The sequence below is a fragment of the Gryllotalpicola ginsengisoli DSM 22003 genome (genome assembly GCF_000419445.1).
Taxonomy (GTDB): domain Bacteria; phylum Actinomycetota; class Actinomycetes; order Actinomycetales; family Microbacteriaceae; genus Gryllotalpicola; species Gryllotalpicola ginsengisoli.
Map to the genome: position 1 here is coordinate 281206 of NZ_AULK01000003.1, position 57671 is coordinate 338876.

49 protein-coding genes (2 of these 49 only partly in view) are annotated in these 57671 nt (G+C 71.4%); 22 read left to right on the forward strand and 27 right to left on the reverse strand.

Annotation, left to right across the window (positions count from 1 at the left end):
- On the forward strand, window positions 1–244 hold the 3' portion of the coding sequence (locus H563_RS15680) for a MerR family transcriptional regulator (protein ID WP_022882099.1). 113 nt of this gene lie to the left of the window's left edge; only the last 244 of its 357 coding nucleotides appear in the window; the start codon falls outside the window, past its left edge; its stop codon occupies window positions 242–244.
- Window positions 245–277: 33 nt separating this feature from the next.
- Here H563_RS15680 and H563_RS15685 read toward each other — a convergent pair whose 3' ends face one another.
- From H563_RS15685 to H563_RS0108095, 3 genes are all read right to left on the reverse strand, one after another.
- Window positions 278–2485 (reverse strand): APC family permease, encoded by a 2208-nt coding sequence (locus H563_RS15685; protein WP_022882100.1) that lies wholly within the window; start codon window positions 2483–2485, stop codon window positions 278–280.
- A 167-nt stretch (window positions 2486–2652) separates the two neighbouring features.
- The gene (locus H563_RS0108090; protein WP_022882101.1) at window positions 2653–3276 is read right to left on the reverse strand and encodes a PadR family transcriptional regulator; all 624 of its coding nucleotides are present in this window, start codon (window positions 3274–3276) and stop codon (window positions 2653–2655) included.
- A complete protein-coding gene (locus H563_RS0108095) occupies window positions 3273–4124 on the reverse strand; it encodes a DUF4097 family beta strand repeat-containing protein (RefSeq protein WP_022882102.1) in 852 nt (283 codons plus the stop codon). The genes H563_RS0108090 and H563_RS0108095 overlap by 4 nt, the downstream gene beginning before the upstream one ends.
- Before the next feature lie 101 nt (window positions 4125–4225).
- Between H563_RS0108095 and H563_RS17355 the strand changes: the two genes are divergently transcribed.
- From H563_RS17355 to H563_RS0108110, 3 genes are read left to right on the forward strand one after another with little or no spacing between them, the layout of a single operon-like run.
- Window positions 4226–4723, forward strand: coding sequence for a GNAT family N-acetyltransferase (locus H563_RS17355; RefSeq protein WP_022882103.1), 498 nt, complete (start codon window positions 4226–4228; stop codon window positions 4721–4723).
- Window positions 4724–4775: 52 nt separating this feature from the next.
- The gene (locus H563_RS15695) at window positions 4776–8117 is read left to right on the forward strand and encodes an efflux RND transporter permease subunit (protein WP_022882104.1); all 3342 of its coding nucleotides are present in this window, start codon (window positions 4776–4778) and stop codon (window positions 8115–8117) included.
- Entirely contained in the window at window positions 8114–8545 is a 432-nt protein-coding gene (locus H563_RS0108110) for a DUF4870 domain-containing protein (RefSeq protein ID WP_022882105.1), read from the forward strand. The genes H563_RS15695 and H563_RS0108110 overlap by 4 nt, the downstream gene beginning before the upstream one ends.
- A 24-nt stretch (window positions 8546–8569) precedes the next feature.
- Here the strand turns inward: H563_RS0108110 and H563_RS0108115 are convergent, their stop codons facing one another.
- The gene (locus H563_RS0108115; RefSeq protein WP_022882106.1) at window positions 8570–9445 is read right to left on the reverse strand and encodes an alpha/beta hydrolase; all 876 of its coding nucleotides are present in this window, start codon (window positions 9443–9445) and stop codon (window positions 8570–8572) included.
- 290 nt (window positions 9446–9735) lie between these two features.
- Between H563_RS0108115 and H563_RS0108120 the strand changes: the two genes are divergently transcribed.
- The 3 genes from H563_RS0108120 (at window position 9736) to H563_RS15700 (ending at window position 14975) form a co-directional block, all read left to right on the forward strand.
- Window positions 9736–11550, forward strand: coding sequence for a DEAD/DEAH box helicase (locus H563_RS0108120; RefSeq protein ID WP_022882107.1), 1815 nt, complete (start codon window positions 9736–9738; stop codon window positions 11548–11550).
- A 106-nt stretch (window positions 11551–11656) separates the two neighbouring features.
- Window positions 11657–12343: an SDR family oxidoreductase gene (locus tag H563_RS0108125; RefSeq protein ID WP_022882108.1), complete on the forward strand. Its 687-nt coding sequence runs from the start codon at window positions 11657–11659 to the stop codon at window positions 12341–12343.
- A 55-nt stretch (window positions 12344–12398) separates the two neighbouring features.
- Window positions 12399–14975 (forward strand): beta-glucosidase family protein, encoded by a 2577-nt coding sequence (locus H563_RS15700; protein ID WP_022882109.1) that lies wholly within the window; start codon window positions 12399–12401, stop codon window positions 14973–14975.
- Between the two features lie 395 nt (window positions 14976–15370).
- Here H563_RS15700 and H563_RS0108135 read toward each other — a convergent pair whose 3' ends face one another.
- The 5 genes from H563_RS0108135 to H563_RS18305 all read right to left on the reverse strand — a co-directional run bounded on the left by H563_RS0108135 (window position 15371) and on the right by H563_RS18305 (window position 19784).
- A complete protein-coding gene (locus H563_RS0108135; protein ID WP_022882110.1) occupies window positions 15371–15856 on the reverse strand; it encodes a MarR family winged helix-turn-helix transcriptional regulator in 486 nt (161 codons plus the stop codon).
- 7 nt (window positions 15857–15863) lie between these two features.
- Window positions 15864–17609: an MFS transporter gene (locus H563_RS0108140; protein ID WP_022882111.1), complete on the reverse strand. Its 1746-nt coding sequence runs from the start codon at window positions 17607–17609 to the stop codon at window positions 15864–15866.
- A 147-nt stretch (window positions 17610–17756) separates the two neighbouring features.
- Window positions 17757–18347 (reverse strand): copper resistance CopC family protein, encoded by a 591-nt coding sequence (locus H563_RS15705; RefSeq protein WP_022882112.1) that lies wholly within the window; start codon window positions 18345–18347, stop codon window positions 17757–17759.
- Complete coding sequence (locus H563_RS0108150) at window positions 18344–19060, reverse strand: YcnI family copper-binding membrane protein (protein WP_022882113.1); 717 nt, start codon at window positions 19058–19060, stop codon at window positions 18344–18346. The genes H563_RS15705 and H563_RS0108150 overlap by 4 nt, the downstream gene beginning before the upstream one ends.
- A 112-nt stretch (window positions 19061–19172) precedes the next feature.
- Window positions 19173–19784: a hypothetical protein gene (locus H563_RS18305; RefSeq protein WP_022882114.1), complete on the reverse strand. Its 612-nt coding sequence runs from the start codon at window positions 19782–19784 to the stop codon at window positions 19173–19175.
- A gap of 60 nt (window positions 19785–19844) precedes the next feature.
- Between H563_RS18305 and recQ the strand changes: the two genes are divergently transcribed.
- Window positions 19845–21716, forward strand: a complete 1872-nt coding sequence (gene recQ / locus H563_RS0108160; protein WP_033210038.1) for a DNA helicase RecQ — start codon at window positions 19845–19847, stop codon at window positions 21714–21716.
- A 50-nt stretch (window positions 21717–21766) separates the two neighbouring features.
- Here the strand turns inward: recQ and H563_RS15710 are convergent, their stop codons facing one another.
- Together H563_RS15710 and H563_RS0108170 are read right to left on the reverse strand one after the other, a co-directional pair.
- Entirely contained in the window at window positions 21767–22858 is a 1092-nt protein-coding gene (locus tag H563_RS15710) for an acyltransferase family protein (protein WP_022882116.1), read from the reverse strand.
- A 111-nt stretch (window positions 22859–22969) separates the two neighbouring features.
- Window positions 22970–23887, reverse strand: a complete 918-nt coding sequence (locus tag H563_RS0108170; protein WP_022882117.1) for an SDR family oxidoreductase — start codon at window positions 23885–23887, stop codon at window positions 22970–22972.
- 74 nt (window positions 23888–23961) lie between these two features.
- Here H563_RS0108170 and H563_RS0108175 point away from each other — a divergent pair, with 74 nt between their 5' ends.
- Window positions 23962–24522 carry a TetR/AcrR family transcriptional regulator gene (locus tag H563_RS0108175; RefSeq protein WP_022882118.1) on the forward strand — a complete coding sequence of 187 codons (561 nt, stop codon included), beginning with the start codon at window positions 23962–23964 and terminating at the stop codon, window positions 24520–24522.
- Between the two features lie 35 nt (window positions 24523–24557).
- On the opposite strand, the gene H563_RS0108180 is transcribed toward H563_RS0108175, so the two are convergent.
- The 5 genes from H563_RS0108180 to H563_RS0108200 all read right to left on the reverse strand — a co-directional run bounded on the left by H563_RS0108180 (window position 24558) and on the right by H563_RS0108200 (window position 30275).
- Window positions 24558–25817, reverse strand: a complete 1260-nt coding sequence (locus H563_RS0108180; protein ID WP_022882119.1) for a glycosyltransferase 87 family protein — start codon at window positions 25815–25817, stop codon at window positions 24558–24560.
- Window positions 25814–26974, reverse strand: a complete 1161-nt coding sequence (locus tag H563_RS15715) for a glycosyltransferase (protein WP_022882120.1) — start codon at window positions 26972–26974, stop codon at window positions 25814–25816. The genes H563_RS0108180 and H563_RS15715 overlap by 4 nt, the downstream gene beginning before the upstream one ends.
- A gap of 2 nt (window positions 26975–26976) precedes the next feature.
- Window positions 26977–28167, reverse strand: coding sequence for an acyltransferase family protein (locus tag H563_RS0108190; protein WP_022882121.1), 1191 nt, complete (start codon window positions 28165–28167; stop codon window positions 26977–26979).
- A gap of 4 nt (window positions 28168–28171) precedes the next feature.
- On the reverse strand, window positions 28172–29152 hold the full coding sequence (locus H563_RS17360; RefSeq protein WP_022882122.1) for a glycosyltransferase family 2 protein: 981 nt from the start codon (window positions 29150–29152) through the stop codon (window positions 28172–28174).
- Between the two features lie 79 nt (window positions 29153–29231).
- Window positions 29232–30275: a glycosyltransferase family A protein gene (locus tag H563_RS0108200; RefSeq protein WP_022882123.1), complete on the reverse strand. Its 1044-nt coding sequence runs from the start codon at window positions 30273–30275 to the stop codon at window positions 29232–29234.
- Between the two features lie 275 nt (window positions 30276–30550).
- Here H563_RS0108200 and H563_RS0108205 point away from each other — a divergent pair, with 275 nt between their 5' ends.
- The 5 genes from H563_RS0108205 (at window position 30551) to H563_RS0108225 (ending at window position 37142) form a co-directional block, all read left to right on the forward strand.
- Window positions 30551–32683, forward strand: coding sequence for an acyl-CoA dehydrogenase family protein (locus H563_RS0108205; protein WP_022882124.1), 2133 nt, complete (start codon window positions 30551–30553; stop codon window positions 32681–32683).
- An 89-nt stretch (window positions 32684–32772) separates the two neighbouring features.
- Window positions 32773–33723: a DegT/DnrJ/EryC1/StrS family aminotransferase gene (locus tag H563_RS17365; RefSeq protein ID WP_022882125.1), complete on the forward strand. Its 951-nt coding sequence runs from the start codon at window positions 32773–32775 to the stop codon at window positions 33721–33723.
- 167 nt (window positions 33724–33890) lie between these two features.
- A complete protein-coding gene (locus H563_RS0108215) occupies window positions 33891–35114 on the forward strand; it encodes a glycosyltransferase family 4 protein (RefSeq protein ID WP_162138935.1) in 1224 nt (407 codons plus the stop codon).
- A complete protein-coding gene (locus H563_RS0108220) occupies window positions 35107–36333 on the forward strand; it encodes a polysaccharide pyruvyl transferase family protein (RefSeq protein WP_022882127.1) in 1227 nt (408 codons plus the stop codon). The genes H563_RS0108215 and H563_RS0108220 overlap by 8 nt, the downstream gene beginning before the upstream one ends.
- The gene (locus H563_RS0108225) at window positions 36294–37142 is read left to right on the forward strand and encodes a phosphatase PAP2 family protein (RefSeq protein ID WP_022882128.1); all 849 of its coding nucleotides are present in this window, start codon (window positions 36294–36296) and stop codon (window positions 37140–37142) included. Before H563_RS0108220 ends, H563_RS0108225 begins: the two co-directional genes overlap by 40 nt.
- Here the strand turns inward: H563_RS0108225 and H563_RS15730 are convergent.
- From H563_RS15730 to H563_RS0108245, 4 genes are read right to left on the reverse strand one after another with little or no spacing between them, the layout of a single operon-like run.
- Window positions 37108–38115, reverse strand: coding sequence for a glycosyltransferase family 2 protein (locus tag H563_RS15730; protein WP_022882129.1), 1008 nt, complete (start codon window positions 38113–38115; stop codon window positions 37108–37110). The genes H563_RS0108225 and H563_RS15730 overlap by 35 nt on opposite strands.
- The gene (locus tag H563_RS0108235) at window positions 38112–39179 is read right to left on the reverse strand and encodes a glycosyltransferase family 4 protein (RefSeq protein WP_022882130.1); all 1068 of its coding nucleotides are present in this window, start codon (window positions 39177–39179) and stop codon (window positions 38112–38114) included. Before H563_RS0108235 ends, H563_RS15730 begins: the two co-directional genes overlap by 4 nt.
- On the reverse strand, window positions 39176–40303 hold the full coding sequence (locus H563_RS0108240) for a glycosyltransferase WbsX family protein (RefSeq protein WP_211212376.1): 1128 nt from the start codon (window positions 40301–40303) through the stop codon (window positions 39176–39178). The genes H563_RS0108235 and H563_RS0108240 overlap by 4 nt, the downstream gene beginning before the upstream one ends.
- Before the next feature lie 3 nt (window positions 40304–40306).
- On the reverse strand, window positions 40307–41509 hold the full coding sequence (locus H563_RS0108245; protein WP_281169779.1) for a glycosyltransferase family 4 protein: 1203 nt from the start codon (window positions 41507–41509) through the stop codon (window positions 40307–40309).
- A gap of 201 nt (window positions 41510–41710) precedes the next feature.
- On the opposite strand from H563_RS0108245, the gene H563_RS0108250 reads away from it, so the two are divergent.
- Both H563_RS0108250 and H563_RS17370 read left to right on the forward strand, forming a co-directional pair.
- The gene (locus tag H563_RS0108250) at window positions 41711–42739 is read left to right on the forward strand and encodes a glycosyltransferase family 2 protein (protein WP_022882133.1); all 1029 of its coding nucleotides are present in this window, start codon (window positions 41711–41713) and stop codon (window positions 42737–42739) included.
- A gap of 9 nt (window positions 42740–42748) precedes the next feature.
- Complete coding sequence (locus tag H563_RS17370) at window positions 42749–43744, forward strand: glycosyltransferase family 2 protein (protein ID WP_022882134.1); 996 nt, start codon at window positions 42749–42751, stop codon at window positions 43742–43744.
- Between the two features lie 4 nt (window positions 43745–43748).
- On the opposite strand, the gene H563_RS0108260 is transcribed toward H563_RS17370, so the two are convergent.
- The 3 genes from H563_RS0108260 to H563_RS17375 are packed head-to-tail and all read right to left on the reverse strand — an operon-like array spanning window position 43749 to window position 47028.
- Complete coding sequence (locus H563_RS0108260; protein ID WP_022882135.1) at window positions 43749–44846, reverse strand: acyltransferase family protein; 1098 nt, start codon at window positions 44844–44846, stop codon at window positions 43749–43751.
- Between the two features lie 13 nt (window positions 44847–44859).
- Window positions 44860–45678, reverse strand: a complete 819-nt coding sequence (locus H563_RS15740; RefSeq protein WP_022882136.1) for an ABC transporter permease — start codon at window positions 45676–45678, stop codon at window positions 44860–44862.
- 3 nt (window positions 45679–45681) lie between these two features.
- Entirely contained in the window at window positions 45682–47028 is a 1347-nt protein-coding gene (locus tag H563_RS17375; protein WP_081416206.1) for an ABC transporter ATP-binding protein, read from the reverse strand.
- Window positions 47029–47189: 161 nt separating this feature from the next.
- On the opposite strand from H563_RS17375, the gene H563_RS15750 reads away from it, so the two are divergent.
- The gene (locus tag H563_RS15750; RefSeq protein WP_022882138.1) at window positions 47190–48095 is read left to right on the forward strand and encodes a glycosyltransferase family 2 protein; all 906 of its coding nucleotides are present in this window, start codon (window positions 47190–47192) and stop codon (window positions 48093–48095) included.
- Here the strand turns inward: H563_RS15750 and H563_RS0108280 are convergent.
- Together H563_RS0108280 and H563_RS15755 are read right to left on the reverse strand one after the other, a co-directional pair.
- The gene (locus H563_RS0108280; protein ID WP_162138936.1) at window positions 48085–49359 is read right to left on the reverse strand and encodes an ATP-binding protein; all 1275 of its coding nucleotides are present in this window, start codon (window positions 49357–49359) and stop codon (window positions 48085–48087) included. The genes H563_RS15750 and H563_RS0108280 overlap by 11 nt on opposite strands.
- On the reverse strand, window positions 49346–50611 hold the full coding sequence (locus H563_RS15755) for an NAD(P)-binding domain-containing protein (RefSeq protein WP_022882140.1): 1266 nt from the start codon (window positions 50609–50611) through the stop codon (window positions 49346–49348). Before H563_RS15755 ends, H563_RS0108280 begins: the two co-directional genes overlap by 14 nt.
- Before the next feature lie 222 nt (window positions 50612–50833).
- On the opposite strand from H563_RS15755, the gene H563_RS0108290 reads away from it, so the two are divergent.
- Together H563_RS0108290 and H563_RS0108295 are read left to right on the forward strand one after the other, a co-directional pair.
- Entirely contained in the window at window positions 50834–52111 is a 1278-nt protein-coding gene (locus H563_RS0108290) for a class I SAM-dependent methyltransferase (RefSeq protein ID WP_022882141.1), read from the forward strand.
- 39 nt (window positions 52112–52150) lie between these two features.
- Complete coding sequence (locus tag H563_RS0108295; protein ID WP_022882142.1) at window positions 52151–53185, forward strand: NAD-dependent epimerase/dehydratase family protein; 1035 nt, start codon at window positions 52151–52153, stop codon at window positions 53183–53185.
- Here the strand turns inward: H563_RS0108295 and H563_RS15760 are convergent.
- Window positions 53169–54329 carry a hypothetical protein gene (locus H563_RS15760; RefSeq protein WP_051142683.1) on the reverse strand — a complete coding sequence of 387 codons (1161 nt, stop codon included), beginning with the start codon at window positions 54327–54329 and terminating at the stop codon, window positions 53169–53171. The two genes, H563_RS0108295 and H563_RS15760, sit on opposite strands and share 17 nt — an antisense overlap.
- 37 nt (window positions 54330–54366) lie before the next feature.
- Between H563_RS15760 and H563_RS0108305 the strand changes: the two genes are divergently transcribed.
- Together H563_RS0108305 and H563_RS0108310 are read left to right on the forward strand one after the other, a co-directional pair.
- Window positions 54367–55170 carry a glycosyltransferase family protein gene (locus tag H563_RS0108305; protein ID WP_022882143.1) on the forward strand — a complete coding sequence of 268 codons (804 nt, stop codon included), beginning with the start codon at window positions 54367–54369 and terminating at the stop codon, window positions 55168–55170.
- Complete coding sequence (locus H563_RS0108310) at window positions 55164–55808, forward strand: PIG-L deacetylase family protein (RefSeq protein ID WP_022882144.1); 645 nt, start codon at window positions 55164–55166, stop codon at window positions 55806–55808. The genes H563_RS0108305 and H563_RS0108310 overlap by 7 nt, the downstream gene beginning before the upstream one ends.
- Here H563_RS0108310 and H563_RS15765 read toward each other — a convergent pair.
- Window positions 55757–56518, reverse strand: a complete 762-nt coding sequence (locus tag H563_RS15765) for an SDR family NAD(P)-dependent oxidoreductase (RefSeq protein ID WP_022882145.1) — start codon at window positions 56516–56518, stop codon at window positions 55757–55759. The genes H563_RS0108310 and H563_RS15765 overlap by 52 nt on opposite strands.
- Before the next feature lie 275 nt (window positions 56519–56793).
- Between H563_RS15765 and H563_RS0108320 the strand changes: the two genes are divergently transcribed.
- Window positions 56794–57671: the 5' portion of an O-antigen ligase family protein gene (locus H563_RS0108320; RefSeq protein WP_022882146.1), read on the forward strand. It continues 487 nt past the right edge of the window; 878 of the gene's 1365 nt are visible here — the first part of the coding sequence; it begins with the start codon at window positions 56794–56796; its stop codon lies beyond the right edge, outside the window.

Genomic DNA, 57671 nt, shown 5'->3' on the forward strand with positions numbered 1-57671 from the left:
GCTGCGCCGGCTCGACGAGCTCGAGGTCGTGCAACCGGAACGGTCCACCGGCAATCAGCGCCGCTACTCGCAGGATGAGATCGACACGCTGCGCGAGGTCATCGAGCTGACCGACGAGGGCGTCACCCTGCCCGGCGTGCGCAAAGTGCTCGAACTGCGCCGGCGCGTCGACGAGCTCGAGCAGCAGCTGGCGAGCAAGGCGGGCGAGGCCGGCGAGGTGAGCGGGGACCGCAAGGGCGACTGAGGCGCGGATGCCGCGGGCGAGCCGCTACCGCAGCTAGTGCTTCCGCGCTCCGGCCGGCATGCGCTCGAGCGACGACGAGGCCTGCTGCTGTTCGGCGAGAGCGGCTTCCATGCCCTTCACCTCGGCGTTGGCGGCGGCGATGGCCTCGGCCGCCGCGGCCGCACGTGCGGCCGGCGTCGACTTGACCGGACGCCTCGTCGGCATCGAGCGCACCGGCTCGCCGCGGCGGTCCTGGCCCGGAAGCGGGCGGGAGCGGCGGCCGTAGATGAGCTCGGAGGAGTCCAGCAGCCACGGCACGAGCGCGATCACGACGCCGTGCACGAGCATGAGCTGCTTGCTGATGCGCCGGGCGCGGTGGTTGTGCAGCAGCTGCTCCCACCAGTGGCCGACGATGTACTGCGGCAGGTAGACGGTGACGACCTCGGAGCCGCAGAACTCGCGCCGCTTCTTGATGTACTTCGCGAGCGGCAGCGCGTAGTCGCGGTAGGGCGACTCGATCAGCGTCAGCGGCACGTGGATGTTCATGTCCTTCCACTGCTGCTTCAGCTTCTCGGTCGACTCGGGGTCGACGACGATGTGCACGGCCTCGATCGAGTCGTGCTTCGCGGCGATCGCGTAGTCGAGCGCCTTGAGCACGGGCTTCTGCATCTTCCCGACGAGCACGATCGCGTGATCGCCGTTCGAACCGAACTTCGTCGTCGGGTCGGGCTCGACCTCCTTCTCGACGTCGCGGTAGTAGCGGTTCACGCCGAGCATCAGGAACCACAGGATCGGCATGATGATGAACACCAGCCACGCGCCGTGCGTGAACTTCGTGATGGTGACGACGACGAGGACCGAGAAGGTGAGGATCGCGCCGAACGAGTTGATGCACAGGCTGCGCACGATCGCGCCGCGGGTCATCACCTCGCCGTCGGGGGTACGGATGCCTCCGCTCGCGGCCTCTCCGTCGCGCAGCAGCTTCGTCCAGTGCCGCACCATGCCGGACTGGCCGAGCGTGAACGAGACGAACACGCCGATGATGTACAGCTGCAGCAGGTGGGTGAGGCTCGCCTGGAAGATCACGAGCAGCGCGATCGCCGCGAGGGCCAGGCCGATGACGCCGTTCGAGAAGACGAGACGGTCGCCCCGGGTGGTCAGCGCCTTCGGCGCGTAGGAGTCCTTCGCGAGCACGTAGGTCAGCAGCGGGAATCCGTTGAACGCCGTGTTGGCCGCCAGCAGCAGCACGACGGCTGTCGCCGCCTGCACGACGAAGAACAGGATCGAGTTGTTGCCGAAGGTCGCCGCGGCGATCTGGGCGATCAGGCTGCGCTGCGGCTCGGTGGCGCACTGGGCCCAGCCGACCAGGTCGCACGGATTCTCGGCGTAGTGCACGCGGGCCACGAGGCCCACCACGGTGAGCCCCGAGAACAGCAGCACCGAGATGGTGCCGAGCAGGGCGAGGGTGGTGCGGGCGTTGCGGCTCTTCGGCACCCGGAACGCCTGCACGCCGTTGGCGATCGCCTCGACGCCGGTCAGGGCCGCGCAGCCGGAGGCGAAGGTGCGCAGGAGCAGCAGGATCAGGGCCGCCTGGGCGAGGTTCTCGCCGTGCACCGTGTACTTCGCCGACTCGGCGACCGGAGCGTGCCCGAAAGCGATGCGGATCAGGGCGGTGACCACCATGACGCCGATGGAGGCGATGAAGATGTAGGTCGGCACCGCGAAGGCCTTGCTGGCTTCGCGCACGCCGCGCAGGTTGGCGACGGCGATCAGCACCACGAAGAGCACCGCGAGGGCGACGCGCAACGGCGAGAGCGCGGGGATCGCCGAGATGATGTTGTCCACGCCGGAGGCGACGGACACCGCGACGGTCAGCACGTAATCCGTGAGCAGGGCGGCCGCCACGACGAGACCGGCCTTCTCGCCGATGTTCTTGTGGGCGACCTCGTAGTCGCCGCCGCCGGACGGGTAGGCCTTGATCAGCTGGCGGTACGAGGCGACGACGGTGATCAACAGCACCACGACCGCTGCCGCCACCCACGGGGCGAGGGAGAGGAACGCGAGGCCGCCGCCGAGCAGGATCATCAGCAGTTCCTGCGGGGCGTAGGCGACCGAGGAGAGCGCGTCCGAGGCGAAAATGGGTAGGGCGAGCCGCTTCGGCAGCAGTTGGCCCTCGAGCTTCTCGCTGGCCAGTGGCTCCCCGAGCAGCCACCGCTTCGCTCTGAACGTCTCGGTGGCGGGGGCCTTACCCTCGCTTGTCACGGGGGGCCAATCTACTACCCGTTAAACCACTGGCAAAACCGCGTGTCGCGTGTCAAGGCCAGCGCTCAGCCGGCACCCATCCAATGCCGAGTCTCGGGGCGTTTGACGGGTGATCCCGCGGGGTAACGGGAGCGGCTCGCATGAGCGCCGCAGCGCCCAGTGCCGCCTCAGTGCCGCAGGCTATCGATCAGCTCGGCGCGCACCCGGGCCAGCTCGGCGCGCAGGCGGCCGACCGCGGCATCCGTCAGCTCGCCGCGCGCGGCGTGCGCGCGCAACTCGCTGCGCAGCTGCTGCCGGAAGTTGTTGATCGCGAGCTCGGCCTCCCGCAGCGCGAACCGCGAACTCAGCTGCGCGTCGGCGACGGCGCTCTGCACGTTCCGCACGCCCTCCCGGGCGTCGCGCTTGGACTCGCGGGCGGCGCTCGCGAGGTCGGCGCGCAGCGACTTGAGTGCGAGGTTCACGCCCTCGCGCACCTCGTCGGCCAGGCGTCGCACCGAGTCGGTGACCTCCTGCTCGATCGTCTCGAGCTCGGCTTCGCGCGCGGCGAGCTCGGCGCGCCCCGCATCCGTGATCTCGTAGACCGTCTTGCGGCCGACGGTGGTCTTGGTCACGAGCCCGTCCTCCTCGAGCTTCGAGAGGCGCGGGTAGATGGTGCCGGCGCTCGGGCTGTAGGTGCCGCCGAAGCGCCCCTCGAGGGCCTGGATGAGCTCGTAGCCGTGCCGCGGGGCGTCCTCGAGCAGGCTCAGCAGGTAGAGGCGCAGGCTGCCGTGGCTGAAGACGGGCGGGGTCATGCGCTCGGCTGCCCCGTCCTGTGCGCGTCATCGGATGCTTGCGCCGGTGCGCGTCGCACGACCGAGAGGTTGCCGCTGACGGAGTTCGCCGTGACCTCGATCCAGTGCCCGTCGAGCGGGCCGTCCTGGTAGTCGAAGTTGCGGGCCGAGGCCCCGCGGAAGATGGAGTTCTGCACCTGCAGCACGCCGCTGACGGTGTTGACCTTGTAGCGCGCCGGCACGTCGGCGTCGATGCGCAGGGTGAGGTCGCCGCTGACGGTATTGGAGCGGATCGTGTCGGGGATGCCCGCCACGTCGAGGAACACATTGCCGCTGACGCCGTCGACCGAGACGCGGCTCAGGGTGCCGCTCGCGGTCACGTCGCCGGAGACCGTGTTGGCCTTGAGCGCGCCGAGGTGGGCCCGGACCGCCAGCTCTCCGCTGACCGCGTTGAGCCGGAGGTCGCCGACCAGGGTGTCGGCGGTGAGGTCGCCGCTGACCGTGCTCAGCTCGGCGTCGGTGATGAGGCCCGACACGAGCGCGTCGGCGCTGACGGTGCCGAGCTTGAGCGCGACGTCGCGCGGCACGAGCACGCTGACGTGCGCCTTCGCCTTGCCGTTCCACGACTTGAACACCTCGATGAAGTTGTCCCAGCGCAGCTGCGGGTGGTCGATCTCGAGCTTGTCGCCGGTGAGCGTGACCTTGAGGTCCTTGCCCTCGACGTAGGTGATCTCGACGCGCGTCGTCGGCTCGTCGTGCCCGATCACGTCGACCTGGCCGCCGATCAGACCGATCTTCACGGCGCGGATGCCGTCGAGATCGATGGTCTTGGTCTGGCCCGGGTTGATGAGCCATTTCTCTTCGGACATTGCCGCCCTCCCTGTTGTCGCGATATATCGCGTTTGCTCCTGCCGCCGAGCGTAACACGATATATCGCGTTTGCAACCGTGAACTGCGGCATCATGGAGAGGTGCGGGTCGAGGTGCGCGGGTTCGAGCCGAGCGATGGCGACGCTGTTCTGTCCGGCATCCTGGCGGCGGAGGACTTCGCGCTCGCGTTGACCGGGTATTTCCCGGAGCCGGGGGACCTGCAGAGCTTGTTCTATGCGCTGCCAGAGGGTGCCGCCCCGGAGCAGAAGCGAGTGCTCACCGTCACTGCGGACGGCGAGCCGGTAGGTGTCGTCGACGCCGTGCTCGACTGGCCGCAGATCGGCGTAGTGACCTCGTCACTGTTACTGGTGCATCCCCGGCGGCAGCGAGTGGGGATCGGATCGGCGGCGCTCGGGCGGGCACGCGAGACCGGATATCGCGCCGTTCGCGCCTCGTGCCCCCGCGGATGGGCGCCGGGGGAGCGTCTTCTGACTCGGGCGGGTTTCGAGCGAAGTCCGGCCGATACCGTGCCGATGAACCGGGTGGTGCATCCGCATGAGGGGGAGCATCCGTCGGATCTGTGGCGACGGGAGCTCTGATCCTCGCGCGGACGCTCAGGTGTGCGTGACCCGCGGCTGGAAGGATGCCCCCATGCGCAACCTCGCCGTGCTGAGCATGAGGAACCGGGCGCTCATCGCCCTCATCACGATCTGCGCCGCGTTCTTCGGCGGGGTGGCCCTCACCCACCTGAAGCAGGAGCTGACGCCGACCATCCAGTTCCCCGAGCTCGTCGTGATGACGAGCTACCAGGGCGCGAGCCCGGAGGTGGTCGCGAACGACGTCAGCGACCCGATCGAGCAGGCTATCCAGTCGGTTCCCGACCTCGAAAACACCTCGGCGGTCAGCAACACGGACCAGTCGCTGATCACCGCCGAGTTCACCTACGGCACCGACCTCGCCACGGCCGAGCAGAAGATCGACCAAGCGATCAATCGGATCAAGTCGCAACTGCCCGACGGCGTCGACCCGCAGGTGATCAGCGCGAGCATCGACGACCTGCCGGTGGTGGAGATCGCGGCGACCGGGGTCAGCGACACCGCGAAGCTCGGCGACGACATCACCCGGCTCGCCCTGCCCGAGGTGAAGAAGGTCGACGGAGTCAGCGACGCGCAACTGATCGGAGTGGCGGGCAAGCGCGTCACCATCACCCCCGATGCGGCGAAGCTCGCGGCCGCCGGGCTCACCACTCAGTCGATCACCGACGCGCTGCAGAGCAACGGCGTGCTGATCCCGGGCGGCTCGATCACCGAGCACGGCAAGACGCTCAGCGTGCAGGGCGGGTCGCAGCTCACCTCCCTCGACGACATCAGGTCGCTGCCGCTGATCGGCGGGTCGTCGGCGAGCAGCACGAGCACAGGCAGCGCGAGCACGAGCACAAGCGCGGGCACGGATGCCTCGGGGGAGAGTTCCGCGGCGGCGGGCGGGGGCTTCGAGACGCCTGCTGCGCAGGCTCCTCAGCCGACGAGTGCGGCTCAGCCGACGAGTGCGGCTCAGCCGACGAGTACAGCGACGGCTGCTGCGCAGGCTCCTCAGCCGACGGAGGCGGCGAAGCCGAAGACGATCGGCGACGTCGCATCCGTCAAGCTCGCCACCGACCCGACCACCTCGCTGTCGCGCGTGAACGGCAAGCCGGCGCTCACGATCGCCGTCACCAAGCTGCCCAGCGCCAACACGGTCGAGGTGGCGAACGGCGTGAAAGACCTGATGCCCGACCTCGAGGACAAGCTCGGGTCGAACGTCAAGCTCACCGTCGTGTTCGACCAGTCGCCGTTCATCGAGCAGTCGATCTCGTCGCTGGCGGAGGAGGGCCTGCTCGGCCTCGCCTTCGCGGTGATCGTGATCCTGGTGTTCCTGTTCTCGGTGCGCGCCACGATCGTGACGGCGATCTCGATCCCGGTCAGCGTGCTGATCACCTTCATCGTGATGTGGGGCGCGGGCTACACGCTGAACATCATCACGCTCGGCGGTCTCACGATCGCCGTCGGCCGCGTCATCGACGACTCGATCGTGGTCATCGAGAACATCAAGCGGCACCTCGTTCCCGGCGCCGACCGCGCCGCCACAGTTATCAAGGCCGTGGGCGAGGTGGCCGGCGCGATCACGGCCTCGACGATCACCACGGTCGCCGTGTTCCTGCCGATCGCCTTCGTGAGCGACGTGACCGGCGAGCTGTTCCGCCCGTTCGCGCTCACCGTGACCATCGCGCTGCTGGCCTCGCTGCTCGTGGCGCTCACCATCGTGCCGGTGCTCGCGTACTGGTTCGTGCGGCCGCCGAAGCTCACCGAGGGCAGCCGCGCCGCCATCGAGGCGCAGATCGAAGAAGGCCGGATCGACGAGTTGGAGCGGCCGTCGGCCCTGCAGCGCGGGTATCTGCCGATCATCCGGTGGACGCTGCGCCACTCCGGCCTCACCGTGATCATCGCGGTGATCGTGCTGATCGGCACGCTCGGCCTCGCGCCCCTGCTCACCACCAACTTCCTCGGCTCAAGCGGGCAGAACACCATGACGGTGAACCAGCATCTGGACCCGGGCTCGAGCCTCGCCGCCAAGGACGCGGCCGCGCGCAAGGTCGAGAACGTGCTGCTCAAGATCACGGGCATCGAGACCGTGCAGACCTCCGTCGGCTCCACGGGCAGCGCGCTCAGCGACGCGTTCGGCGGCGGCACGGGCGGCACGACCTTCTCCATCACCACCAACCCCGACGCCGACCAGGAGGCGCTGCAGGACACCGTCGAGAAGAGGCTCAAGAAGATCACGGATGCCGGCGAGATCGTGCTCTCCTCGTCATCGGGCCTCGGCGGCGAGTCCAGCGACATCGAGGTCGACGTCACGGCCTCGAACGACGCGGAGCTGCGCGCCGCATCCGATGCGCTCGTGAAGAAGCTGTCGGGCTACTCGACGCTGAAGCAGGTGACCAGCAACCTGTCGGCGTCGCTGCCGTACCTCGCCGTCGACGTCGACCGCGAGAAGGCGGCCGAGGTCGGGCTCACCGAGGCCGCCGTCGGCTCGATCGTCTCGCAGGCCATGCAGCCGCAGCAGGTGGGCACGATCGCGATCGACTCGACGACGCTCGAGATCTACCTCGACGACCCGGATGCGCCCACGACCGTCGACCAGCTGAAGAAGCTGCAGGTGCCGACCGCGACCGGAGAGGTCGCGCTCTCCAGCATCGCCGACGTGCACGAGGCGACGGGCCCGTCGTCGGTCACGACCGAGAAGGGGCTGCGCAGCGCCACGATCACCGCAACCCCTGCCGGGGACGACCTGAGCGCCGCGAACAGCGACGTGTCGGCCGCGCTCGCCGACGTCAAACTGCCGGCCGGGGCGGATGCCACGATCGGCGGCGTCTCGGCCGACCAGTCGAAGGCGTTCTCGCAGCTCGGGCTCGCGCTGCTCGCCGCCATTCTCATCGTCTACGTCGTCATGGTCGCGACCTTCAAGTCGCTGCGGCAGCCGCTGCTGCTGCTCGTGTCGGTGCCGTTCGCGGCGACCGGCGCGATCGCGCTGCAGCTCATCTCGCGCATCCCGCTCGGCGTCGCCTCGCTGATCGGCGTGCTGATGCTGATCGGCATCGTCGTCACCAACGCCATCGTGCTCGTCGACCTGGTGAACCAGTACCGCGCCCGCGGGCACACGGTGCCCGACGCCGTCGCGCACGGCGCCTCCCGCCGGCTGCGGCCGATCCTGATGACGGCGCTGGCGACGATCTTCGCGCTGCTGCCGATGGCGTTCGGCCTGACCGGGCACGGGTCGTTCATCTCGCAGCCGCTCGCAATCGTGGTGATCGGCGGACTCGTCTCCTCCACGCTGCTGACGTTGATCGTGCTGCCGACGCTGTACAACCTCGTCGAGGGCGCGCGCGACCGCCGGGCGGCGAAGCGGGCCGGCCGCGAGGCATCCGCCCAGGCCCAGCCCGATAGCGTGGACGCGTGACGGACGCCTCGACCGACCTGCCCACCCGCAAGGGGACGTGGGCCTGGGTGCTCACCCTCGGCTCGCTGATCTGCCCCGTGATCGCCCCGCTCGTGTTCGTCGTCGCGGGGGTGTTCGCCTACCACTGGTACAACAAGCAGCGCGACGTCGGCGCCGTGAACGCCCGCAACGCGGCGAACTGGACCATCACGTATGCCCTCGTCTCGGTGATCTGCGCGGTGGTCGTCTATCTGCTGGGGGTGTTCTCGAGCCTGGCGCCGTTCGTGCTGGGCGCGCTCGCGTTCGTGTTCCTCGGGGTGTGGGTGGTCGCGACGCTGATGACGATCGCCTACGGGGTCATGGGCATCGTCGCCGCGGTGAAGGGGCGCGCCTTCGAGACGGCGTTCACCTGGCGCCCGGTCAAGGGCGCCGCCAGCTGGGACGGCTGAGCGCGGCCCTGGCCGGCGCCCGGCTCAGCCGAGCTGCTGGTGCAGGAACGCGACGATCTGCTCGCGAACGTCGGCATGCAGCAGGGCGATGGAGTGGGCGCTGCCGGACTTCTGCACGAGGGTGACCGGCACGCCGGCCGCCTCGAGCTTCGCCTTCAGCCGGTCGCCGGCGAGCGGCGGCACGAAGTCGTGCTCGCTCTGCACGATGAACGTCGGCGGGTCGCTCGGGTCGACGAAGCGCACGGGCGGGGCCGCGGCGGCCGTGGGGCAGTCGTCGAGGGTGCGGCAGCCGAGCACGCCCACGCGGGCCGGGTCGATGTCGTACCGCTCGACGGTCGCGTGCGATCGGATGAAGCGCAGCGCGGCCTCGACGTCGGCGATCTGCCCGGAGTACCGGGTGGCCGGGGCCAGCCGGTAGTCGATGTTGAAGGTGACGAAGCCGGAGCGCGCCAGCCAGGTGCAGACGTCGTGCATGGACTGGCCGGCCTTGTCGCCGCTCCTCCAGCCGCCGCCGTGGATGAGGATGACCGCCGGGCGCGCATCCGTGGTCGTCGTGGTGGTCGATGCCGTCGTGGTCGATGCCGTCGTGGTCGTCGCGGTTGCGGTCGTGGTGGGCGAGGCCGTCGACGCGGTCGAATCGGATGCCTGGGCCGGCGCGCACACGTCGAGCCGCTGCCGGCTCGTGCCGCCCGACACGTACGGGACGTCGGCGGTCACGACGACGCCGGGAGGGGCGCTCTCGTCGGGCCGCGACGCCGCGTGCCCGGCGCCGGCCGCCTGGGTCGTGCCGCTCGTCGCAACGCAGCCGGCCAGGGGCGCGGCGACGGCGAGGGTGAGGACGACGGCGAGGGAGCGCCACCGCCTTCGGAGTGCCCACGCCGGTGAGATGTGCGTGGCCATTCGGCGGTTCTCCCGTTGCAGTGTTGCCATGAGCATAAGCGCACAGGAGCTCAGGAGTACCGGCCGGCGGGCGGTCTCCCAGACTGATGCCGTACCGTGAGGGGGTCGGCTTTCTGACGCGGCCCTTTCGGGGCCGGCGGTATGTGTGTCAGTCGGGCCGGTGGGGCGTGTGCGCCCCCTTCTTATCCACTGTGTGAACGGCCCGCAGCATTCTGCGGATCTGCAAGGACGCGACCTTTCGTCGCGGGTTCTGCCATGCAATCCCCTCCATTTCAGAAAGCGGTACCTCCATGCCCAAGAACCCGCACCGCGGCGCAGGCCGAGCCCCCAAGAACTTCGACCCGTCGTACGCCCGGTCCGCGAAGAGCTCGCGGCGCGACGACAAGCCGGGCTCGCGCAGCGCCGGGCACCGCGGCTACCGCCCCGAGGCAGAGGCCCCGACCGGCAAGAAGCCGCGCTGGAACAGCGCCGAGCGCGTCGCCCGCGGCCACTCGGCCGACCGCCGCGGCGAGGGCCGGTTCGAGCGCGACGAGCGCCCCCAGCGCGCAGACCGCCCTCAGCGCGCAGACCGCGGCGGGCGCCGCTTCGAGCGCGAGGAGCGGCCGGCGCGCGGATACGACCGCGACGCGCGTCCCTCGCGCGGGTTCGAGCGCGACGAGCGGCCGGCCCGTCGCTTCGACCGTGACGATCGTCCGGCTCGGCGGTTCGACCGTGACGAGCGTCCGGCGCGTCGCTTCGAGCGCGACGAGCGTCCGGCTCGGCGGTTCGACCGCGACGACCGTCCGGCCCGTCGCTTCGACCGTGACGAGCGGCCCGAGCGCCGCCCCTCCACGTTCTACGGCGAGCAGCCGAAGCAGCAGTTCACCGAAGCCGACGACGTCGTGCTCGAGAAGCTGCAGGCCGAGGCGACCACCGCCGCCGACGTCGTGAACACCACCTTCGCCGACCTGGGCCTCGGCTCCGGAATCATCCGTGCCCTCGAGGGCCTCGGCGCGGCGCATCCGTTCCCCATCCAGGCCGCCACGATCCCCGACGTGCTCGCCGGGCGCGACGTGCTCGGCCGCGGCCGCACGGGCAGCGGCAAGACCATCGCCTTCGGCGCGCCGACCGTCGAGCGGCTGCTGCGCGAGGGCTCCGAGGCCATCGCCGCCGGCACCCGCCGCAAGCGCCAGCAGGGCCGCGCCCCCCGCGCACTGATCCTGGCTCCGACCCGCGAGCTGGCGCTGCAGATCGACCGCACCGTGCAGCCCATCGCCCGCGAGGTCGGGCTGTTCACCACGCAGGTCTACGGCGGCGTGCCGCAGCGCGCTCAGGTCATGGCGCTCCAGCGGGGCGTCGACATCGTCATCGGCACCCCCGGCCGCATCGAGGACCTCGTGGAGCAGGGCCGTCTCGACCTCTCCGAAGTGCACGTCACGGTGCTCGACGAGGCCGACCACATGTGCGACCTCGGGTTCCTCGAGCCGGTGCAGCGCATCCTGCGCCGCACGAGCGAGGGCGGTCAGAAGCTGCTCTTCTCCGCCACCCTCGACACGGGCGTCGCCGCGCTCGTCAACGAGTTCCTCGTCGAGCCGGCCGTGCACGAGGTCGCCGGCGAGGACCAGGCCTCGGGCACCATCGAGCACCGCGTACTGCTGATCGACCACCGCGAGAAGCTGCGCGTGATCGAGGAGCTCGCGAGCCGTGACGGCAAGACGCTGATCTTCTCCCGCACCCGCTCCTACGCCGAAGACCTCGCCGAGGAACTCGACGCCGCGGGCGTGCCCGCCGTCGCGCTGCACGGCGACCTGAACCAGGCCAAGCGCACGCGCAACCTCGAGAAGCTGAGGAAGGGCCGCGTGAGCGTGCTGGTGGCGACGGATGTCGCGGCCCGCGGCATCCACGTCGACGACATCGACCTCGTGGTTCAGGCCGACGCGCCCGACGAGTACAAGACCTACCTGCATCGCTCCGGCCGCACCGGCCGCGCCGGCAAGGCGGGCACCGTCGTGACGCTCGTCTCCCGCAACCGCCGCCGCAAGGTGGAGGGCCTGCTCGACCGCGCCGAGATCGACGCCGAGTGGACCGAGGTGCGCCCCGGCGACGCGCTGCTCTCGTCGTTCTGATCGCTCACGCCCCGCGCTCGTGCGCTACTCGGATCCGCGGCCCGCGCCTCGGACCCGGGTAGCGCACGGCGGATCCGAGTAGCGCACCGCGCCTACGCTCTTCAGCATGGACCTCGGATACAACGGGAAGCTCGTGCTCGTGGCAGGCGGCACCGGACTGATCGGCAGCGCGGTGCGGGCACGGCTGGAGGCGGAAGGCGCCACGGTCGTGCCCGCGTCGCGGCATCCTCAGGAGGGCGGCGTCGCCCTCGACGCCCGCGACGACGCGTCGGCGCGGGCCGCCGTGGAGCAGGTGCTCGATCGGTACGGCCGCATCGACGCGCTGGTCGTGGCCGCCGCCCCGCCGGCGCAGACGCTGCCGAAGGTGACGGTCGGCGAAGCATCCGATCTCGCCGACGCGGTGGACGGCAAGGCGCTCGGCTTCGTGCGCGTCGCGAACGCGGTCGTGCCCGCGATGACGGATGCCGGATACGGCCGCATCGTCGCCGTGTGCGGGCAGATCGGCTATCTCACCGGCAACCTCGCGGCCGGCCTGCGCAACGCCGCGCTGCTCGTGGCGGCCAAGCACCTCGCCGACGCGCTGGCCGGTACCGGGGTGACCGTCAACGTGGTCAATCCCGGTCCGGTGCGCGACGACGCGTCGACGGCGGCGCCTGAGCGGCTGGTGCCGGGCGACTCCACCCCGGCGCAGGTCGCCGACCTCATCGCGTTCCTGGCGTCGCCGCTCGCGGGCGCCATCTCGGGCGAGTCGATCTCGATCGGGCACAAGCTGCGAGGCGTCACCGCGCTCTGAGCGGCACCCCGGCGGCGGATAGGCTGAAACGTCGTCTGGTCCCGATGAGGAGAACATGCCCACGCTCGAGCAGAAGGTCCGGCTGCTGACCGGCGAGACGCCGTTCACCACGTACGACATCCCCGAACTCGGCGTGCGGGCCCTCGCGCTCAGCGACGGGCCGATCGGCATCCGCGGCATCGCCGAGCCCGCACCGGTCGCCGCCCAGCTGCCGAACCCGTCGGCGGTCGCCGCCAGCTGGGATCTCGACCTGGTCGCCCGGCTCGGCGCGCTGCTGGGGCGGGAGGCGCGGCGGCTCGGCATCGACGTCGTGCTCGCGCCGGTCGTCAACCTGCAGCGCACTCCGGTGGCGGGGCGCCACTTCGAGATGTACAGCGAAGACCCGCTGCTGACGAGCGACGTCATGGTCGCGTTCGTGCGCGCCGTGCAGGCCGAGGGCGTCGGGGTGTGCGTGAAGCACTTCGTCGGCAACGAGTCCGAGACCGAGCGCACCTCGTACCTCGCGCGCGTCGGCGAGCAGGCGCTGCGCGAGGTGTACCTCGCCCCGTTCGAGGCCGCCGTGAAGCGGGCTGGCGTGTGGTCGATCATGGCCGCGTACAACCGGGTCGACGCGGGCGGCGAGGCGGCGCACGCGACCGACCACTCCTACCTGATCAACACCGTGCTCAAGGGCGAGTGGGGCTTCGACGGCGTGGTCGTCAGCGACTGGCTCGCGACGAAGACGACGGTCGAGTCGGCGCTCGGCGGGCTCGATCTCGTGATGCCCGGGCCCGGCGGCCCGTGGGAGCAGCAGCTCGTCGACGCCGTGCGCGCGGGCCTCGTGCCCGAGAGCGTCATCGACGACAAGGTCGCGCGCATCCAGCGCCTCGCGGCGCGGGTGGACACCCTTCGAGACGCGGCCGATGGCCGCTCCTCAGGGACCGCCCTTCGAGACGGGCGCTCCGCGCCCTCCTCAGGGACCGCCCTTCGAGACGGGCGCTCCGCGCCCTCCTCAGGGGCCACCCCTCCGGCGGCTGAGGAGCCCGCGGAGCGGGCGTCTCGAAGCCCCCACGCCCCCGCCGCACCCGATTCCGACGAGGTGCGCTCGCTGCTGCGCGAAGCCGTGGCGCGGGCGACCGTGGTGCTGCAGAACCGGGACGGCGTGCTGCCGTTGGATGCGGCATCCGTGAACTCGATCGCCCTCATCGGCCCGAACGCGACCGAGCCGTTCGTGCAGGGCGGCGGCAGCGCCGTCGTGAATGCGCCGTACGGCGTCGACGTCGCGCAGGCGCTGCGCGCCGCGTTCCCCGACGCCCAGGTGACGGTGCATCGCGGCGGGCCGGCGCGGCGCTTCGCGCCCCTGATCGACCCCGCGCTCGTGACCGCCGCGGAGGGCGAGGCCGGCTACCGGCTGCAGCTGCTCGACGCGGCCGGCGACCCGGTCGGCGAGCCGCGCCTCGTGCCCGCCGACGAAGGCTGGAACCGCGGAGTGCCCCGGGGCGCCGAGCGCGCGATCGTGCACGCCCGGGTGTCGCTCAGCGGCGCCGGCCGGCACCGCGTCGAGGTCGGCGCCGTCGGCATCCGTCGCATCTGGTTCGACGACGAGCTGGTCGACGAATCCGACGAGTTCGCCGACGAGAACGTGATCCTCGACTCCTCCGCGAACCGCCCCGCCGGCCCGAGCCGTGTCTACGAGCTGGCGGAGGGCGAGGAGCGCACGGTCGAGATCCGGCTGGAGGGCCAGGTCGTCGATGCCGGTGCGTACAGCCGCTTCGTGCGGTTCGAACTGCGCCATGACGCGGATGCCGCGGACGTCGCCGCCGAGATCGATGAGGCCGTCCGGGCCGCCGCCGCGGCCGACGTCGCGATCGTGATCGTCGGCACCGACGAGGAGACCGAGTCGGAGGGCTGGGACCGCACGAGCCTCGCCCTGCCCGGACGCCAGGACGAGCTGGTGACCCGGGTGGCCGCGGCCAATCCGCGCACGGTCGCCGTGGTGAACGCCGGCGCCCCGGTGATCCTGCCCTGGCTGGACGACGTGCCGGCCGCCCTGTGGTGGTGGCTGCCCGGCCAGGAGGGTGCGGGCGGGCTGGTCGACGCGCTGAGCGGCGCCGTCGAGCCGAGCGGGCGCCTGCCGTGGACGCTGCCGGGCTCCGAGGCCGATGTGCCGGTGCCCGACGCCGTGCCGGTGGACGGGGTCGTCGACTACCGCGAGGGGGTGCACATCGGCTACCGCGGCTGGCGCAGGCTCGGCCGCGTGCCGGCCCGCCCGTTCGGATACGGCCAGGGGTACGCCGACTTCGCCATCGCCGCGCCGCTCGTCGCCGAGGAGTGGGACGGAGACCGGCTTCCGGTCACCGTCGCCGTGACGAACCGGTCGCTGCGCGACGGCCGCGCGGTGGTGCAGTTCTACCTGTCGGGGCCGGCCGCCGAGCACGGCGAATTCGACCGGCCCGAGCGCTGGTTCGCCGGTTTCGGCACGCTCGACGTCAAGGCCGACCGGGTCGCCGCGCTCACCGTCCGTCTGCCGCTGCGCGCCTTCCAGGTGTGGAGCGTCGACGAGCAGCGCTGGGTGCTGCCGCACGGTGAGTACGTGCTGCGCGCGGCATCCGATGCCCTCGACGACGGCGCGGCCGTCACCATCACGCTGTAGCGCGCCACGGCTCGCCTCCGCCGGCTGAGGACGCACGAAGCGCCGTCTCGAAGCCTGCCCCCACCCCCGCTGGTTGAGCAGGCCGCAACGCGGCCGTATCGAAACCCCACTGCGCCGAAACAACACCAACGGATGCTTCACGCCAGGCTTGCCCGCAACGAGTGCAGTTTCGGCAGAAGGGATTTCGACGAGACGACAGTAGATGCGGTTGTGGCTGGGGCGAAGCATCCGTTTGCGTCGTTTCGGTGCGGGGCGGCGCCGCCCGCCCTTCGAGACGCGCCCTGCGGGCGCTCCTCAGGGACCGCCCTTCGAGACGCGCTTCGCGCTCCTCAGGGACCACCTTTCGAGACGCGCTTCGCGCTCCTCAGGGAGCAGGCGCGGTGAGAGCCCGGCCCCTACCGCGGCTGCGGGTCGGTGAGGCCCTGCGCCGCGGCCGCCTCGAGGCCCTCGAGCGCCGCCTCGACCGCGCGGCGCTGCTCTGCAGAGACGCCCTCGAACAGCGCGTTGAGGCGCTCGGCGCGCTCGAACCGCGCCCGGTGGATCGCATCGATGCCGGCCGGGGTCGCGACGACGAAGAACGAGCGCCCGTCGGTCGGGTCGGGGCGGCGGGTGATCAGCCCTTTGGCCTCCAGGTCGGCGACGATGCGGGTCATGGTGGGCGCCGCGACCGCCTCGAGTCGCGCCAGGTCGCCCGGTCGCACCTGGCCGAGGCGCACGACGCTGCCGAGCGCCGAGACGAGGCCGTGGCTGAGGCCGTCGCGGGTGGGGCGGATGCGCCGGTTGATCCGCCCGATCGCGACGGCCAGCCGGGTCGCGAAGTCGCTGTCCTCCGGTGCCGGCAGGGTCGGCGCCGCCGTGCTCGGCGACCGGTGAGCGGTCATCTCGGTATCACGCCTTCTCCGTCGCAGGTGCGGTGGTCGCGACAGAGTCTGCCACGTTCTGCGTGTGCAGTTCGTGGACGTAGTGCTTGCCGCGCACGAGCGACGCGATCGCAGCGATCACCGACATGGCCGCCGCGGCGATGAACACCACGAAGAGGCCCGAGTGGAACGGCTGCGAGATGAGGTTCGGGAAGAACTCCGTGCCGGTGAGGGTTCGCTGCGCCGACGCCGACAGCGTGTCGAGCACGTTCGCGCCGGCCGGGCCGAGCATGGTCTGCATCGGGTTGTAGCCGAGGAACGCGGCGAAGACGCTGGAGACCGGCGGCAGTTGCGAGATGCTCTGGGCCGCCTTGTCGGGCACGCCCTGCGCCGTGAGGCCGTGCAGGAGCGTCGACGGCAGGCTCGCGGCCAGGCCCGCGATGAGCAGGGAGAAGAAGATGCCCATCGACAGGCTGGTGCCCGAGTTCTGCACGGTGCCGGCCATCCCGCTCGCCGCCCCCCGCTGGTTGGCGGGCACCGAGTTCATGATCGCCGAGCGGTTCGGGGCGCCGAACATGCCCGAGCCGATGCCGTTGAAGAAGGTGATCACGGCGAAGGCCGCGTAGTTGAAGTCGGTCGGGATCAGCAGCAGCAGGACGAAGGTGATCGCGACCACGATCAGTCCCGCCGTGGCGAAGAACCGCGCCCCGAAGCGGTCGGAGAGCGTGCCCGACAGGGGCCCCGCGATGAGGAAGCCGATGGTGATCGGCAGCATCGCGAAGCCGGCCATCAGCGGGGTCTGGTCGTAGGCGACGCCGTGCAGCGGCAGCCAGATGCCCTGCAGCCAGATGATGAGCATGAACTGCAGCCCGCCGCGGCCGATCGACGCCAGCAGGCCGGCGAGGATCGCCATGGAGAAGGCGCGGATGCGGAACAGCCGCATCTCGAACATCGGCGACGTCTGCTTGAGCTCGACGACGACGAATGCGACGAGCAGCGCCGCCCCGCCGACGAGGCCGGCGAGCACCCACGGGTTCGTCCACCCGGTGGCCGAGTCGCCGTAGGGCTGGATGCCGTAGGTGATGCCGGTGAGCAGGGCGGTCAGGCCCCCGGCGAACAGGGCGTTGCCCCACCAGTCCATCTTGCCGACGTTGCGCTGGCCGACCTCGTGCAGCGACTTGTACGCCCAGATCGTGCCGATGATGCCGACCGGCACGGAGACGAAGAAGACCGCGCGCCAGTCGACGTCGGCGAGCACACCGCCCACGATGAGGCCGATGAACGAGCCGGCGATGGCGGCGACCTGGTTGATGCCGAGCGCCATGCCGCGCCGGTTGGCCGGGAATGCATCCGTGATGATCGCCGTCGAGTTCGCGAACAGCATGGCGCCGCCGATGCCCTGCACGAAGCGCCACAGGATCAGCCACACCGCCCCGTGGCCGCCGGTGAACGGGTCGAACGCGAGCGCGATCGAGCCGATGGTGAACACGACGAACCCGGCGTTGTAGATGCGCACGCGCCCGAACATGTCGCCGAGGCGGCCGAAGGTGACCACGAGCACCGCGGTGACGAGCATGTAGCCCATCAGGATCCACAGCAGGTAGCTCACATTGGCCGGGTCGAGCGGGTTGATCTTGATGCCGGTGAAGATGGCCGGCAGCGAGATGATCACGATCGAGGAGTTGATCGTCGCCATCAGCATGCCGAGCGTGGTGTTGCTGAGGGCGACCCACTTGTAGTGCGGGTGGTCTTTGCTGAACAGCGAGTTGGACACGGGGCTCTTCCTGGTTGCGCGAATTTAGTTGCTCGGTGCTAACTAACTATAGCTGGCTTCCGGATGTTCCGAGCCGGCGCGTCCTGCGCCCGAGTGCGGCTCATCCTCACCCGGCGCCGGCGCCCGGTGAGGATGAGCCGCACTGTCCTACTCGGCCCGTCGGCGGCGGGTGACCACGAGCAGCACACCGACCGCCACGACCGCGAGCACGACGACGCCGCCGGCGATGACCAGCGCCACGACGACCGAGGTCGGCACGGTGCCGGAGGACGGGGCATCCGTCGCCTGCGCGGCCGGAGCCGTCACCGTGGTGCCGCACTTCGCCAGCGGCCCCTCGTGGCCCGACCCGGCCTTGGGCCCCCGGTAGTCGAACTGGATCGACGAGCTCACCGGGTGCCCGTCGGCCGACACGATCTGCCAGGTCACCCGGTACTGGCCCGGCGCTCCGAGCGCGACCGGCACCGTGACGTCGCGCCCGTCGACCGACGCGCAGTCGGTCTCGTAGTTGCGGCCCGAGGCATCCGTCACCTGCACCAGCGCGCCGCGCCCGTTCTCGTCGAGCACGACGTCGTCGAAGTCGAGCGACACGGTCGACAGAGCCGACGAGACCGTCGCGCCGTCCTTCGGGTCGCTCGAGACGAGGAAGTCGTGCGCGCTTGCCGCGGGCGCGATGAAGAGAACGGATGCCGCAACGGCAGCCGCCGCGACTGCGATCAGCCGCCCGCGCCGCGCCCTCATGACGCCCTTCTGCGGGTGAGGGCGACGACGGCGGTGACGAGGCCCGCGGCGCCGATCACCACGCCCGCCACCCCGATGACGAGCGCGGCCGTCGCGGTGCCGTCGCTCTCGGTCGCGGTCGCTGGTGCGGCCTCCGGGCTCGCCGTGACCGTGGACCCGTCGTCGCCGGCGGGCGGGGCGTCGTCGATGTACAGCGTGGGCGCCGGATGCTCGGGCTCGTCGCCCGAGGCCGGGGTCGGCTCATCCCACTTCACGACCGTGCCGTCGGAGTAGGTCTGCGTCGCCGGCAGCAGCACCTTGCCGGTGTCGGGCACCTTGCCGAGCGACACGGTGAACTGCCCGAACTGGCCCGGCGCGATGCCGGAACCGGTGGCCGTGAAGGTGATCGTGCGCGGCGCCTCTTTGATCGTGCTGCCGCCCACGTCGACCGGCTTGGGCAGCTTCGCGTTCGTCACCTTCGCCGTCCAGCCGGGCACGGCCTCGAAGCTCACGGAGGTGAACGGGGTGTCGGTGGGCAGCTCGATGACGAGCTTGGTGGTGCTCGCCGTCGCCGACTCGGTCGGCACCCGGAAGGTGACGTAGGTGTAGCCGCCGGCTTCGGCGGTGTCGGGGGAGATGCGCACGTGGGCGCTGGCCGCGAGCGGCGCGGCGAGGGCGAGCGCCGCGCCGGCCGTGACGGCCGCGAGCGCGCGCAGGGTGAAGCGTCTGTTCATGGAGATCCTGTTCGAATCCGATGGCTGAGGGGCCGCGAAGCGGCCGTCTCGAAGCCGGATGGGTGTGGGGCGATGCGGCGGCGGGTCGTTCAGACGCGGCCGCGGCCGCGCATCAACCCGCAGGGGACGGAACAGGAGGGCCGCGGTGGCGCAGCATTCCGAGCAGCAGCGCCGGGGTGCGTGCGGCACGGGGTGCCGGGCACAGCGTGAAGCGCGGGCGCGGCAGCGGCCGCGCCTGCACCAGATCGAGGGCGCGACGCAGTCCGAGTGCGGCGAGCGCCAGCATCCGTGCCAGCACGCGCTCGCCGTGGCGCAGCGCGGCGATCGTGACCAGCGCGGCCGCAGCATGACCGACCCACATCGCCGCCTGCGCGGCCGGCGAGGCGACGGATGCCTGGGCCGACGCACCGCTGACGCTCAGCCCCATCCCCGGCATGCCCGCCATCCGCGCGTCGCCGATGAGTCGAACCGCGCTCGGCTGCCCGAGCGAGAACAGCACGTGGAAGGCGACCTGGCTCACCACGACGGACGCCGCCAGTCGCCACATGGCGGGGCGCGGGCCGGTGAGCAGCACGCTCGCGGGCACCGCGAATGCGAGCGAGACGATGACGCCGAGCGTGCCGGGGACGGCCCCGCCGCCGGCCACGTGGAACAGCGCCGCGACGAACACCGCGAGCGTCGCGGCGAGCATGCCGCGGATCGCGCGCTGGTGCCGCTCCGTCATGATCCACAAGGGTATCCGGCCGGACTCGGAACGTCGGTGGTGGCGGTTACGCTGGGCGGCATGGCTCCCACCCCCTTGGACGTGCTGCACCGTGTCTTCGGCTACAGCGAGTTCCGGGGCGAGCAGGCGGCGATCATCGACCGGCTCGTCGCGGGCGGCGACGCGGTGGTGCTGATGCCCACCGGCGGCGGCAAGAGCCTGACCTACCAGATCCCGTCGATGCTGCGCGAGGGCACCGGGGTCGTCATCTCGCCGCTGATCGCGCTGATGCACGACCAGGTCGAGGCGCTGCGGGCCGTGGGCGTGCCGGCGGCCTACCTCAACTCGACCCAGTCGCCGGAGGAGCGTCGCGAGGTCGAGCAGGCCTTCGTCGACGGCCGGCTCGACCTGCTCTACGTCGCACCCGAGGGGCTCTCCACGCCGCGCATGCAGGAGCTGCTGCGGCGCGGCCGCATCGCCCTGTTCGCCATCGACGAGGCGCACTGCGTGAGCCAGTGGGGCCACGACTTCCGCCCCGACTACCTGTGGCTGTCCAACCTGGCCGAGCTCTGGCCCGAGGTGCCGCGCATCGCGCTGACGGCGACGGCGACCGAGGCCACGCACCGCGAGATCACCGAGCGGCTGGCCATGCACGACGCCGCGCACTTCGTGGCGAGCTTCGACCGGCCCAACATCCAGTACCGCATCGTGCCCAAAGACGACGTGCGCCATCAGCTGGTCGACTTCATCCGCACCCAGCAGGCCGAGTCGATCGACGCGGCGGGCGTGCCCGTGCCGGCGGCCGGCATCGTCTACGCGCTCTCCCGCGCCACGGTCGAGAAGACCGCCGAGTACCTGCGTGCGCAGGGCATCAACGCCTTGCCGTACCACGCCGGGCTCGAGGCATCCGTGCGCCACGAGACCCAGACGCGGTTCCTGCGCGAAGACGGCGTGGTGATCGTCGCGACCATCGCGTTCGGCATGGGCATCGACAAGCCCGACGTGCGCTTCGTCGCGCACATCGACCTGCCCAAGTCGGTCGAGGGCTACTACCAGGAGACGGGCCGCGCCGGCCGCGACGGGCAGCCCGCGGTCGCCTGGCTCGCCTACGGCCTGGCCGACGTGGTGCAGCAGCGGCAGCTGATCGACAAGTCGCCCGGCGACCGTGCCTACCGCCAGCGCATGGGGCAGCACCTCGACGCGATGCTCGCCCTGTGCGAGACCGTGGAGTGCCGCCGGGTCAACCTGCTGTCGTACTTCGGGCAGGCCTCGCAGCCATGTGGCAACTGCGACACCTGCCTCGCCCCGCCGGCCGTGTTCGACGGCACCGTGCCCGCGCAGAAGCTGCTGTCGACGGTGGTGCGGCTGAAGCGCGAGCGCGGCCAGCAGTACGGCGCCGGCCATCTGATCGACGTCCTCGTCGGCAAGCGCACGCCGCGCGTCGAACAGCTGGGCCATGACGCGCTCGCCACCTGGGGCATCGGCCAAGACCTGAGCGCCGCCCAGTGGCGCGGCGTCGTGCGCCAGCTGCTCGCGACCGGGTTGCTCGCGGTGAGCGACGACGGCTACGGCACGCTGCAGATCACGGATGCCTCGGCGGCGGTGCTGCGCGGCGAGCGGTCGGTGCAGCTGCGGCAGGACGTGGTCGACGCATCCGCCGCTCGACTCGCGCGCCGCGCGAATGGAGACCGCGGAGCCTCGGTCGCAGAACTTCCCGAGGAGGCCCGTCCGCTCTTCGAAGCCCTGCGCGAGTGGCGCGCGCAGACCGCCCGCGAGCAGTCGGTGCCCGCCTACATCGTCTTCGGCGATGCGACGCTGCGCGCGGTCGCCTCGGCCCGGCCGACGCGCCTCGAGGAGCTCGAGGGCATCACGGGCATCGGCGCGAAGAAGCTCGATCAGTACGGCGAGGCGCTGCTCGAGGTGGTGGCGCAGTCGGCCCGGGACGCGGCATAGGCACGGCTCGCGCCCCGGTCAGGGCGCAGAGGAGCGCTCCGATCGCGGCGTCAGGCGGCCGCGACCTCCGGCGATGCGGCGGCGGACCGCACTCGGGAGGGACTGAAGCGTGTCTTGAGTCGCAGGAACGGCGACTCAAGGAACCGGTACGACAGTGCGGCGACGGCGATCGTCACGCCATAAACCACGGCACTGAAGATCAGATGTCGAACCGGGAAGTGCGGCAGCACCGCGGACTGCAGGACCGCCATCACCGGAAGGTGGTAGAGGTAGATGCCGTAAGAGCGCCTTCCAGCCCATACCAGCGGCGCCCACGACAGCACCACCCGCACGATGGAGCGGTCGGCGGTCGTGAGGTGCCAAATCATTGCGGCGCTGAGCAGGCCGATGGCCGGCGACTCCCACGCAAAGTGCGGGTATCGCCCGAGATAGTTGGCCGCGAGCACCAGCGAGGCAGCCGCCAGCGCGATACCCGCGCCGGCCCACGCGCTTTCGAGTGCCTTGACGCGTACGCGGCGCTGCAGTAGGACGGCGATCGCGCAGCCGAGTAGAAGCGTGCAGAACCGCGATGACGGAAGGTAGTAGGCGGCGTCTATGGAGCCATCACTGGTCTGGAAGAACGAGGCGACGACCAGGGATGCCAGGCTGACTCCGCCCGCGGCCGCCGTCCACTTGAGGACGCCGTGCCGGAAGCGGAGCATGAGGATCAAGGCCGGCGGCCAGAGAAGATAGAAGTGCTCTTCGACCGCGAGGCTCCACGTCGCTATCAGGCTGCCGAGGGCGCCGGAGTGGCCCGTGCCCGCCACGAAGTCGGACACGTAGAAGCCCGCGAATGCGGCAGCGTCTGCGTAGCCCTGCAGCGAGCCGGTGAGGTATGGGAAGAACGCGGCCCCGATGACGATGAGGGCGATGAGCGCGGGATAGAGCCGTAGCAGGCGGCGCGAGTAGAACCGCCCGAGGGAGATCGAGCCGAAGCGGTCGTGCTCGCCCAGCAGGATCGACGTGATGAGGTAGCCGGACAGGACGAAGAAGACGTCGACGCCCATCCACCCGCCCGCGGCGTATGGCAGTGTGAGGTGGGTGGCGATGACCGCGAAGACGGCGAGTGTTCGCAGGCCGTCGAGCTCCGGGCGATAGCGCATGGGCACACTCTGCAGTGAGAATGAGTATTTGTCACTATCCCCACTTCTGGCGCCATTATCCCGAAACCCCTGCCTGAGCGTGGGTTGCGAGCCGAGCCATTCCGCTGGTCTTCAGCGGGTGAAGTAGAACCCGTCCGCGAGGTCTTCCAGCAGTCCGCTGTGCGTGGGCTGCCAGCCGAGCAACTCCCGCGTCTTCGCACTCGAGGTCGGGTTGTCGAGCCCGATGAACGCGCCGACGAAGCCGTAGCGCTCGGCCGCCGTCTGCTGCGAGACGCTCTCGATCGGGACGCCGGCCCCGCGCGCGATCGCCTCGGCGATGCGCCGGAACGGGATGCCCTCCTCGGCGGCGACGTGCAGCGGGATGCCCGCGGGCAGATCCTCCTTCTCCAGAGCGAGCCGGATCAGGTGCGCCGCATCGAGATTGTGCACGGCCGGCCACCGGTTCGACCCGTCGCCGACGTAGCCGAACGAGCCCGCCGCACGTGCGCCCGCGATGAGCGAGGGGATGAAGCCGTGGAAGTCGGTCGGGCCGTGCACCGTGGGCGAGAGGCGCAGCGCCGCCGATCGCACTCCGCGCGCAGCGAGGCCGAGCAGCAGTTGCTCGGTGACGGCGCGAGGGTTGGGAGCGCTCTCCGCGTCGATCGGGGTGTCCTCCGTGCCGACCTCGCCCGGCGCGACCTGGCCGACGAGCATCATGGTGCCCGAGGCGGCCAGGAACGGCTTGCCCGAGCCGTCGAGCGCGTCAGCGATCGCGCCGATCAGCGCCCGGTCCGCCGCGACGGCGGCCCCGAAGTCGCCCGCGTCGTGCTTGAACGCGAGGTTCACGACGCCGTCCGCGGCGGCGGCCAGCTCGGCCAGGCGATCGGTGTCGTCCACGGTGCCGACGACCGGATCGCCGCCCTGCTTCGCGACGCGCTCGGCGCCGGCGTCGTTCCGGGCGAGGCCCACGACCTGGTGGCCGGCCTCGACGAGCTCTGCGGTGACGAGCTGGCCGATGTGCCCACTCGCTCCGGTGACGAAGATCTTCATGCGTCCTCCAATGTCAGGAACTGTCATCACGCTAGCATCGATGTCAGGATCTGTCATCACTTAGAATCGGATGCGTGGGACGTTGGGAACCGGACGCACGGGGCCGCCTCGCCCAGGCGGCGCTCGAGTTGTTCCTCGAGCGCGGATACGACGCGACGACGGTCGCCGACATCGCGGCGCGCGCCGGGCTCACCGAGCGCACCTTCTTCCGTCAGTTCTCGGACAAGCGCGAGGTGCTCTTCGGCGACCCCGCCGCGTACTTCGCGACGTTCACGGATGCCATCGCCTCAGCCCCCGCCGCGGCGAAGCCCCTCGAGGCGCTGTCGGCGGGGCTCGACGCAGCGACGGCGGCCTTCGCAGGCATGCACCCGTACGCGCGGTTGCGGCAGTCGGTGATCGACGCGAACGCGCCGTTGCGGGAGCGGGAGCAGATCAAGCGCGCCCACCTCGTCGACGAGCTGAGCGAGGCGCTGCGGCGGCGCGGGGTCGCCGAGTCGACCGCGCGGCTGACCGCCGAGCTCGGAGCGGTCGCGTTCCACCTCGCGTTCCAGCGGTGGGTGCAGGCCGAGGAGGAGCTGGATCTCACGGCGCTCACGCGCGAGGTGCTGGCCGAGCTGAGGGCTGCCGCGGCGTAAGCGGGCGCAACCTCAGGCCGCGCTCACGCGGGGCCTCAACGGAAGTGGATAAGCGTGACGTGGGCCAGCGGCACGAGCTGGATCAGGAACCACACGTCGATGCCGAGGACCGCCGCGCCGAGCACCAGCAGCACCCACCGTCGCCCGAGCACCGCGAGAGCGCCGACCGCGGTGAACACGAACGGCAGGGCCGAATAGGCGGTGCGGAACGCGAGCGCCTGGGTGGTCACCACGACGACCGCCCAGCTGCCGATGGAAAGGGCGGCGACGCCGGCGAGCGTGAGCATTCTGACGGGGTTCCGCCGGGTGGTCCACGCGAGCAGCACCACGCCGACGAGCGCGGCGCCGGTCAGGGCCAGCACGAGCAGGTCCACCGGCGTCGGGCTGTGCACCGTGTTCCGCACGTACTCGGTCGGCAACCAGAGGTACGTGATGGCGTTCTGCGCGAGGTCGGCCGCCGACACGCCCGACCAGGCCGGGAAGCTGTACCCGGCGGCGGTCATTCCCGACTGCGCCGTCAGGTCCCCGTACAGCACCAGGTTGCGCACGAACCACCACCCGGCGACCAGCGTCGTTGCGGCCGCGAAGACGATCGTGCCGAGCCAGCGCCGGCGCACGAGCAGCAGGATCGCGAGGGCGAGTGCGACGGGCGACATCGTCGCTTTGGTGATGATCGCGAGCCCGACCAGTGCACCCGCGACAGCCGGCGGAAGCAGCGACGACCCGCGCCCGTCCCCGATCACGAGGATGCCGAGCCCGACCAGCAGGAGTGCCAGTTCGTCGTTCTGGATCGAGGTCGCCATGGCCAGCAGCATCGGGTTGACGCCGACCGCGACGGCGACCACCGGCGCGGCATGCGTCCGCGCCGGCAGCGCGCGCACCGCGATGGCGGTGAGCGTGAGCGTCACGGCGAGGTGCAGGACGATGCCGAGCGACCGGACGGCGTAGAAAGCGAGTTGATCCCCGCCGAGGGCGCGGAACGGTGCGGCCACGACGGCGTCGAGCACGTAGGCGAGCGGACCCATCTGCGCCTCGTAGCTCGTGCCGGGATCGCCGAGCGCCGGCATCCGGTGATGGTCGAGGTAGTAGAGCACGTTCAGCCAGTGCGACGGCTCGTCGTACGGCAGCCCCGCCGGCATGAGCGCGACGAACGCCACGCCGACGACGACCGTACCGACGAGCGCCGGCCACACCCGACGGACGAGCTGCCAGAGCTCAGAGCTCGGAACCGCCGCGGCGACCCGGAAGGGCAGCGCGGGACCGCCCTCCGTGGCGACGGCGGCGCGTGTCGTCACGACTCCGCCGCCTCGTCGGGCAGGAGGACGGGCACGGGACGGATCGCCACCGGCCTGCCAGGCCGCTCCGCCGAGCCGCCCTGACCCAGCTGCTTGTACACGACCCGCTCGTGATACGCGTAACGCAGGAAGAATCCGATGACCAGCAGCGCGGCCTGCGCGAGCACGGCCCGGTCGTGCAGGCTCAGCAGCTCCACGGCCACCCACAGCGCGAAAGTGCGCACCGCGGACTCGGCGCCGTTGAATCCCACGGAGTGGCTGAAGCGCCACCACAGCTTCCGGGCGCCCGCGCGCAGGTCGTGATACAGGAAATGCTCCTGGGCCACGAAGTTGCCGATGATGGTCGTGGCCGCCGCGACGATCGCGGCCGACAGGTAGCCGACCCCGACGTGCTCGAGCCCCCACATGATCGCGAGGTTGGCGATGCCGCCGATGAGTCCGATGAACGCGAAACCGGGCATCCGCCCGATGCGCAGCTCGACGATCTGCCGGGCCAGCCGCCACGCCTGCTTGATGTCGCCCTTCGACTCGCCGGCCACGCGCGGGGCGAGGGTCGCCGGGATCTCGGCGACCCGCAGCGGGGTACGGCACAGCACCTCGAGCAGGATCTTGAAGCCCCGCGGGTGCAGCCGATCCAGGTCGATCCGGTCGAGTCGCACCGCGAAGAAACCGGACATCGGGTCGGTCGAACCCTTGAGCCGACGGGGGAAGAGCAGCTTGACGAGGCGTGTGGAGAAGTGGGTCAGCAGCACGCGGAATCCGTTCGCGAGCCCCTCGGCGTCCCCGCCGGGGACGAAACGGGATCCGGCAACCAGGTCCCACCGGCCGTCGAGCGCTTTGTCGATCAGTCCGGGCAGCATCTCTGGCGGGTGCTGCAGATCGCCGTCCATGACGACGGCCCACCTGCCCGCCGCGGCGCGGTAGCCCTCAAGCACCGCCCCGCCGAGGCCGTCGACCGGCTCCTCGCGGTGGATGAGACGGACCGGGATGCGGGACGACGCCGCCACTCGGCGGATGACCTCCGGGGTGTCGTCCGTCGAGTCGTCGACGAAGAGAAGCTCGACGGCCCGCTCGCCCACTGCTTGTTCGGTGCGGCGGACCAGTTCTTCGACGTTCAACGACTCATTGAAGGTCGGCACGATGATGGTGACGTCCATTGCTAGCTCTCCGTAGGGGTTGGTGGTGCGAGGCGATCGCGTTCTGGGGACGGTTCCGGCACGCGCAGCGACGCGACGGCGGCGCCGATGCGGCGCGAGAAGCCGTGCAGCGGATGCTCGACGAAGCGGTAGAAGAAGTGACCGGCCACGATCGCGAGCGGCAGCGCGGTGACGAGCATGGCCCAGGGCAGCACGGCGTGCGCCAGGTGGTACGCCAGGCTCACCACGATGGGTCCGTGCACCAGGTAGATGCTGAAGGACCGCTCGCCGAGCCAGCCGATGGGGCGCCACATGCCGATGCGTTGACCGGAGGCGCTGAAGGCGAACAGCGCGACGAGCAGGGCGGCGGCGACCACGGCCGGGGCCGTGCTCAACTGCGGCTCGCGCAGATCGTGCCAGACCATGCCCGCGAGGGCGGAGGCCCACAGCGCGCCGACCGCCAGAGGGGCTCGCGAGAGCCACCCGACGGCGCGCTCGATGTCGTCGGCGGATGCCGCCATGAGTGCGCCGATGCCGAACATCGGCAGGTAGGTCAGCGCCAGCGACAGGTCGAAGTGCGACAGCACGGCATCGACGGCCCCGATCTGGCCGGCGGCGCTCGCCGCAACGCACACGACTGCGAGCGCCAGGGCCGTCGCGCGGCGCCGCACCCGCAGGGCCACGAGGGCCAGGAGCGGAAGCAGGAGCGAGAAGGCCACCTCCCACTGCAGCGACCAGAACGCCGTATTCAGGATCGGGCTCACCCCGCCGAGCAGGATCGCGTCGTGCAGCAGGTCCAGGGGTGTGTAGTGCCCGGAGTGCAGCGCGAGCCAGGCGCTCGTGCCGCTCGTCACGGGCCGCGGCACGGTGAGGTAGAGCAGGTACGAGAACACCATGGCCGCCCAGATCGGGAAGTACAGCCGGGTCAGTCGCCGGGCGTACCAGGCGAGCCAGTTGCGCGTGGGCCGGTCGCGCTCGGGCCACACCAGCACGAACCCGCTGAGCACGAAGAAGACGTAGACGGCCGACTGACCGGACCAGGCCAGGTGCAACGGGGTGTAGGTGACGATCCAGAGCAGCGGATTCTGCGCGAAGGTCGACGGCGGATCGACCGTGGTCATGGAGTGGCTGAGGACGACGATGAGCGCCAGGCACCCGCGCAGGCCGTCGAGCGCGCGCAGCCGCGCGCTGCCGGTCGACCTCGTATCGTTCACGTGATCACACTCCTCGCGCCGCGCCGAGGTGCCGCCGCGCCAGGTCGGCCGTTCCCGAGGCGAGGAAGGAGATCGGCGCACGGCTGAGACCCCATGCCGCGCTGCGCAGCGCGCCGCGCAGGCTGTGTCGGCGCAGGAGCGCGTTCACGGTCTCGCGGAACTCGCGCCTGGCCTCCTCGCGGCGGGTCGCCCGCAGGTTCTGTGCGAGTCGGCCGGACAGGGCGGTGTCGCCCGAACTGCGCGCCGCCGCCAGGCGTTCGACCAGGTAGCGTTCGGTCGAGTCGCGCATGCGCTCGCGGGCGCCGCTCGAGCCTGTGACGTTGCTGCCGTGCCGCCGATATGCGACCAGCGGCGTGGGAACGGCGGCGAATTCCCCGTGCAGCAGCAGCCGCATCATGAATTCGTTGTCTTCGGCGACGGTGTAGCTCTCGTCGAACCAGCCGGCCGCGTCTCCGACGGCACGACGTACGACCAGGGCCATGATGCGAGGCAGCGGCGCCTCGCCGCTCAGCATCCGATCGCGCAGCCCCGCTTCGGCCCGCCAGCCGATGATCGGCGTGCCGTCCTCGTTCACCATCCAGCCGGCGGTGTAGGCGCCGACAGCCGACGGGCAGTCGGTGAGCGCGGCGAGCGCATGGCTCAGGTAGCCGGGCTGCCAGGTGTCGTCGTCGTCGAGGAAGGCGACGTACTCCGCGGTGCCCCGGGCGATGCCGTGATTGCGGGCGGCGGACACCCCGGGCGTGCTCTCGCGCGAGATCGTGACCCGTGACCGCGTTTCCGAGGATGCCGCTGCGGTGTCGAGCGCGCCGAGCACCGCGGCGGCGAGCGCCTGCGGGTCCGGCGAGTTGTTGTCCACGACGGTGACGCGCCAGTCGCGGTGGGTCTGGCCGAGCACGGACTGGAGCGCCGCCCCGAGGAACTCCCCGGCCCGGTTGGTCGGGATGACGACGTCGACCGTTGCTGTGTTTGAGAATTCCTCAGGCATTAGGCGTCATCATGACATGGCGCGGCCGAGCGCGACTCTCCCCGATCGGGTGACAGTTGGGCGTGGGCCCGCGCGCGAGTCAGGAGAGCAGCAGTACCGCGCTCGCGAGCGTGAGCACCGTCAGCGAGCCGTCCCTGACGTGGCTGTTGCGCCCGAGACCGAAGGCGGTGACCATGCGACGTGCGCAGGCGGCGACGAACGCGCCCGGCGAGTGGCGGAACACCCAACGCGCGCCCTGCAGCGCCTCGCCCAGCCCGCGTCGCGTATGCAGCGCGTGCAGAAGTGCTCGCAGTTCGACCGTCGCGACGTCGTGGCGCGCCCTGCGCCTGTTCTGCCGAAGCTTGTGCGCGAGAGTGTGGTCGCCTGCCGCCCGGGCGGCGCGGATGTGCTCGGTCAGATAGCGCTCGCCGGCTTCGCGCATCGCCTTCCGGGCGCCGGGCGCAGCCGTGGTGTTGCCGGCGTGCCGCCGATACGACACGAGGGTCGCCGGCACCGCGATGAATTCGCCCGTGCGCATCAGGCGATAGATGAACTCGTTGTCCTCGCCCATGTCGTAGGCCGGATCGAACCAGCCCGCCGCCTCGCCGGCGGATCTGCGAACGATGAGGGCCACGATCCGCGGGGTCGGGCGCATGCCGCGCAGCATCTGATCCGCCGTCGCCTCCTCGGCCGTCCAGCCGCCGAAGGCGACGCCCGCGGAGTTGACGTACCGGCCGCCGCAGTACGCGGCGACCGCGTCGGGGCGCGCTTCGAGGGCGCCCACGAGCTGCTCGAGATAGTCGGGCTCCCACAGGTCGTCGTCGTCGAGGAACGCCACGAAGTCGGCCGAGCCGAGCGAGATGCCGAAATTGCGGCCGTCGGCGACACCCGAAGGCTGACCCGTTCGAGCATTGCGGTGCAGCGTCACCCGCGAGGCGGCGTCACCGGGGGCCGCGGCCGCGACGGCACGCACCGCCGACGCCAGCGCCGCCGGCTCCGGCGAGCCGTTGTCGACGATGATGTGCCGCCAGTCCGTCCTGCTCTGGGCGATCACCGTCGCCATGGCCGGTGCCAAGTATGACGAGTGACGGTTCGTCGACGTGATGATGTCGACGACCGGGAGAAGTGAGGACTGCTCGGACATTCTCCCTATAGTCACCGCGCAGCGGATTCGTTGACAGCCCCTGTTCGGGGCGTTCAGTTGCCGGAAGTCGAGGGATCGGATCGGGGCCCGATCTGGCGGACTCCGGCTCGGCGATGTGCGGTTTTGACAAGCGCGACCGCGGCCGGTGCCGCCGCGCGTTGTAGAGACCACACGGACGACATGCGCGACCGGCGGCGCGCGTCATAGCGTCGCCACATACCCTCCCGGCGGTGCGTCGCAGCGCCGCCACGGCATCAGTCGGAAGCAGGTAGTCAATGGTCGACACAGCCCCCCGCACCTCCGAGTCCGCGCGCGCCGACGAGCGTGCCAGCAGCTCGCCGACGAAGGGCGCCGCGCCCGGCGCATCCGTCGACACCGCGCCCGCCCCCAAGCTCGACGTCGCGCTGGTCGAGCGGATGCTGCGCGGCAGCTACCCGGACGTGCGGCTCGAGGCGCGCGAGGTCGCGAAGGACCCGCAGTTCCACAAGGTGGAGGGTCTCACGCTCGACGAGCAGCGCGAGCGCACCCTGGAGCAGATGAAGGTGCAGGCCGAGCGGGGCTTCCAGCTGCGGGCGTTCCCCAAGCGGTTGGGCGGCTACGAGGACGCCGGCGGCAACCTCGCCGCCTTCGAGGAGCTGGTCACCGCCGACCCCAGCCTGCAGATCAAGGGCGGCGTGCAGTGGGGCCTCTTCGCCGCCGCCGTGCTGCACCTCGGCACCGAGAAGCACCACGACAAGTTCCTGCCCGACGCGATCAGCCTGAAGGTGCCCGGCGCCTTCGCGATGACCGAGACGGGCCACGGCTCCGACGTCGCCAGCATCGCGACGACCGCGACCTACGACCCGGAGACCGAGGAGTTCGTCATCCACACCCCGTTCCGCGCGGCCTGGAAGGACTACCTGGGCAACGCGGCCAAGCATGCGACGGCCGCGACCGTGTTCGCGCAGCTCATCACCAAGGGCGTGAACCACGGCGTGCACTGCTTCTACGTACCGATCCGCGATGCCGCGACCGGCGAGTTCCTGCCCGGGATCGGCGGCGAGGACGACGGCCACAAGGGCGGCCTGAACGGCGTCGACAACGGCCGGCTGCACTTCGACCACGTCCGCGTGCCGCGCGAGAACCTGCTCAACCGCTACGGCGACGTGTCCCCCGACGGCACCTATTCCAGCCCGATCGACAGCCCGGGACGCCGCTTCTTCACGATGCTCGGCACCCTGGTACAGGGCCGCGTGTCGCTGGACGGATCGACGACCATCGCGAGCGCCCTCGGCCTGTACATCGCGCTGACCTACGCCTCGCAGCGCCGCCAGTTCGTCGCCGGCAACCCCGACGAGGAGCAGGTGATCCTCGACTACCAGCGGCACCAGCGCCGCCTGCTGCCCAGGCTCGCGCAGACGTATGCGCAGTACTTCAGCCACGACGTGCTGCTGAGCAAGTTCGACGACGTGTTCTCGGGCCGCGCCGACACCGACGAGAACCGGCAGGACCTCGAGACCCTCGCCGCCGCTCTGAAGCCGCTGTCCACCTGGCATGCGCTCGACACGCTGCAGGAGGCGCGCGAGGCGTGCGGCGGCAGCGGATTCCTCGCCGAGAACCGCCTCGTCGGCCTGCGCGCCGACCTCGACATCTACGTCACCTTCGAGGGCGACAACAACGTGCTGCTGCAGCTGGTCGGCAAGCGGCTGCTGACCGACTACGCCAAGCGGTTCAAGGGCGCCAGCGCCGCCGACCTCGCCAAGTTCGCGGCCGGACAGGTCGTCGGCAAGGCGTACAACGAGGGCGGTCTGCGCCGGGTCGGGCAGAACCTCGCCGACCTCGCCGGCGTCGGCCACTCGATCGAGGCGCTCAAGGACCACGAGACCCAGCGCGCCCTGCTCACCGACCGCGTCGAGACGATGGTCGCCGGAATCGCCGCCGAGCTCAACAAGGTGCGCCGGGCGCCTGCCGCGGAGCAGGCCGCCGCGTTCAACACCCAGCAGAACGAGTTGATCGAGGCCTCCCGGGCCTGGGGCGAGCTGCAGCAGTGGGAGGCGTTCACCGCCGCGCTGGACACGGTGACGGATGCCGGCACGCGAGAGGTGCTCGGATGGGTGCACTCGCTCTTCACCTTCGGCCTGTTCGAGAAGCACCTGTCGTGGTACCTGATCCACGGCCGGATCACGGGACGCCGCGGCGCCGCTGTGACGGCGTACATCAATCGCCTGCTCGAGCGTCTGCGCCCGCACACCCTCGACCTGATCGCCGCGTTCGGCTTCGCGCCGGAGCACGTGCGCGCCCCGATCGCCTCGGGTGCCGAGGGGGCGCGGCAGGAGGAGGCGCGGGCGTACTACGCCGAGCTGCGCGCTTCCGGGCAGGCGCCGGTTGAGGAGAAGGCGCTGAAGAAGAAGGCCAAGCAGCGGGGCTGAAGCGCCGCGACGGCGCCGACGGCCTCGGCGCCGCAAGGCGCCACAAGAGGGGGCACGCATTGCACCCCGAGTGATGAGAAAATCTCATCATGCTGTGGCAATCACGTGACATCGCCGAGTTCGAGGCCGAATTCGCGCGCGCGTTCGGAGTGAGGCATGCGGTTCTCGTCGGTTCGACGACGGAGGCCCTGCGCCTGGCGCTGCGGCTCGCGCACGTCGAAGAGGGGGCCGATGTCGTGGTGTCGGCGCCGTTCGCGCGCCCTGCCGGCCAGGCGGTGCGCGACGTCGGAGCCTTCGTCGTGCCCGCCGACGTGGACGCAGACCTCGGGGTTGCGACGGCACGCACCGTCCGGCTGGCGCTGACACCCGCCACCCGAGCGGTGATTGTGGACGACACCGGAGGCGTCGCGGCCGACGTCGACGGCATCCGTGCCGCGTGCCTCGCGCGGGGCGTGCAGGTGATCGAGCACGTCGGTGTCGCGATCGGGGGCACCCGGCATGCGGATGCGGTGGGCGCCCGTGCCGACATCGCGGTATGGCCGCTCGACATCGGGCCCTTGAACCACGGCGGCGGCGCCGTTCTCAGCGTGCAGCGCGAGCTGCTGGCCGCAGAGGCCAGAGACCTGCGCACTCCGGTCCGCACGATGCAGGGCGACCTGGTCGGTGCGCTGGCCCGGTTGTGGTCGTTGCACGAGTCCACACGCGTGCGCCGAGAGGCGGCGGAGCGGCTGTGCGCCGGCCTCGCCCCGGTTCCCGGTGTCCGGGTCGTCGCCCGCAGCAGCCTGGGTGCAGGAAGCGCGTGGCAGCTCGGCGTAGAGCTGCTGGCCGGCAGTCGCGATCGTGACGAGCTCGTCGCCCGGCTGAGCCGGCTCGGAGTCGCGGTGCGCGCCGGGTGGGGCGAGGCGACTGCGCGCGGAGCGAGCGGCTGGGTGCCGATCGCAACCCGGCTGCACGACGGAGTGATGACCCTGGAACTGGAACGCGCGGATGCGGCGACCGTCGTGAACGCGTTTCGCGAGCGGGCGAAGGGCGCAGCATGACGCCGGCGAGAATTCCACAGACTTACTCACAGGTGCATAAGTGAGAATCTATCACCACGGGAACGTGGGGGCAACGAGACCGTCCCCCATCCGGGGACTGATCCTCGCCGACGACGCCGCATAGCCTGAATCGGACAATGATGATTCCTCATCAAGGGCCGCGATCGATGACCCTGACCCCACAGCCGTCGCCGGCGCGCATGCTCCCCGTGGTGGCGCATGTGCCGATGGCGCTGAGCGTGCGGTCGAGCACGCTGATGACCGTCGCCGACGAAGTCTCCGGTGCATACGGTCGGGCGGGTGGGCGCTCGCTCGCCGTGCTGAGCCACAACCGCGATGTGGGTCTCGCCAACGCGGACAACGTCTACGTCGACTACACCCGTGACTGCCCGCGGCAGTGGTTCACGAAGCGCGAGCTGGCCGCCGATGTCGCGGCCGGTGCCCTCGGGCTGCTGCGGCCGCACTACGGGCACGCCTACGACGTCGCGGTCGAAGCGCTGACGGATGCCGCGCCCGGCGCCGTCCTGCTCTACGAGGGCCACTACGCCTCCGCCTCGCTTCCGCGCTGGGCGCCGGTGCGCCGCCGCGGCGCCGAGCTGATCCTCTACGTGCACAACCCGCTGTCGCGCAGCTACGGGCGGCGCGAACTCGGGCGGCTTCTCGCAGGCGCAGACCGCGTCGTCTTCTGCGCCGACCACCTGCGCCGCGACGTCGTGAGGCGGCTCGGCCACGACGACCCGCGCCTCGAGGTGGTCTGGAACGGCGTCGACGAGGCGTTCATCGCGGGCCGCCTGCGCGAGCAGCCCGACCCCTTCGTGATCCTCTTCGTGGGCAAGCTCACACCGGAGAAGGGGGCGCATCTGGTCCTCGACGCGGCGCTGCAGTTGCCGGCATCCGTGCGCAAGCGCGCCGTCGTGCGCTTCGTCGGATCGTCAGGTTACGGCGGCGGGCCCCCGAGCCGCTGCGAACTGGAGCTGCGCGCGCGAGCCGCGGACGCCGGGGTTCGCGTCGAGTTCGCGGGCTGGGTCGCCCACGACGAGCTGCCCGCCGAATACGCCCGCGCCGGCGCGCTGTGCCTGCCGTCGCAGTGGAACGAGGGCCTGCCGCTCGTGGCGCTCGAGGGCATGGCCTCCGGAACGCCGGTGGTCTGCTCGGACGCGCCGGGGCTCGTCGAGGCGGTGGGCGAGGTCGGCCTCGTCGCGCCGGGCGGCGACCCCGCGACGATGGGTCGCCTGATCGCCGAACTCGCCGAGGACGCCGAGCGGTGGCGCGAGCTCAGCGCGGCATCCGTGCACCGGGCACGTGGATACACCTGGGAGCGCACCGCGCGCGCGCTGGCGGGGCTGCCCGTTTCGGCGACGGAACCGGAAAGGGTCGACGACAATGGCTGAGGCGGCGGGGCGGGCGCTCCTGGTGGGCGAATTCGGATGCGGCAACTACGGCAACGACGGGACGCTCGAGGTCGTCCACGCCGGCCTGCGGACGCGGCTGCCGGGGTGGGAGTTCCGGGTGCTCGCCCGCGACCCTCGCGTCGTCGAGAGCCAGTTCGGCATCGGCGGCTGGCCGATCTACCGTCGCACACTCGGCGGGCCGGCGGGGAAACTGCTGGGGCGCGGCGCCGACGCGCTGCGATACCTGCGGGCGGTGCTGTGGGCCGACAGCGTGACGGTCGTGGGCACCGGGCTGCTCGAGGGGGATCTCAACGTGGGCGCCCTCGGCATGCCGTATCTCGTGATGGTGCTGTCGGTGCTGTGCTTCGTGCTGGGCAAGCCGTTTCTGCTGCTCTCGGTCGGCGTGAGCCGGCAGCCGAACCGCTGGGCCCAGCGCTTCCTCACCTGGGGAGGCCGGCTGGCGAGCTACCGCTCGTTCCGCGACCCCGGCTCGACCGCCGAGGCCATCAGGGTCGGCGCCGCGACGGCGACCGACCCGACGACGGTCGACGCGTTCTTCGCGGCCGGCCCGACGGCGGTTGCCGCGAAGACCTCGGGCGTCGGGGTCGGCGTGATGAACTACTTCGGGGCGAACCAGTATGCGGGCGCCGAGGAGCGGCAGGCGGCACGGCAGCGCTACATCAGGGCGATGGCGGACCTCGTGCAGGGGCTGCGCGATCGCGGCCGGCCGCTGCGGTTCTACACGGGCGACGCCGGCGACCACGCCGTCGTCGAGGAGCTCCGGCGGGAGCTCACCGCACGAGGCGTCCGTACCGATGACATCCCCACGGATGCCGCACGGACGGTCGTGCAGGTCTCCGAATCGATGGCGCGCTGCGACGCGATCATCGCCGCGCGGTACCACAACCTCATCGCCGCAGCGCTGGCGCGGCGGCCGTTGATCGGGCTCGCCTATGCGCAGAAGATCGTCGCGCTGGCCGAGCGGGTCGGACTGCCCGGCCACACGTACCACCTCGCGACCTTCGACCCCGCCGCGGTGCTGCACAGCTTCGACGAGCTCATCGCCGATCGAGAGGCGACCGCGCGACTGGCCGAGCGCGTGACGGGACTCGTCGGCGTCGCCGACGCCGAGTTGGACCGCGTGCACCTGCTGCTCAAGCGCGGCGTTCGAGGGCGGCAGTGGTCGCGGGCGTCGGCGCAGACCGCACCCGCGGGGTGACGTCGGCCGCGCGGCTCGAGCCGGCGGACGACCGGACCGCCGCATGGCGGGTGGCGGCCATCAGCGCCGGGTCACTCGTCGCGGCCTACGCCTTCCTGGTGCTGACCCCGGCAGGGCAGGTCTTCGACGCGGACACCCTCGGCGAGATCCGCGAACTCGGCGTTCGGGCGGACCGGGTGCTGAACATGGTGCGCGAGCTGCTGCTGGTGGGCCTGATCGCATACGTGGCCGTCCTCGTCGTCGTCGCCCTGTGGCAGCGGCGCGTGCGCGTGGCGGTGACCGCAGTGCTCATGGTGGTCGTCACCGCCGCCCTCAGCACCGCCGCCAAGGGGCTGCTTCCACGGCCCGCATACGAGGTCGCCGGCTACCCCTGGAACACCTTCCCGAGCGACCACATGGCGGCGACCGTGTCGCTGCTCGTCGCGGCGAACTGGCTGCTGCCCGGCTCGCTGCCGGCGCGCGCGAGGACCGTGTCGCTCGCGGTGACGGGACTGGTCTCGGGATGGGCGCAGGTCGCCACGCATGCCCACCGCCAGAGCGATGTCATCGGCGCGACGCTGCTGGCGGCGACCGTCGCGGCGGTCGCCGCGGCGACGACGGGCAGGAAGGTCGTCGGCTCACGGCGGACGCTGACGCTTGCGCCCTGGACCGCGACCGTCGGCCTGCTGGTGCTGCTCGTCTGGCGCACCCTCGGCTGGCCGGCCGGCACCTGGTGGGCCGGGATCGCCGGCGCCGAGCTTCTGGTGCTGGCACCATTGCTGCTCGCACTCGGGCTCAGGCCGGGCTCTCGTCGACCCCCACGGGCGTGAGCAGCCCCTCCGGGTCCCACGTCTTCCAGCCCAGCGGCTCGCACGGCACGAGCTCACCGCGGGGCATCCAGCCCAGATCCTCGTGCCCGACCCCGCCGAGCAGCCGGCCCCACTCGTGGCGCAGTTCAGCGTCCGACAGCTTGTCGAGGCTCAGCCAGTGCAGGCCGCCGAGCTCGCTGCCGCCGATCGTGGCTCGGCGGGCGGCGGCGCCCTGGCGCACCTTGGTGCGGAACTGCTCGAACGACCGCCAAGGAATGTGGATGAGACCGAGTGCCGGTGTCTGCTCGCCGGGCCGCAGCACCGTGTGGTTGCCTTGCTTGAGCGACGCCATCGGATGCGAGCGGAACGCGACCTTGTCGAGCCAGTACGGGTAGCGCAGTCGGTCGATGCGCCAGCTTCCGTCGCCGAGCTGCGAGTCGGTGCCGGGGAACAGGCAGTACATCCGGGCACCCGCCTTGGGCGAGTCGGTCGCGCGCAGACCCTCGGCGAGGCAGGCGCCGGGCGCGAACCAGAGCTCGTCGGCGTCGAACGGCACGATCCAGTCGGCGCCCGCCGACCTCGCCGTGTCGGCCAGCAGTGACATCTTCTGGCTCTGCAGATATGAGAACTCCCGGTCGCGCGCCAGGTGCACCCGGCCGGTCGCGGCGAATCCGGCGACGATGTCCGGGGTCGCGTCGGTCGAGCCGTTGTCGGCGACGATGATGCCGTCGACGCCCTGGCTCAGCAGGTGATCGAGAGTGGTTCCGATGATGTCGGCCTCGTTCTTCACCATCGTGACCGCCCACACCGAGCCCCGCACGCGGGCGCGACGCGGCAGGCGGGGCAGCTCCATCGCGGCGTGGACGCGAGCGCGCAGGGCCTTCTGATCGGCGGATGCCTGCAGCCGGGCGCTCTCGTAAAGCGGCTGCACGAGGTGTTTGACTCGGCGAGCGGCGCCGAGTGCCGGCGCGGGCACGCGCTGCGCCAGGCTCACGCCGCCGCTCCGCTCCGCCGCGGACGGCCGCGATAGAGCTTCTCGTACGCGTCGGCGACGTGGGCGAGGTCGAACGCGGCGGCCCGTGCGGAGCCGGCGACTCGAAGGCGCTCCCGCCACGAGGCATCCGTCAGCAGCTCGCGCAGCTTCGCGCCGATCTCCTCCAGCGGGGCGAGCACGCCCGCGCGGCCGTCGTCGGTCACGTACCGCGCGCCGACGTTGGGCGTCGCGACGACAGGAACGCCCGACGCCATGGCCTCGGCGTACGGGATGCCGAAGCCCTCGTACTCCGACGGCAGGCAGAACGCCCACGCCCGCTGGTAGGCGGCCGCGAGCTCGTCGTCGTCGACGCGCCCGAGCACGCGGATGCCCGGGCCGGGGTCGCGCGGGGCGTCCCGGCACACCATCTCGAGCGTCGCGTTGGGCACGGCCGGCAGCACGTCCCGCTGGAACGCGCGCGCGAGCTCGGCGCCGCGCTTGCGGTTGTGCCAGGTGCCGACGAACAGGACCGTCGGCTCCGCGGCGACCGCCGCGTCGTCGCGGCGGAAGCGCCGCGTGTCGACCCCGTTCGGGATCACGTGCCGCACCCACGGCGTCCAGTGCCTGGTGCGCGGCGAGACCACGACGGTCGCGTCGGCGACCAGACTCGCCAGCACCTCGCTGAACCCGAGCAGCAGCATGCGCAGCTTCTCGCCCGTGCCGCGGATGCGCAGGGCCTCCTCGAAGCAGGAGCCGTGGATGGTGCGGATGTGCCGCGGCACGCGCCGACGCCAGAGCCAGTAGTCGTCGCCGTGGGCGTGCAGCACGTCGTAGCCGCTGAAGTCGATGCGGCGCAGCGCGGTCGCGAAACGGAAGGTGCGCCAGCGCGGTCCCGTGTGCACCTGCACGTGCCCGTAGCTCGCACCGGGCACCGGCGGGCACTCGCTGAACACGTCGACGTGGTGGCCACGGCGGGTGAGCTCCGTCGCGAGTTCGTGCACCTGATAGCCGACGCCGATCTTGCTGCCGCTGGGAAGGTAGTACGAGATCATCGCGATCCTCAGCGGCACGGTGGGCGCCGTCATCGGGCGACCAGCCCCTCGCGCAGTGTCTCGAGCCAGGCCCGGCCGTGCTCGAGGTCGGGCTCGAGGTAGTTGCCCTCCGCCCACTCGTTCCACGACTTGATCCACAGCAGGCGCTCCTGCGCGGGGCGGTCGCCGAGCGCGTCGATCGCGTGACCGAGGTTCTGGGCGAAGCCCGCGGGGCTCGACCCGTCGAGGACGACCCCGCGGGCGCCGCTGCGAGGCGTGTTGTCCCAGTTCGGGTACACGCTCGGCTGCAGCCGCGGGTCCGCGCGGACGCGGTCCCACAGGACGGCGTCGGTCGAGTAGGGGTAGACCTCGGGGCCGCCGAGCTTCCGGCGCAGCCGCATCCGCAGCACGTCGGCACGACTGCGGCGGGCGGGCAGGCGCACGTAGACGCCGGCGTCGAAGCCGTCGTCGGCGATCCGGTCGTAGCGCGGCCCGCGACCGAGCAGGTCGCTGACCTCGGCGACCAGACAGAGGCCGCCGAGGCCGGCGCGACGTGCCATCGCCTGCCAGCGGTCGACGAAGGCGCGCGCGTCGGGCAGCTCCTCGGGGCGGAAGACGTAGAAGACGGGCCGGCCGTTCACCCTCAGGTAGCGGGGGTCCTCGAAAGCCGGCAGCACAGCGTCGAAGTGCGCCTGATCATCCTCCGGGCCCGGGTAGGTCTGCTCGCGCAGCACACGGTCGGCGGCGGCGTGCCAAATGCCGGTCCAGCTTTGGTTCGCCCAGCCCAGGCAGAACGAGATGCCGGGCTCGGCGCTGTTCAGCACCTCGGTGAACGGCCGCTCGAGGATTCGCTGGCCACGGCCGAACCAGTAGTGCCAGTAGCAGAACGCTTCGACTCCGTACGCCTGCGCCAACTCGGCCTGAGCGACGCGCGCCTCGGGCAGGCGCAGGTCGTAGAAGCCGAGGTCGGCGGGAAGGTGCGGCTGCTGGTGTCCCCGGTACAGCGGGCGCGCCTTGGCGGCGTTCGTCCACTCCGTGAAGCCCGGCCCCCACCACGCGCTGTTCTCGGGGATCGGGTGGAACTGCGGCAGGTAGAACGCGATGGCGCGTGCGTTCATGGTCGGTGCCGCGGTCTGCAGCTCGGTGCGACCCGGCGAGGTCGATCGTGAAGTGAGCACATCTCAAGTATGGAAGGGTGTCGCGCGCGGATCTTCCCCCTTTCCTGGGGTGCCCGGCGTTCCCGCCGAGATCGGATGCCGCAACGCAGCGCCCCAGGCGCGCTCCACCGAGCGGGCGCCGAGGCGCACGTCGAAGCGCTCGACGGCGCTCGCGCGCGCCGCCGCCGCGAGCCCCGCCGCCTCGCCGGGGTGCTCGGCGACCCAGCGCATCGCGCTCGCGAGCGCGACCGGGTCCGCCGGGGCGACGAGCAGACCGAGCGGCGCCCGCGTGACCCCGGGCGCGAGGACGGCCCCGACGGCATCCGGATCGAGGATCTCGGGCACGCCGCCGGCGTCGGTGCCGATGACCGGAGTGCCGGCCAGCATCGCCTCGACGATGACCTGCCCGAACGGTTCAGGCACGGGCGAGGCGTGCACGAGGGCCGTCAGGCTCGCGAGCTCGTCCGCGGGGTCGTCGATCCAGCCGGTGAACGTCACCCGATCGGCGATGCCGAGCTCGCGGGGCAGGGCGCGCACCAGCGCCGCGAAGTCCGCATCGTTGAACATCGCGTCGCCGATCACGCGGAACGCGACATCGGGCCGATCGCCGGCGAGGCGGGCCGCCGCGCGCAGGAACTCGAGCTGTCCCTTGGTCGGCGCGATGCGTCCGATCAGGCCGAAGGCGGGCGCCCGAGCCGGACGGCGCGGCGTGACCGGGCCCGCGACGTCGAGCCCGGGGTACGCCACGGTGACGTGCGCCTCGGGCAGCCCCGGGAGAGTCGCACGTGTCGCCCGGGAGTTCACGACGACGTGCCGCGGCAGCCGGGCGAGGGCGCGCAGGGCGCGCACCGCGGAGCCCGGCAGATAGTCCGGCGCGATGCGGTCGTGCAGGTGCCAGACCCACGGGCGCCCGGCGAGCGGGGCTGCGACCGCGGTCAGCACGGCCGATTTCAGCGAGTTCGCGACGACGAGCTCGGCGCCCGAGCCGCGGATCGCGGCCACGAGCCGGGGCAGTTGCGCCGCCGACCTGGCGGCGGTGGAGGCCAGGCCACGCGCGGTCACGACCTCGGCGCGGCCCACCCCCGTCAGCTGCTCCGGGGCGGGGAGCACGGCCGTCCGCACCCCGTCCCCGCGCAATCGGGCCGCGAGCGGGCCGTCGGCCAGCAGAAGGACGCGCGGCTCATAGCGGCTCCCGTCGAGGGCGGAGAGCAGCCTCGCCATCGCCACCTCGCCGCCCGCGAGGCCGGCGGCGTGGTCGATCAGAAGGACGCGGGTCGGGCGGATGGGGGCGGCCTTTCGGTGCGGAGGGGTGGTATGACCGTACGCCGCCGGGGCCGACGGCGGGCATCCCCCGGATACGGGGAGGCGACGGCTCCGGCGGCGCGGTTAGTCTCGAGGCATCCGCCCAACTGAAAGTTTCTCAGTTTGATGAGTGCTGACCAAACCCAGGCCCCCACCGGGCAGCTCACGGTCACGGTCGTCGTGATCACGTATCGGCGACCGGACTACGTCGAGACGTGCCTGACGCACCTGCGCTCGCTCACCACGCCCGTCGAGCAGGTGGTCGTGGTCGATTCGGCGCCGGCCGGCGACACCGCCTCAGAGCAACTCGTGGCCGAGCGGTTCCCCGAGGTCGAGTACGTGCGCAGCGGCCTGCCGAAGGGCACCATGCCCGAAGCGCGTCAGCTCGGCTTCGCGCGGGCGACCGGCGACGTCGTCGCGTTCATCGACGACGACTCGTTCGTGTACCCGCAGTGGCGCGACGAGCTCGTGAAGCCCTACGCGGACCCGGCCGTGGCCGCCGTCGGCGGGCGGGCGATCAACGGAACGCCGGGGGAGGAGGTGCACGGCGTCGACCGCATCGGCCGGCTGCTGCCCGACGGCGAGCTGACGGGAAACTTCGCCGCCGACCCCGGCCGCAGCATCCCCGTCGACCACCTGCTCGGCGCCAACATGTCGTTCCGTCGCGCCGCGCTCGCCGAGATCGGCGGCATCCGCGGCAATTACCCCGGCACCTGCCTGCGCGAGGAATCCGACATCTCGCTGCGGCTGCGCGCGCGCGGCCACCGCCTCGTCTATGCGCCCGCCGCGCTCGTGCACCACGTCGGCGCGCCGTACCGCATCGGCGGGCAGCGCTTCGACCGTCGCTACATCTACTACGCGCGGCGCAACCACGTCATGCTGCTCGCGCGCGTCTACGGGCTCGGTTCGCCGCTGCTGCGTCGGTACACCGCCTCGACGCTGCGCGCGCAGCGCGCCTACGTCGGTGAGATCGCGCGCATCGTCGCGGCGCGGGCGGATGCCGCGGGCCGGACTCCCTCGCTGCGCCGGCGCGTCACTGCGCCGCTCACCGTGGCCAGCCGGGTGGCCGCGGAACTCGCCGGATTCCTGATGGGCTGGCCCGCGGCGATCCGCGCACGGGCGATCGATCGCCGCCGCGGCGTGGCGACACCGTAGGGGCCGGCCATGCCGCCGGAGACCTTCGGGCTCGTGATACCGACCTATCGGCGCGCCGCCTATGTGCGCGAGGCGGTGCGGAGCGCCCGGCGACAGACCGTTCCCTTCGACCGGATCGTCGTCGTGTGCGACGGCCCGCAGGACGAGGTCGAAGCGGTGCTGGCCGGCACCGGCGTCGAGGTGCTCGTGGTGCCGCACGGCGGCGTCGCCGCGGCGCGCAACGCGGGCGTCGCCGCCCTCGACACCGACTGGGTGAGCTTCCTCGACGACGACGACCTGCTGCACCCCGACTACCTGAGCCGGGTACGCGACTTCGCGTCGGCGCATCCGACGGAGGGCGCGCTGAACGCGTGGTACTGGGTGTTCGGCGGGCACGGCGATCCCGACGCCGACTTCGCGGCCGCGAGCTACGACGAATGCCTCGCGGCACTGCCCACCGCGGTGTCGCGGCGCCGCTTCGACTACCTCGAGATCCACGGCCGGAGCTTCGACCTGCTGCTCGAGAAGCTGCGCGGCTCGCAGTCGGGCGCGGCCGTGCGGCGTCGTGTGCTTGAGGCGGCGGGCGGATTCCCGAGCGGATTGCGCTGCGCCGAGGACTGGACGATGTACGTCAACGTGGCGCGGTTCACGGAGTGGAGCGTGCTGCGGGAACGCCTCGTGCTGTTCCGCAACCACCCCGCGACGAACACCCTCACCGGCGGCCCGCGCAACGGCGTCGACACCCTGCGCGCGATCGCCGCGTTCTGGGCCGAGTCACGGATGCCGGAGCCGTCGCACCGCCCGCTGCGCGCCTACCGGGCCGACTACCGCTTCACCCTGCGGTGGACGCTCGACGCGGCCCGCCGCGCCCGGAACCCGGGTGCGTACCGCGAGGCGCTAGTACTCGCCCGCGCGGTGCTGCCCGAGCGGCGCGATCGGCTCGCCGCCATGGTGCCGGGCGGCATCTGGGACGCGACCCGTGCAGTCGTGGGCCGCCTGCGACGCGGGTCCGGCCGCGGCGCCTGAGCGCTCACTCGGCGGAGGCGACTCCCACCGGCGGCACCGCGGGGGCGACCGGCCGCGGCCGACCGATGCTCGCCTTGAGCCGAAGGAGGGGACGCTCGACGAACCGGTACGAGGTGGCGGCGATGATGACCGAGCCGAACAACACGATCGCCGCGTACTCCGTGCGATTCAGATGCCACGCCGCGGCGTTCTCGCCGACGATCAGCACGATCGGGAAGTGATACAGGTACACCCCGTACGAGCGGCGCCCGAGCCAGGTCAGGGGCGGCACGCCGAGTGCGGTCTTCAGCACGGAGCGCGCGGTCGTCGTGAGGTTCCAGACCAGCGCAGCCGCGGCGAGCGCGACGAGGGGTGCCTCCCACGCGAAGTTCGGCTGCTTGTAGAGGTATCCCGCAACGACGGTCACCCCGATGGCGACTCCGACCGCCGCCCACGCCGTCGCGCCCCGCTCCAGGAACCGGACCCGCACCCCGCGATGCAGCAGGAGCGCCACCGTGCAGCCGAGCAGGATCGTCGCGAAGCGCGACCACGGCAGGAAGTAGGCGTAGTCCACGTCGTGGTCGGGCCCGAGGAAGAACGAGCTGACCGCGAGCGTGGCGAAGCAGACCGCGGTCAGGAGAACGGTCCAGCGCAGCACGCGCGCGTGGGCGCGCAGCATCACCAGCAGCGCGACGGGCCACAACAGGTAGAACTGTTCCTCGACCGCAAGGCTCCAGGTGTGCCCGAGTCCCCCGAGCACCGAGCCGCGGAATCCGATCACGAAATCGCCGACATAGAGCAGTGCCGCAAGCGCGCTCCACGCGTAGCCGGCGAAGCTGCCGTCCGGCGAGAGCACCCACCAGAATGCCGCCCCGCCGAGGCACAGCAGCATCAGCGCGGGGTAGAGCCGCAGCATCCGTCGCGCATAGAAGCGCTGCAGGGAGACCCCGCCCGTGCGATCGTGCTCGGCGAGCAGAAGGGACGTGATGAGGTACCCCGAGAGCACGAAGAAGACGTCGACCCCCATCCAGCCGCCCGCGGCGAGCGGCAGACCGCTGTGATAGGCGATCACCGCCAGCACGGCGACCGCGCGCAGCCCGTCGAGTTCCGGTCGGTAGCGCATCGTCGGCCTCGGCTCAGATCACGTCCGCGAACTCGCGCTCGTGGCTCTGGAAATAGACCACGCCGACGAACAGCACGCCGAACGCGAAGACGACGAGGCCCCCGATCTGCCACAGCGGCGGTGCCTCGGTACCGACGAGCGACCAGCGGAACGCCTCGAGGAACCAGGTGATCGGATTCGCCTCGAAGACCCAGCGCAGACCGCTGGGCACCGATGAGATGGTGTACGCGACCGGGCTCGCGTAGAGCAGGATCTGGGTGGCCCACGGCAGGACGTATCCGACATCGCGATACTTGACGGTCATGGCCGCGGTGACGAGGCCGACGCCGATGGCGATGACGGCGATGAGAGCGCTCCACACGGGAAGCAGCAGCACGGGCCAGCCCGGGTTCACTCCGTACACGAAGAGCAGGATGATCGCGACGCCGAGGCCCACGCCGAAGTCCAGCAGGGTGCTCGCAGCGGTTGATATCGGCACGAGGATGCGGGGGAAGAACACCTTCGACACGAGTGCCTGGTTTTGCAGCAGCGAGCCGGAGGCGCGGGTGAGGGTGTTGTTGAACAGGTTCCACGCGAGCGTGCCCGCGAGGGAGAACAGGAAGTACGGCAGCCCGTCGCTGGAGAGGTGCGCGACGGTGCCGAACACGAGCGAGAACACCCCGGCCGACATGACCGGCTGGATGATCACCCAGGCCGCGCCGAGCACCGTCTGGCGGTAGCGGACGATGATGTCGCGCTGCGCGAGCCGCGTCACGACATCGCGGGCGCGCCACAGGATCGCCCACCGCGGCAGGTTGAGTCGGCGCGGTGGCTCGATGACGAAGGTCTCCATCGGTCAGTTCACCTCGTATTGGAAGTCGGCGAGCACCAAGCCGTTGGCCAATGCGTCGTCTGTGGCGGTCGCGGCGTACTTGAGATCCGGAAGAACGTCGAAGCGGCACGCGGCGTCCCAGATGTCGTGGATCGGGCCCCATTGGCACACGAACAGGTCGACGGTGTACGAGCCCGGCTTGAGCCACAGGTTCCTGACCGCCACGCTGCCGACGACGTGCGTACCGCTGTCGAAGGTGATGCCGTTGAGGCGCGAGTCGCACTGAGCGATGATGACGCCGTCGTCGTCCACGATGTGCGCGGAGACCCAGTAGTCGGGCACGGGCAGCGGATGCTGCAGAGCAGGGAGCTCGAAGTGGATGTCGAAGGTGTCGCCAGAGGCGATGTGATCCTCGTTCATCCAGACCCGCGTGAACCGGATCCCGCCCGCGCCCTGGCGGTTGGCCGGGTCCGCCTGGTCGGCGGCGTAGCGCTCGAAGCTCGACGAGTACGCCTGCAGGGCCGAGTCGACCGAGCCCTCGTGGACCAGCTGGCCGCGCTCCAGGACGATGGCGGAGGTGCACAGCGTCTTCACCGTCTGCAGCATGTGGCTGACGTAGAGAACCGTCCGCCCCTGCTTCGCGGCATCCCGCATCTTGTCGAGCGACTTGCGCTGGAATTCCGCGTCTCCGACCGCGAGCACCTCGTCGATGGCGAGGATCTCGGTCTCGAGATGGGCTGCGACCGAGAAGGCGAGCCGCACGTACATGCCCGACGAGAACCGCTTCACGGGGGTGTCGAGGAACCGCTCCATGCCGGAGAAGTCGACGATGGCGTCGAACTGCCGGTTCACCTCTGCCCGGGTCATGCCCAGCAGGGCCCCGTTGAGGTAGATGTTCTCCCGCCCGGTCAGCTCGGGGTGGAACCCGGTGCCGACCTCGAGCAGGCTGCCCATGCGGCCGCGGAACTCGACGCGCCCGCGGCTCGGCGCGGTGACGCGGGTGAGCACCTTGAGGAGCGTCGACTTGCCCGCCCCGTTGCGACCGATGATGCCGAGGGCCTGGCCTTGGGGCACCTCGAAGTTGATGTCGTCGAGCGCGTTGAACTTGGCGCTCGTCGTCGGCGCGTTACGGCCGCGAAGCCGTTGCAGCACCGCCTCGGCGAGAGTCGAGGGGCGCGGCTGGCTCTTGCCGAGGCGATAGGTCTTGCCGAGACGCTCGGCTCGGATGGCGATATCTGATGACGTCACAGGGACCTTCAGGTTGGGGATGTCGGCGATGGTCGGGTCGTGCTCGGGGGTCGGGCTCGGGGGCCCAGGGCTCGGCGAGGGAGCCGTGCGGGCATACCCACCGCGGATGAGAATTGCTCGCATTCACGATGTGGGCTCACGCTAACATCGGCCAAAGGCGACGGATACTCACCAATCTGAGGGCCATGGCACACGGCCCCCTTCCGGGGACTGACCGGCGGCCCGCGTCCCTCCGTATTCTGTTCGCAATCCTGACGATCGCTCACTACCCACCTCGGAGGGCAATGCCGGCCTCGACGCCCCGACTCACCATCGGCATCCCCGTCTACAACGGCGAGCGCTATCTCGGCTGCGCCCTCGACTCCGTGCTCGCGCAGGACATCGACGGCCTCGACGTCGTCGTCTCGGACAACGCGTCGACGGACGGCACCCAGGAGCTCGTCCGCGAGCGCCGGCGCCGCGACCCGCGGGTGCGCTACATCCGCCAGGAGGTGAACCGCGGCGGCGTGTGGAACACCAACTTCGTGCTCAGCCAGGCGCGGGCGCCGCTGTTCAAGTGGGCGTTCTACGACGACGTGCTGCGCCCCGGCTACCTGAGCGCCTGCCTGGCGCTGCTGGACGACGCCGGCCCCGGCGTCGTCGGCGCGCACACCCGCGTCGTGGTGATCGACCAGGACGGCCGGCAGATCGAGGAGCGGCAGGACTCGCGCATCGGCGCGGACGCCCCGACGGCGCACGAGCGCATCGGCGCGATGTACCGAAAGCTCGCCGGTCAGCTGCAGTTCGGGGTGTTCCGCACCGAGGTGGTGCAGCGCAGCGGTGGATTCGTCGCGGCGTACGGATCCGAGATGCGCATGCTCACGCGAATCCTGATCGAGGGGCGAATGCTTCAGCTGGAGGACCAGCTGCTCGAGCTGCGCCGCCACCCGGCCCAGTACGGGGCGACCAAGCTCGCCGAGATGAGCTGGTACAAGCACGAGGGCCAGCGCGGCTGGTTCGCGCCGGTCAGCTGGATGACCGTCGAGTTCCTGCGGGCGGTGGGGGAGTCGGAGGCCGACGCCGCCGAGCGCGCGCGCTGCTCGGCGACCGTCGTGCGGGACTGGTCGCTGCGCCACCTGCGCGGGGTCGCCTCGGACCTGCGGGATCTGCCCGCGATCCTGCGGCTGCGCCGCGACGGGATCAGGTCGTGACGGCCGCGGCGCCGGCGGGCCCAGGCGGCCGCGGGGGGCGGCGCGCAGCCAGGCGCCGCTGAGCGCGGCCGAGCAGCGACGGGATCGGCCGGGCGGACCACTCGATGATCAGGTCGACGACCTCGGATGCCTGAACCGGGACGTCCTCGCGCTCCGTCCCGACATACGTGCTGCCGGGGTCGCGCAGCCGCTCCTGCGGGAACAGGGCGATCGGCTGCCCCGTCGCGAACGTGCGCGGCGCCGGCGTGGCCGCGAGCCCCGTGATGCGCTCGGCGAGCAGGCCCCACAGCGGGCCCGTGCTCTCGGCGGCCAGGTGCGAGGTGTGGGTCGCCCGGGAGTTGAGCTCGAGCAGCGTCGGCTCGCCGTTCGGCAGCAGGAAGAAGTCGAGCCCGCAGAATCCGCTGATCCCCAGCGCGGCGATGAGTCGGCGGGCGCTGTCGAGCATCCCGGGGTGCTCGAGGGTGCTCACGACGGCGGCCGGCCCGCCGGGGTAGGCGGCTGAGACGACCTGGAGGGCGACCGCGCCGAGCAGTTCGCCCTGCCACGCGGCCGCGGTCATCGTGGCCTCGATGCCGGCCACGAGCGGCTGCACCACGACGTGCCGCGGCGGCCGGCGCAGGAACGGGCGCAGGTAGTTGGGGTTGTCGTCCCTGACGAATCCGCCCACCACGTTCCGCAGCCGGGGCTGCCGCCGCAGAGTTCGCAGCGCCGTGTGCGCTTCGCCCGAGCCGCGCGCGAAGCGCACACCCTCGCCGCCCATCAGGCCGTCGGCCTTGAGCACGACCGGCAGCCCGAGCTCGGCCAGCGCGGCATCCAGCTCGCCGTCGTCGGCAACCGGCCGCGTCGACGGCGTCGGCACGCCGTTCGCCTCCGCCACCTGGGCCACGGCGTACCGGTTCCCCCGCTGCGGGAACGTGCCGGGCGCGCCGAGGGAACGGCGCAGCGTGTCGGCGCCCTCGGCGCTCAGCGCCGGGTGGGCGTAGGCGTCGAAGGCGGCGGCGCGGGCGAGGTCGTCCACGGGGACGACGAGGTCGAACCGTTCCTCGCTCACCACGCGGGCGACCTCGCGGGCGGGCCGCAGCGCGGAATAGGAGCCGACCGTCTCGACCCAGCTCAACGTGCCGACGGGGTGGCCGACCGGGGCGAGCAGGGCGACGTCGAAACCCGCCTCCCGTGCGGCGAGCGCCGCGCGGACGGTGTGCAGCCAGCGGTATGCGGAGACGAGCAGCACGCGCGGGCGCGCGCCGCCGCTACTTGACGACACTTCCGGCCGGGTCTGCGAGCGGCGTCGGCACGGGCTGCACGGGCGGCGCGGGCACAGTTGAGCGACGGCGGGCGCGGGCGTCGATGCGGCGGGCGACCCGTGGGGCCGCGAACTCGGCGCCGACCATGAACCGCATCAGCGGCCCGAAGCTTCCTGCCGCGATGGGGCCGACGAAGTACAGGCCGGGGATGGAGGACTGGAACCCGGGCGAGAGCGCCGGCATCGAGCCGACCCGCTTGGCGGTGGCCCGGATGCCGGGGTCGAGGAACTCCAGGCGGTCGAGGTCGGCTTCGTAGCCGGTGGCGGCGATCACGTGATCCACCGTGAGCGTGGAGCGCTCTCCGCCGTGCTCGAGCTCGAGGATCACCTCGTCGTCGCTCTCCTTCGCCCCCAGCAGGGTCGTGTCGAGCATGATGTCTGCGCCCCGCTCCACCGTGTCACGCAGCCAGTAGCCGGAGCCGGTGAAGAACCGGGCGAGCAGGCCGAGACGGCGGTCGACCGGCAGCAGCCGGAACGCGTCGGCGAAGTCGGCGCAGGCCTTGAGTCGCCACCCGCGGCCGAGCCCGCTCAGCGGGTTCTTGAGCTCTTCGATCCACGTCGGCTCGTCGTCCGTCGGCGGATCCCAGAACTGGAGGCTCGTGTGCCGGGTGATCAGACGCACCTCGGCGGCCCCGGCGTTGACGAGTTCGAAGGCGACTTCCGTCGCGGACGAGCCGCCGCCTATCACCGCGACCCGCTGGCCGGCGAAGCGGTCGAAGGTGCGGAGCGCGCTGGCGTGGCGTATCCGTTCGCCGAGTCCTTGCAAAGACCGGGGCAGGCGCGCGAAGTGGGTGATGCCGACGGCGGTCACGACCCGTTTCGCCGTGAACTCGGGGTCGCCGGCCACGCGCACCGCGAATCCGCCGTCGACCCGGCGCAGCGACGTGACGAGGCGCTCGTCGACGCCGGGCACGAGGGCCCGCTGGAAGTCGTCCCCGTAGTCGCCGAACCGCTCGAGCACCACGCGGTCTCGGGTGTCGTGGTAGGGCACCCCGTTCCGCGCCGCCCAGTCGCCGAGCCGCCAGCCGGGGACGGGCGCGTCGAGGCTGGAGGAGAACCCGTCGGACTTCAGCAGCATGCCGGCCGGCATGTGGTTCTTCCACGTGTCGAGCGGCAGCCCGATCACCGCGGTGTCGATGCCGCGATGACGAAGGTGTGCGGCGACCGAGAGGCCGTACGGGCCCGCTCCGACCACCGCGACGTCCACATCCATGACGGGCCTCTCTTTCGCTGCCGGGAGCATCCGAGTCGCCGACACGCAGTCATGGTAGATGAGGAGCGCTCACCGCCACGAGGGGCGGAGCTGAGGGAAAATCACCCCAATATGTGGGATGAGGAAAAATCACGTTCGCGGCTAGCCTGGCCATGCGTTTCCGCTCTCGCGTTCCCCGACCACAGGTCCGGTCCTTCCGGATCACAGCCCCCCGGAGTCCACATGCCCGAACCCGCCGGCGTCACAGCCCCCCGGTGCCGCCTCTGCGGCACGCCGCTCACCGAGACGTTCGTCGACCTCGGCATGTCGCCGCCCTGCGAGTACTTCCTCACCCCGGAGCGGCTCGACGCGATGGAGCGCTTCTACCCGCTGCACGTGCGATTGTGCCCCGGATGCCTGCTGGTGCAGCTGCCCGGCTACGTCGACCCCGAGGACGTCTTCGTCGAGTATGCGTACTTCTCCAGCTACTCGGACAGCTGGGTGCAGCACGCCAAGACCTACGCCGAGGCGATGATCGCGAAACTCGGCCTCGGCCCCGGCAGCCTCGTCACCGAGGCGGCGAGCAACGACGGCTACCTCCTGCAGCACTTCGTCGCCGCCGGCATCCCCGTGCTCGGGATCGAACCCGCGGCCAACATCAGCGAGGTCGCGCGCGAGAAGGGGGTGCGCACCGAGACCTGCTTCCTCGGCGAGGCCACCGGCACCGAGCTCGCGGCGAGGTACGGCAAGGCCGACCTCGTGGCCGGCAACAACGTCTACGCGCACATCCCGGACGTGATCGACTTCACCAAGGGGCTGCGCGCGCTCGTCAAAGACGACGGTTGGGTGACCATCGAGGTGCAGTATCTGCGCCGCCTCATCGAGCGGCGGCAGTACGACACGATCTACCACGAGCACTTCCAGTACTACACGGCGCTCACGATCCAACGCGCACTGCGCTCGGGCGGTCTCGAGCTCGTGGACATCGAGGAGCTGCCGACGCACGGCGGCTCCATCCGCGCCTACGCCCGCCCGGTCGAGGCGGCCGGCGCGCCGAGCCCCGCGGTCGCCCGGCTGCTCGCCGAAGAGGCAGAGCTAGGCCTCGACACCGTTGCGGGCCACGCCGGCTTCGCCACCTCGGTCGCCCAGATCCGCAACGACGTGTTGGAGTTCCTCATCGCCGCCGCCCGCGACGGGAAGACGGTCGCAGGCTACGGCGCTCCGGGCAAGGGCAACACGCTGCTCAACCACTGCGGGGTGCGCGCGGATCTGCTGTCGTACACGGTCGACCGGAATCCCTACAAGCACGGCCGCTTCCTGCCCGGCACGCACATCCCCGTGTTCGCGCCGGAGAAGCTCGCCGAGACGCGCCCCGACTACGTCTTCGTCCTGCCCTGGAACCTGCGCGCCGAACTCACCGAGCAACTCGCCTACGTCGCCGAGTGGGGCGCCCAGCTCGTCTTCCCGATCCCGCGGCTCGAGGTCGTCGACCCCGCGCCGGTGCCCGCCTTGGCCGAGTGACCCGGTCCGACCGACCTGGCCCAACTGAGAGGAACGACGATGCGCGTACTCGTGACCGGCAGCGAAGGCTACCTGGGCACCGTGATGACCGAGGTCCTGACGGCCGCGGGGCACGACGTCACGGGGCTCGACAGCGGCTTCTTCGCCCCCTGCGTCCTCGGCCCCGAGCCGACCGATCCGCCCACCATCCATGCCGACATCCGTGACGTCACGGCCGAGCAGCTCGCCGGTTTCGACGCGGTCGCGCACCTCGCCGCGCTCTCCAACGACCCGCTGGGGAACCTCGCGCCGCAGCTCACCTACGACATCAACCACCTCGCCAGCGTGAGCCTCGCGCGCGCCGCGAAGGCCGCCGGCGTGCGGCGCTTCCTCTACGCCTCCACCTGCAGCGTGTACGGCACCTCGGGCGGCGACGTGCTCGTCGACGAGCAGGCGCCGCTCGCGCCCGTCACGCCGTATGCGGAGAGCAAGGTGCGCGTCGAGGCCGACCTGCACGAGCTGGCGGATGCCTCGTTCGAGCCCGTCTACCTGCGCAACGCCACCGCCTTCGGCTTCTCGCCGCGGCTGCGCGGCGACATCGTGCTCAACGACCTGGTCGCCACCGCCTACCTGACCGGCACTGTGCTCGTCCTCTCCGACGGCACCCCCTGGCGCCCCCTCGTGCACGCGCGCGACATCGCCGCGGCGTTCCTCGCGGCCCTCGAGGCGCCGCGCGCCGCGGTGTCCGACCAGGCCTTCAACGTCGGCAGCGCGGACAACAACCTGCGCGTGAGCGACATCGCCGAGATCGTGGCCGGGGTCGTCCCGGGGTCGCAGGTGCGGATCACCGGCGAGGCCGGGAACGACCCGCGGTCGTACCGTGTCGACTTCGCCAAGATCGGCCGGCTCTTGCCCGAGTTCACGGCAGCGTGGACGATCGCCGACGGCGCGGCCGAGTTGTACGCGAAGTACGCGGAGTACGGGCTCGAGTCCGAGGTCTACCGTTCCACCTTCAAGCGCCTGCCCTGGCTCGCCGGACTGCAGGCCTCGGGGCGGCTGAGCGACGAGATGAGGTGGATCACCGTTGCGGCGTAACCGGCTCGACCTCGTGCGGCACGGGGTCGACGACCACCCATCTGGCCCCGGAGGCCTCGACCTCGGGCAGCGCCCGGCGGACCTCCGGCAGCAGGTCGGAGACGAAGAGCAGCACCCGATCGGGTCGTGCGGCGACGAGGTCGGCGGGCGAGACGATCGGGATGCGCGTGACCGGCATCGCGCGCCCGTGCTTGGCGGGCGAGGCGTCGGCGATCACGGCGACGTCGTCGGTCGTGACGCCGGCCGAGACGAGCAGCGCGACCGCGCGCGACGCCGCGCCGTAGCCGGCGACGCGCAACCCCGCGGCGCGGCAGCCGTCCAGATACTCGCGCACGGCGGCAACGGCGGCGTCGTGCGCGGAACCCAGCCGGCCGACGACGGCCGGATCGCGCATGCCGGCGGCGGTCTCGGCCTCGATGAGCGCCGTCACGGCCGGCGCCTCGCCTCCCCAACGGCTGCCCTGTCGGGCGAAGGCGAGCATCGTCGTGCCGTTGTGGTACAGCGGGTACGACCACGCACCGACGGCCACGAGCCCGATCTCGCGCGCCATCGCGACGAGCACCGGCGTCGTGTAGTACGCGAAGTGCCCGTTGCGCAGCGAGTTCCACATGCCCTCGCGCACGATGGCCGTCGCGTTGAAGATCACCATCAGCAGCACCCCGTCGGGGGCGAGGTGGCCGGTCCGCTCGAGGAAGGCCGCTCTCTGGTCGGCATCGTGCATCATGCCGTGCACGTCGACGATCAGCTCGGCCTCGCCCGCGGTCACCTCCGTCAGGTCGTATGGCGCGAGCTGAGCGCGCCAGCTGCCCCCGTGCGGGCTGGAGTAGTGCAGCACGCGCGTGCCGGGGACGATCAGGCCGGCCGCCGCGGCGTCGTCGACGCTCGCCTCGGCCTGGCGCACGAGCGCCTGCGGTTCGACGCCCATGACCTCCTCGGCGACGGTCACGTCCTCTTCCAGCTGCAGCAGCCCGCTGCGGGTGCCCATCACCATGCGCGTGCGATGGCGGGGGTCGGGGGTCGGGTCGCCGATCACCGGAAAGAGATCCGACGCCGGCTGCTCGCCGAGGTCGAGCACGACGACGCCGTCGGGGTCGCCGGACCAGCGGTCGCGCCAGCCGGGCGCGGGGCGGGATTCGGGCTCCACACCACACACCGTATGACATCAAGGAAGGAGCGATGACATGAAGGTCGTCCTCTTCTGCGGCGGTCTCGGCATGCGCATCCGCGCCGACAACCAGTCCGCACCCAAACCCATGACCATGGTCGGCGAACGGCCGATCCTGTGGCACATCATGCGCTGGTACGCGTGCCACGGCCACACCGAGTTCATCCTCTGCCTCGGCTACGGGGCGGCGGCGGTGAAGAACTTCTTCCTCGACTACCGGGAAGAGGTCTCCAACGACTTCGTGCTCTCCGGCGGGGGCGACGACATCCGCCTGCTCAGCGAGGACTTCACCGACTGGCGCATCACCTTCGTCGACACGGGGCTGAACACCCCGATCGGCGAGCGGTTGCGCCGGGTGCGTCCCTATCTCGAGGGCGACGAGGTCTTCCTCGCGAACTACGGCGATGTGGTGACGGATGCTCCGATGAACGACCTCATCGACTCGCTGCCCCCCGACCACGTCGGCAGCCTGCTCGCCGTGCAGCCCGTGGACTCGTTCCACGTGCTCGGCTTCGGCACCGACGGGGGCATGTCCGGCCTCGAGGCGGTCGCGTCGATGGACATGTGGATCAACGGCGGCTATTTCGTGCTGCGGCAGGGGATCTTCGACTACCTGAACCCCGGGGAGGACCTGGTCGGCAACGCCGTCGTCCGCGCGGCGGCTGAGGGCCGCTTCACGGCCAACAAGTACCGAGGATTCTGGGCGGCGATGGACACGCTGAAGGAGCGCGCCGTGCTCGAGGAGCTTCATGCGAGCGGCCAGGCGCCGTGGGAGCTGTGGCGGCACAACGAGCCGCTGCCGACGACGGTCAAGTGGTGACGTCCCTCGGGCTGCCGGCTGGCCCCCTCACCGTCGTCGCGCTCGGCGCCCACCCGGACGACATCGAGATCGGCTGCGGGGGAACGCTGCTGGCCCTCGCGGCGCGCGGCGACGTGGAGCTGCGCACCCTGGTGCTCACCGGCACGGAGGACCGACTCGCCGAGGGCGCGGCGGCGGCGCGCGCATTCGGCGCCGCCGCGCCCCCGGTGTTCGCCGGCCTGCCCGACGCCCGGCTGCCGGAGCACTGGGGCGCCGTGAAGGACGCCCTGCACCGCTTCCGCGACGCGGTTCCGCACCCCCACCTGGTGCTCGCTCCGCGGCCCGACGACGCCCACCAGGACCACCGGCTGCTCGGCACGATGGTGACGACGGTGTGGCGGGGGCCGCTCGTGCTGCACTACGAGATCCCGAAGTGGGACGGCGACCTCGGCCGGCCGAACGTGTTCGTTCCGCTGACCGACGCCCAGGTCATCCGCAAGCTCGAAATACTGAACCAGGAGTTCCCGAGCCAGCACGGGCGCGACTGGTGGGACGACGAGTTCTTCCGCAGCATCCTGCGCCTGCGCGGGGCCGAAGTGCCGACCCGCTACGCCGAGGCGTTCTTCGCCGCGAAGGCGACGCTGTCCCTCGCAGGCTGACTGCCGGGCGGCTCGTGCGGCGACCGGTACGGCGGTCGGACGACGAGCTCGGCGACGTGCGCCACGGGGGCGAGGTCCACGACGAAGCGGACCGTCTGCGCCACGGCCTCCGGGCTCAGGCAGCGCTCCGGCACGTACGCGCCGCCCTCGCTGATCGCGACGGCCTTCTGCATGTCCGTCGCCACACGGCCCGGGTAGATGTTCGAGACCTGCACGCCGTTGTCGCGCTCCTCCTCGTGCAGGGCGCGGGCGAAGACGTCGAGCGCGGCCTTGCTGGCGGTGTACGCGCTGCGCCCGCCCGGCGAGCCCTGCACCGCCGTCGAGTTGATGACGATGACGCGGCCTCTCCCGCGCCGCAGCGCCGGCAGCAGGGCGCGCGTCACGGCCACCTGCCCGAACAGGTTCACCGCGAAGGTGTCGTGCCAGTCGTCGTCCGTGGCCGCGGCCACCGGGCCGGCCGACCATGCGCCGGCGGCGAGCACGAGGACGGCGAGCGACTCGAGCTCGGCGGGCACGGATACCTCGGCCGCCGGCGCCGCGAGGTCGAGGCGCCAGGGACGGATGCCGGCGCCGAGCTGCCCGGTCGCGCCGGGCTGCCGCGCCGTGGCCCAGACGTCGTGCGTGCGGGCGAGTTCGGCGGTGATGGCGGCGCCGATGCCGCCCGTCGCTCCGATCACGGCCGCACTCGGGCGGCCGGCAGCTGTCAGCACATTGGCCTCCTCCCGCTTCGGGTCCGGCGGATACGCACCGAGCCTCACACATCGGCCGGATCGGCACCAGAGGGGAGTGAGAACGGCTCATGTACTCCGCTTGGGGGGAAGCGCTCCGGCGCGGCTCTTCCTAAGCTGATGATTGCTCACCGACCGGCTGTCGGGGCCCACATCGCCCGGCTCGAACGAAGAGGACCCACCAGCCAGTGCCAGGTCGGCATGCCTTTGCGGCGGGATATCAGCCGTCCGCAGCCCAAACGCGACGGAGGAGGGGTATGACCGCGACCATCGCGGCGCGCCACGGCCTCCGCGACCTCCTCGGCACCGCGCGAGCCGGTGGCCCAAGGCTGGCGATCGTCCTGATCGCGGCCGCGCTTGCCGCCGGTCTGGGCCTCGCGAGCGCCGAGTTCGGCGCCCCGGCGCTCATCGGCGCCGTCGTGATCCTGCTGCTCGGCGTCGCCACGGTCGACCTCACCCTCATCCCGATGTTCGCGATGCCGATGTCGATCGTGCAGGCGCGCGCCGGCGGAGTTCTCACCTATGCGGACGTCATCCTCGCGGTGGGCTCCGTCGTCGGCCTGTTCATCCTGCGCAACAAGGGCGCCGCGGCGATGCAGCCGCTCATCTGGGGCGGCGTCGTCTATCTCGCCGTCATCATCCCGACGCTGATCCTGAATCCGTTCTCCGCCGACTTCATCGAGTGGGCGCACGAGCTGTTCATGGTGATCGGAAGCATGGTCATCGGCTTCGTGATCGGCCGCGAGGGCCGGGCCCCGCTCGCCTTCGGGCTGTACGTGGTCGCCTGCGGCGTGCTGGGGGTGATCGCCGGCATCATGGCCCTTCAGCATTTCTTCTCCGCCGGTGAGTTCGAGCCGGTGTACGTCAACGCGGAGCTCGGGTTCGGGAAGAACCAGGTCGGCGGCGAGTGCGCCGTCGCCCTCGTGATCGCCTACGCGCGCCCGAAGTGGCTGCGCTTCCCGACCTGGTTCGCGAACCTCATGGTGCTGACGAGCGCGATCGGCCTATTCGCCTCGCAGGCGCGGCAGGGCATGATCGGTGCGCTCATCGGCGTGGCGATCGTGACGCTGCGCCCGATCGCGCGCGGCGGCCGGCGACGCAAATGGATCTGGCTCGCGGCGATCCCGGTCGTGTA

Coding starts and splice junctions, on each gene's coding strand:
- H563_RS17360 (WP_022882122.1), bottom strand. CDS start 29,152: ATGCCTGAGGAATTCTCAAACACAGCAACGGTCGACGTCGTCATCCCG.
- H563_RS0108260 (WP_022882135.1), bottom strand. CDS start 44,846: ATGCGCTACCGACCGGAACTCGACGGGCTGCGCGCGGTCGCCGTGCTG.
- H563_RS0108290 (WP_022882141.1), top strand. CDS start 50,834: ATGCCCGAACCCGCCGGCGTCACAGCCCCCCGGTGCCGCCTCTGCGGC.
- H563_RS0108200 (WP_022882123.1), bottom strand. CDS start 30,275: ATGTCCGAGCAGTCCTCACTTCTCCCGGTCGTCGACATCATCACGTCG.
- H563_RS0108135 (WP_022882110.1), bottom strand. CDS start 15,856: ATGACCGCTCACCGGTCGCCGAGCACGGCGGCGCCGACCCTGCCGGCA.
- H563_RS0108120 (WP_022882107.1), top strand. CDS start 9,736: ATGCCCAAGAACCCGCACCGCGGCGCAGGCCGAGCCCCCAAGAACTTC.
- H563_RS17375 (WP_081416206.1), bottom strand. CDS start 47,028: ATGCGAGCAATTCTCATCCGCGGTGGGTATGCCCGCACGGCTCCCTCG.
- H563_RS15710 (WP_022882116.1), bottom strand. CDS start 22,858: ATGCGCTATCGCCCGGAGCTCGACGGCCTGCGAACACTCGCCGTCTTC.
- H563_RS0108220 (WP_022882127.1), top strand. CDS start 35,107: ATGGCTGAGGCGGCGGGGCGGGCGCTCCTGGTGGGCGAATTCGGATGC.
- H563_RS17370 (WP_022882134.1), top strand. CDS start 42,749: ATGCCGCCGGAGACCTTCGGGCTCGTGATACCGACCTATCGGCGCGCC.
- H563_RS0108250 (WP_022882133.1), top strand. CDS start 41,711: ATGAGTGCTGACCAAACCCAGGCCCCCACCGGGCAGCTCACGGTCACG.
- H563_RS0108090 (WP_022882101.1), bottom strand. CDS start 3,276: ATGACCCCGCCCGTCTTCAGCCACGGCAGCCTGCGCCTCTACCTGCTG.
- H563_RS0108115 (WP_022882106.1), bottom strand. CDS start 9,445: ATGGCCACGCACATCTCACCGGCGTGGGCACTCCGAAGGCGGTGGCGC.
- H563_RS18305 (WP_022882114.1), bottom strand. CDS start 19,784: ATGACGGAGCGGCACCAGCGCGCGATCCGCGGCATGCTCGCCGCGACG.
- H563_RS0108095 (WP_022882102.1), bottom strand. CDS start 4,124: ATGTCCGAAGAGAAATGGCTCATCAACCCGGGCCAGACCAAGACCATC.
- H563_RS15750 (WP_022882138.1), top strand. CDS start 47,190: ATGCCGGCCTCGACGCCCCGACTCACCATCGGCATCCCCGTCTACAAC.
- H563_RS0108305 (WP_022882143.1), top strand. CDS start 54,367: ATGAAGGTCGTCCTCTTCTGCGGCGGTCTCGGCATGCGCATCCGCGCC.
- recQ (WP_033210038.1), top strand. CDS start 19,845: ATGGCTCCCACCCCCTTGGACGTGCTGCACCGTGTCTTCGGCTACAGC.
- H563_RS0108125 (WP_022882108.1), top strand. CDS start 11,657: ATGGACCTCGGATACAACGGGAAGCTCGTGCTCGTGGCAGGCGGCACC.
- H563_RS15715 (WP_022882120.1), bottom strand. CDS start 26,974: ATGGACGTCACCATCATCGTGCCGACCTTCAATGAGTCGTTGAACGTC.
- H563_RS0108235 (WP_022882130.1), bottom strand. CDS start 39,179: ATGACGGCGCCCACCGTGCCGCTGAGGATCGCGATGATCTCGTACTAC.
- H563_RS15695 (WP_022882104.1), top strand. CDS start 4,776: ATGCGCAACCTCGCCGTGCTGAGCATGAGGAACCGGGCGCTCATCGCC.
- H563_RS17365 (WP_022882125.1), top strand. CDS start 32,773: ATGCTGTGGCAATCACGTGACATCGCCGAGTTCGAGGCCGAATTCGCG.
- H563_RS15740 (WP_022882136.1), bottom strand. CDS start 45,678: ATGGAGACCTTCGTCATCGAGCCACCGCGCCGACTCAACCTGCCGCGG.
- H563_RS0108170 (WP_022882117.1), bottom strand. CDS start 23,887: ATGAAGATCTTCGTCACCGGAGCGAGTGGGCACATCGGCCAGCTCGTC.
- H563_RS15700 (WP_022882109.1), top strand. CDS start 12,399: ATGCCCACGCTCGAGCAGAAGGTCCGGCTGCTGACCGGCGAGACGCCG.
- H563_RS0108150 (WP_022882113.1), bottom strand. CDS start 19,060: ATGAACAGACGCTTCACCCTGCGCGCGCTCGCGGCCGTCACGGCCGGC.
- H563_RS0108215 (WP_162138935.1), top strand. CDS start 33,891: ATGACCCTGACCCCACAGCCGTCGCCGGCGCGCATGCTCCCCGTGGTG.
- H563_RS0108205 (WP_022882124.1), top strand. CDS start 30,551: ATGGTCGACACAGCCCCCCGCACCTCCGAGTCCGCGCGCGCCGACGAG.
- H563_RS0108295 (WP_022882142.1), top strand. CDS start 52,151: ATGCGCGTACTCGTGACCGGCAGCGAAGGCTACCTGGGCACCGTGATG.
- H563_RS15755 (WP_022882140.1), bottom strand. CDS start 50,611: ATGGATGTGGACGTCGCGGTGGTCGGAGCGGGCCCGTACGGCCTCTCG.
- H563_RS15705 (WP_022882112.1), bottom strand. CDS start 18,347: ATGAGGGCGCGGCGCGGGCGGCTGATCGCAGTCGCGGCGGCTGCCGTT.